Origin of the sequence: Luteibacter sp. RCC_6_2 (assembly GCF_041360655.1) — a bacterium.
Lineage (GTDB): Bacteria > Pseudomonadota > Gammaproteobacteria > Xanthomonadales > Rhodanobacteraceae > Luteibacter.
Window position 1 is genome coordinate 56,367 of record NZ_JBFUPQ010000001.1, and the last position, 57,105, is coordinate 113,471.

Sequence of the window (57,105 nt, forward strand, 5' to 3'; positions counted from 1 at the left end):
CCCCCATTGGGATCTTCGCCACCTTCCATCCCGCGTTGCCCATTCTGTTCGCCATCGGCTCGGCGGTGGCCTTCGCCCACCTCGTGTTCCAGATCAACATCAGCACGCTGGTCGTGGATCTCTACGGCAGCCGCAACATCGCCACGGTGTTCGGCATCATCGGTGCCGGTAGCGCCCTGGGCGGCATGCTGTCCGCACAAGTAGTGGGCAGCCTGGTTTCGAGCGGACGGTTCGACGTGAGCTTCGTGGCCATGTCGGTATTGCATCCGCTGGCTTTCGGCGTCGCCTGGCTGGGCGTGAAACTGGCGCCGCGCTCGCGGATGATCGCGGACGCGGCGTTGCCTCAGTAAACGCGTTCGGCGTGATCCCAGAAACGCTTGCCCGGCCGGGCCCCGAGTCCCGGCCCGGTCGGCAGGCTGTAGCTGCCGTCGGCATAACCCATGTCGGTTTCGAGCAGTTCCAGCGATCGCGAGAACACCGAATGTTGCCATTCGTGCCGCCACAGGCCCGGCAGCGTCACCGACGCATGCAGGCTGGCGGCGAGGAAGAGGCCGGCGCCGATCGTGGCATGGGGCGCCGTGGCGACACCGCGGGCCTCGGCCAGCCGGTTGATGCGAAGGAACTGCGTGATGCCGGTATGGCCCATCTCGGGCTGGATGAAGGCGACCGCGTGCGGGCCCAGGCGCAGGCGAGCCTCGTATTCGGTGTACCACTCCTCGCCGGCCGCGATCGGCGTGGGTGAGCGCTCCGCCAGCCATGCGAGTCCGTCCACGTCTTCCGGCTTCACCGGCGCCTCGACGAAATAGGGCCGGTGCACGGCCATGTGTTCGATGAGCGCGAGCGCTTCCTCCGGAGAGAACTTCCAGTGCAGGTCGACCATGAGCAGCGCGCCGTCACCCAGGGCCTCGCGTAGCGCGGCGACTTCCTCGGCGATGCCTTCGCTGCTCACCACCGCGTGGATCTTGAATGCGTCGTGGCCTTGCGCCTGGAAGCGGCGGGCCATTTCCACGCGGCCTTCCAGCGTGGCGGCGGGAAGACCGGAGAGGTACCCCGTCACGCGCTCCCGCTGCCGGTCGCCGAGCATGCGCCACAGCGGCACGCCATGGCGGCGCGCGCGCAGGTCCCACAGCGCGATGTCCAGCGCGGTGATCGCATCGACGTGGAAACCGGACGAGCAACCGCGGACGCGCATCAGGCCGTAGAGATCGTCCCAGATACGCTCGACATCTTCCGGATCGCGCCCCAGCAGTTCCGGCACGAGCAGGTCGTCGATGATTTCCGCCGTGGCCCGTGGCGCGCAGATGCCGTACGTCTCGCCCCAGCCTTCGCTGCCATCCGAGCAGGTGATACGAACGGCGAGGGACCGGTCCACCGAGGGGTAGATCGTCCCGTTGCCCTTGCGAACCACGTATCCGCGCGCGTTGACCCGCTCGCCCGGGCCCAGCGGCCCCAGGTACGGCGTGTCGCGCGGCACGGTGACGATGAAGGTTTCGACCTTGGCGACGGTGGCGGTCATGGGGACATTCTCGCGCGGTCGGCCGGGGTGGCGTCCAGTGGCAGCAGGTCCGCGATGCGGGCGAGCAGGGCGTCGAGCTCTCGTTGGTCCCATGCATCGAGCGCGGGGCCAGGCGCGCGGACATGGTCGCTGCCGATCAAGCCCCGGCGCAGCAGCACGGCCTTCGTCAGCCGCCAGCGAAACACCGCCTGCATGCTCAGCAAGGGCAGCGTACGTTCGAAGAGGTCGCGCGCGCCGTCGATATCGCCACGAGCATGACGGGCGAGCATCTCGACGTGGACTTCGGTCACCTCGCAGGCCGGCATCGTACCGGTGGCGCCACGCTGCAATTCGTCGATGACGTAGCGTGCCCCGGCTCCGCCGAAGACGGCGTCCACGCTCGTGCCTGCCTCGGCGGCGAGCGCCGTGATGCGATGCCCCGAGGGCTGGGTTTCCTCCTTGACGTAACGGATGCCCTCGACGGCACGGGCGAGGGCCGCGACCTGTGCGACGGCGAGGCCCACACCCATCGGCGCGGGTGCGTTCTGCAACATGATGGGAATACCGGATGCGGTATGGATGGCATTGAAATAACGCGCCATGGCCTCGGTATCGCCAGCATGCTCGTGTGGCGTGAGGATCATCGAAGCGACGGCGCCGGCCTCCGCGCCGGCGGTGGCGAGGCGTGCGGCGATGTTCGCATCGGGATGGCTCGCACCGACGACGAAAGGCGCGCGACCGCCGATCCACTCACCCAGGCAGGCCGTGATCTCGAACCGCTCGTCCACGGAGAGCATGTCGTACTCGCTGGCGAGGCCCGGAAAGACGACACCGGCGGCACCGGCGGCGAGGATGTATTCGAGCACGTTGCGCGTGCCGGGGAGATCGACGTCGCCCGTCGCGGTGAAGATCGTCGGAAGGATCGGAAAGACACCGGCCAGGTTCGTCATTGCGTGGATTCCTCGAAGGCATGGGATAGCGAGTGGCCGTTGCGCCAGGAGCGGAACGTGTTGCTTTGCAGCAGCTTTTTCCTTGTGCGGCTGCCCTTGCAACGCCATCTATATTGCTATAATAGTTACAACATGCCAAGCGAAAAACGCGATGGCAGACGGCGGTAACCAGCACCATTCGTGAGAGCCTCGGGGGAGGAAACACCATGCATCTTGCTCGCCGCACCATCCTGTCGACCTTCATCGCACAGGCGCTTCTCGCTTCCGTTCCCGCCGTTGCGCAAACGACCAGTGCAGCCGGCACGACACAAGACCAGACGCCACAGAACCAGGGTCCCGTCACGCTCGAAGGCGTCACCGTTTCAGGCATCCGCCAAAGCCTCGAGAAATCGCGCGACCTCAAGCGCGACTCCGCGCAGATCGTCGATGCGATCGTGGCCGACGATATCGGCAAGCTCCCCGATACGAACGTCGCCGAATCGCTGGGCCGCGTGGCGGGCGTGCAATTGGAGCGCGGCATGGGCGAGGGCAGCAGCATCCTCGTGCGTGGCCTCAGCCAGAACGTGTACCTGTACAACGGCCGCGAGATCTTCGACGCGACCGGCCGAGGCGGCAATGGCCTCGACCAGCTCGGCAGTTCGACTTATGGCCTGCTGACGCTGGTGCCGTCCGAACTCATTTCGCGGCTCTCCGTGACCAAGCTGGCCAGCGCGGACCAGGTGGCCGGCGCGCTCGGCGGCATCATCGACATCGAAACCCGCATGCCGCTGAACGCGGATGGCGACCAGAACGTCGTCAGCGTGTCGGGTACCTACAGCAAGTTGGCCAAGAAGGGCGGTGGCGAGGGCTTCGCCTTGCTTTCGGGCCGCACCAAGGACGAGCGGCTGGGCGCCATGATCGCGGCGACGTACAGCAAGAAGACGGTCGTTCAGCAGGGTCTGGACACCTTCTCCGGCTACGCGTCGTTCAAGGACAACTCGGTGACGCCGGCGATCACGCGCTACGGCAGCACCGACATGCGTGCGCAGAACATCAGCGACGACCGCACGAAGAAGGGCGTCAGCGCGATCCTGCAGTGGCGTCCGGCACCGGGCGTGGAGATCGTGGCGGACACTTTCTATTCGAAACAGACCGCCGATCGCGACCGCTATTGGCTGGCCTTCAATCCCAGTGCCGGCCTGAGCAATGCCGTGTACTCGCGGAACGACATCCTGGTGGCCGGCCGTTCCACCAGTCCCATCCAGGCCAATACCGAGATAGCCGACATCGACGCCGATGTCTGGTCCACGGCGCTGCGCGGCAGCTTCCACGCAAGCGACAGCCTCGACGGTTCGGCGGAGGTCTCCTTCGACCGCTCGAAGGCGGAGTACCACCAGAACTACATGCGGCTCCAACCCATGGCCGGTATCAACTCGGTCATCGACTACGACCTGCGTTCCGGCGATTTCGGCAGTTTCAACGTGGGCGGGGTGAACCTCACCGATCCTTCGCAGATGCGCATGTCGATCCTGTTCGACAACGACTACCGGGCGAAGACCGACGCACCCGCCGCGCGTACCGACTGGACATGGAACTTCGATTCGGACCATTGGCGCTCCCTGGCCTTCGGTGCCCGCTTCACGAAGGTCAAGAGCGAGCAGGACCCGTTGCGCGCGGATATCCGTCCCACCAACGGCATACCGGCGAGCGCGCTGGGCGACTTCCTTCGCGTCTACAGCAACGACGATTTCATGAAGGGTGAGTTCGACGGCTTGCCACGCAGCTTCCTCGGCAGCTATCGGAGTGTGTTCACCGGTTGCTCGGCCTTCACGGACTTTCCGTCGATCAGCCAGAACGCGCAATGCCTGGACGGCCGCAACAACTCGCTGGCGTATGCCGGCACCTTCAGCATCGACGAGCAGTTCACCGAGGCCTATTCGAAAGTGGATTGGGGCTTCGATGCCGGCAATATGCCGGTCTCGGGCAACATCGGCATACGCTACGTGCAGCGCGAGCTTGATTCGAAGGGCAACCTGTTATCCGGCGCGGGTGCTCCCATTCCCACCGACTACCGCAGCACGGAACGCGAATGGCTGCCTTCGGCGGTGGCCAAGTGGGAGATCACGGACAAGCTGGTGTTGCGCGGCGGCGCGGCACGCGTGGTGGCCTTCCCCAACACCGAAGACCTCAACAACGGCGTCTCGCTCAACAACAACGCGGTGTTCGACAACGGCGTGCAGATCACGCCGGGCACGGGCAGCGGTGGCGCACCCGCGTTGAAGCCGTTCAAGGCCGACCAGTACGACCTGTCGCTGGAGTACTACTACAACGACTCCGGGCTGCTCTCCGCCGGCGTGTTCTACAAGGACATCTCGACCTTCATCGTGCAGCAGCAGAGCGCGGAGAATTACGGCGGCGTGAATTTCTTCATCAACCGCAAGGTCAACGGCGACCAGGCCACGGTGAAGGGGGCGGAAGTGCTGGCCCAGGTGCCGTTCACCTTCCTGCCTGCGCCGTTCGACGGGTTCGGCATGGTGGCCACCTATACCTATATCGATTCCACCACGCCGATCAAGGACGTGACGGGCGCCTCGATGACGTTCCCGGGCCTGTCGAAGAACAACGCCAACCTCATCCTGTATTACGAAACGGGCCCCTTCAGCGCCCGCGTGGCCTATAACTGGCGCGACGAGTACCTGGTGGGCCTGTCCGCCGCGGCGACCGGCATCTACAACGATCGTTACAAGGACCTGGCGGCGTCGGTGAGCTATGACTTCACCGACAAGCTGTCGATGCAGTTGCAGGCGACCAATCTCCTCGACAGCAAGCAACGCACCTATGACGGGAGCCGCGAAGGGCTCCGCACCAACGTGGTATATGGCCGTAACTATATGGCCACGCTGACCTGGCGCTTCTGATGGCGACCGGCATGCGCAACGGGGGAGAGGGCGGTTGAACGGCAAGACATGGGCGGGACGCGCGGCGATCGTGACGGGGGCGGCAAGCGGGATAGGCGCGGCGGTCGCTCGCCGGTTGAGCGACGAGGGAGCCGTGGTGACGGGCATGGACCTGGGGCCATCGCTGGACGTGGCGCTGTCGTTGAGCGTCGACCTGCGCAATGACGGCGCCGTGTCCGAGGCGGTAGACACCGCCGCCGCAGCGCATGGGCCGGCGACTGTCCTTGTCCATTGCGCGGGGATCAGTCCACCGGGGTCGATCCTCGAATCGGACGATGCGCTCTATCTCGAAACCTACGACGTGAACGTGTTGTCGGCGGTGCGCCTTTTCCGCCACTGCGTGCCCGGCATGCGCGCGGCCGGTGGCGGAGCGGTGGTGCTGACGTCGTCGATCAATGCGCGCTTCGCCACGCCGACCCTTGCCGCCTATGCGGCCAGCAAGGCGGCGCTGGAGTCGCTGGTGCGCACGGCGGCGCTGGAGTTCGCTCCATGGCAGGTCCGGGTCAATGCCGTCGCTCCCGCATCGATCGATACCCCGATGCTGCAGGCGTCGTTCGCTCGCGAATCCGACCCGCCCGCCGCGCGCCTTCGAAACATCGATCGCCACCCTCTGGGCCGGTTGGGGACGCCGGACGACGTGGCGGAGCTCGTCCTGTTCCTGGCGGGCGAGGGTGGCGCCTGGCTTACGGGTGGCGTCTTCCCGATCGACGGCGGCGCGTCCGTGACGCGTCGCTGAGGGGACCGGATGGAAAACGACTTCATAGCGATCAATTGGGGCAGCTCAAATTTCAGGGCTTACCTTCTCGACCATGCCGGTGACGTCCGGGATGCCTTCGCCGAGCCGGCGGGCATCGCCTCGCTCGATCGTCCGGGCATGATCGCGCAGATTGAGCGCTTGCTGCGGCGCTGGCCCGATGCGCACCGGATATATGCGTGCGGCATGGTGGGTTCGAACGTGGGCTGGGCCGATGCGGGCTATGTCGAATGCCCGATCGGATTGGACGGCCTGGCGACAAACCTGCATGAGGCAGCGATCGCCGGACGCGTGATGCACATCGTGCCGGGGCTGGCCTGTCGCCGGGCGAGCGATGGCGCGCCGGACATCATGCGCGGCGAGGAGACGGAACTGTTCGGTCTTCTCCGCGCAGGCAAGTTGCCCCGCGACGGCATCGTGGCGCTGCCGGGTACGCACGGCAAGTGGGTACGCATCGCCGGTGGCCGTGTCATGGAATTCATGACGGCGATGTCCGGGGAAATGTTCGACCGGCTCACGGCGGCAGGCATGCTCGCCTCCGTGGTCGCGGCACCCGCCGCCATCGGCACCGCGTTCACGATGGGAGCCAGGGCCGGTGCGGACCGTTTGCTCGGCCTCGGAACGCAGCTTTTTGGAGTCAGGGCGAAAGTGATCCGGCAGGATCTCGCACGTGACGACGCGGCGTCGTATTTGCGTGGCGTGTTGATCGGGTCGGAAATCGCCGATGCCCTCGCGCTTTATCCGGCGGTCGCCGACGACGTCGTCACCCTGGTGGGTGCGGCACCGGTCTGCGCGTTGTATGCGGAAGCGCTACGAGACCGGGGAATACGTTCGGTCACCGTCGACGCCGCCGATGCGACGGCACGCGGCTTCGCCGCCCTGCACGCGGCGAGCTGGGGAACACCGGCATGAGCAAGGTTCGTCTCGTGGCGCATCCCGCGGCGCTCGTCGGGGAATCCGTGCGGATGGACGGACACGATGTGCTCATGCTCGATCCACCCAATCGCCGCCTCCTGCGCTGGTCGACGGTGGACGGAAGCCTGCGCGATACCCTGCTATCGATACCGATATGGTCGCTGGGCATGCTGCCTGACGGCTCATGGGCAGGTGCGGGTGAAGAAGGTTTCTGCCTGATCGACGTGCGGACCGGGGCCATCACCGCCGGTCCTCCCGCGCCGCTTGGCCCCGGTTGCCGCTTCAATGACATGACGGTGGATGCGTGTGGCGGCCTCTGGGTCGGTTCGATGCATCGTGGATTGCTGTCGGGCAAGGGCGGCCTCTACTACGCCCCTCGTCTGGACGCGCCCGTGATGCAGGTCGCCGATGGCCTGGGCGTCGCCAATGGCATGGCCTTTACCGATGGCGGCGCGACGTTGCTGGTAGTCGACACGCTGAGCCGTACCTTGCTCGCCTATGCGCGATCGGGAGATGCCGCGACTCTTCAGGAACCCGTCGTGGTGACGGATTTCCTCGGTGTACCGGGAAAGCCCGACGGCATGACGATCGCGCCGGATGGCGCGGTATGGGTCGCCATGTGGGGTGGTGGCTGCATCGTCCGGCTTGCCGGGAATGGGGCCGTGGAACAGATGGTGTCGATACCCGCGCCGCACGTCGGCAGCCTCGCGTTCGCGTCGGACGGCCATGCGTATGTATCGTCATCGAGGGCGAGGCTGTCCGAGGCCGTGTTGCAGGCGAATCCGGATTCGGGTGGGCTGTTCCGCGTCAGCCCATGACGTTCGATGGCCCAGGGCTAACCTCCTGAGCGTCGCTTCGTCGTTGCACGTCCGCCCGCTGACGTAGCAGGGACGCACGTGCCGCCACTACCCGCGCAGCAGTTCTCGGTCAGGTAATCGACCAGTTCGTCGATCGCCGATATCACCGGCGCGTAATAGATGAAACGGCCGCTCTGGCGGCTGGTGACGAGGCCGGCGTGCAGCAATTCCTTCAGGTGAAACGACAGCGTCGCATTGGCCAGGCCCAGGCGCTCGCCGATCGCGCCCACCGGCAGGCCTTCCGGACCTTGCTCCACGAGCAAGCGGAAAATCGCCAGTCGCGATTCCTGGGCGAGGGCGGAAAGCACCTTGATGGTGTCGGCGGTTTTCATGGTGGATGAGTGTAACAAAGGGTGCTTGGCGTCACGTCACGGACAGCCGCAAGGCGAGGGTCGCGAGGGTGACCAACAGGATCGGTAGCGTCAGCACCAGCCCGACCTTGCAGTAATAGCCCCAGGTGATCGTCATTCCCTTGCGTGCCAGCACGTGCAGCCAGAGCAGGGTGGCGAGCGAGCCAATCGGAGTGATCTTCGGGCCGAGGTCACTGCCGATGACGTTCGCATAAATCATGGCCTCCCTGACCGCGCCCGTCGCCGTAGTGCCGTCGATGGACAAGGCACCCACTAGCACCGTGGGCATGTTGTTCATCATCGAGGACAGGATCGCGCTCAGGAAGCCGGTGCCGAGAGCCGCGCCCCAGACGCCATGTTCGGCAAATCGGTCGAGCAGGGCGGAGAGGTAGGCCGTGAACCCGGCGTTGCGCAATCCGTACACGACCAGGTACATCCCCAGCGAGAAGAGGACGATCTGCCAGGGCGCGCCGTGCAGCACCTTCCGCGTATCGATGTGGCGCCCGCGCGCCGCCACGACGAACAGCACGATTGCGCCGGCCTCGGCCACCGCGCTCACCGGAACCCCGAGCGGCTCCAGACCGAAAAATCCCACCAGCAACAGGGCCAGCACTCCCCAGCCGATGTTGAACGTCGCGCGGTCCCGAATCGCTTCGCGTGGCGCCTTGAGCAAGGCGATATCGTAGGTACGCGGGATGTCGCCGCGGAAATACAGAAGCAGCGCTCCCAGCGTGGCCGCCACGGCGATCACGGTCACCGGGACCATGACGATGGCATAGGCATTGAAACCGATCCTGAAGTAGTCGGCGGAGACGATGTTGACCAGGTTCGACACGACGAGCGGGAGACTCGCCGTGTCCGCAATGAACCCCGCCGCCATGACGAAGGCGAGCGTCGCCGCCGGACCGAAGCCCAGCGCCACCAGCATGGCCATCACGATTGGCGTGAGGATGAGCGCGGCGCCATCATTGGCGAACAACGCCGACACGGCTGCACCGAGAAGCACGATGAGCGCGAAGAGGTAACGACCTCGGCCGCCACCCCATCGGGCGACATGCAGGGCCGCCCATTCGAAAAAGCCGGCTTCGTCCAGCAGCAGGCTGATGATGATGACGGCGATGAACGTCGCTGTGGCGTTCCAGACGATATGCCAGACCACCGGGATGTCGGCGAGGTGCACCACGCCCATGCACAGCGCGGCGGCCGCCCCGGCAAGCGCGCTCCAGCCGATGCCGAGGCCACGAGGCTGCCATATGACGAGGACGAGGGTGGCGGCGAAAAGGGTGAGCGCGAGGGTCATGCGGGCCTTTACTTTGTTTCTACATTTCTAGAATGATAGAATCGTCACCATCGCGCAACCCATGGAGCTGCCGTGCACCCTGTCGATCTTCCCCACCTGACCGGCGACCTGCCGCATCCCGAGTGGGGGCGATTGGCGGTCGAAGGCGATGCCGGCCACCCGCCGCGAATCCTGCTTCTCTACGGGTCGTTGCGACCGCAGTCCTTCAGCCGGAAGCTAGCCCTCGAAGCGGAGCGCATCCTTCGCCACCTCGGTGCAGAGACCCGCGTCTTCGATCCGGCGGAACTCCCGATCCTCGACAGCGTGCCCGCCACGCATCCCAAGGTGCAGGAACTGCGCGCCTTGTCGCTGTGGTCGGAAGGGCAGGTGTGGGTCAGCCCCGAGCGGCACGGCACGATGACTGGCGTCTTCAAGAACCAGATCGACTGGCTGCCGCTGGAAGATGGCAGCGTCCGCCCTACGCAGGGCCGCACCCTCGCGGTCATGCAGGTCTGTGGAGGGTCGCAGTCGTTCAACGTCGTCAACGCGCTGCGCGTGCTCGGGCGGTGGATGCGGATGGTCACCATCCCGAACCAGTCGTCGGTCGCCAAGGCCTGGACGGAGTTCGACGACGCGGGACGGATGAAACCATCGCCGTTCTACGACCGCGTGGTCGACGTCATGGAGGAACTGATGAAATTCACGCTGATGGTCCGCGGCCGCAGCGAGTATCTTGTCGACCGTTACAGCGAGCGCAAGGGCGCTGCCGCGGCAGCGCAAGCCATCGTTTCGAGGATCTGACCATGCATGCCACCATCTACCACAATCCCGCCTGCGGCACGTCGCGCAACACGCTGGCGGTCTTGCGCCATGCCGGCATCGAACCGACCGTCATCGAATACCTGAAGAATCCGCCGGACAGGGACACGCTGTTGCGCCTGTTCGCCGATGCGGGGCTTACGCCGCGAGAGGCGGCAAGGCAGAAGGGGACGCCGTTCGCGGAGCTCGGCCTGGGCGATCCCGCCGTGGGCGACGAGGCCATCCTCGACGCCATGCTCGTCCACCCGATCCTGATCAACCGGCCTTTCGTGGTGACGGAGCTCGGCACGCGCTTGTGCCGCCCATCCGAGGTGGTGCTGGAGATCATTCCACCGCTGGCGACGCCGTTCACCAAAGAGGATGGAGAAGTTATCGGCGTGTAGCAAAAGCCCACCGGATACCGGTACCGGGTGGGAAGCGGACTGGTCCGCGATTCCGCGGCAGCGGGCAGGATTGGGGCAGTGGGGCAGGATGGGGCAAGCACCCTTCGCCGACAGGGTCGGCTTTCACTAGAGCTGTCGGCTTTCATCGGGGCCGAAGTGCGGAACGCTCCGCCTGCGGGTGATCGCAGGCGGAGACGTGGCTCGGGTTACTCGGCGATGTTCGCCTTGACGTGGTAGACGCGGCCGCCCCATCCGTCATTGGGGAACGAGTCCGATACCCGGAGGTATACGGGCTTGGAGCCGTCGGCTGCCGTAGCCAGATACGGAGTCAGGTCGATGCTGCGGTCGGCCTTGTTCGACCCGTCGGTGATCGGACGGTCTTCTTGTAATACCGTCGTCCAGTGTTCGTTGTCGCTGCTGACCTGCACCAGGAACTCGGCGTCGATGGTGAGGACCACCAGTGCCGAGGTGGTGTCGGCGGGGAAGGGGAAGCGATAGGTGAAGTGCGCATTGCCGTCGGCGAAGCGGTTCTGTACGCCGTTGCTTTGCGAGCCGTCGGCGTCGAACAGCCACGGGTTTTCGTCGACCGTGCCCGTATCGAAGTCGATGGCGTGGGCGATCAGCACGTCGGCCTGGGTACTGAAATGCAGGCCGGCCGCCATGACGTTGGCCGTGACCCTGTGATGACCATCGGGTGTCGAGCTCGGCACCGTGATCCGCAGCGCGCGGCTGGCTTCCACGGGGTTCGCGTTGCCGTGCGGCTGCAGTCGCACGAGGGTGCCCGATGGTGAAGCGCTCCATCCGGCAGGTGCGTCGACGGAGACGAGAGTCGTGAGTGGGAAGAATCCCGTCGCCGATAGCCCGAGGTCGATGGGTAGGATCGTGGCATCCGAGGCGGCAGGCATGACGACCGGTTGCGCCGGCGAGAGGGTGGCCGCCAGCGATGCCGAGGGTGTCGGAATCGGTATGACGCCGACCAGCGCACTGAGCGCGCTGGCCTGGGTGCGCCAGTCGAACACGTTGGGATGGTCGTCGCTGGTGGCGCCGGACCAGCGGGTGCCGAGTCGTCCGGCCGCATCGCGGTCGTTGCCCCAGATGCTCTCCGCTTGCTGACTGGCGAACGCCGCATAGCGCGCATCGCGGGTGGTATCGACGAGGTCGGTCCAGTAGCGCATGAAGATGCCCTTGAACTGCTTGCCGTTGTCGTCGCAGGTCTGGTCGGTGGCGTCGCAACGTTCCGTCAGGATGCCATCGACAACCAGCGCATCGGGGCCGATGGCGGCGTCCGCCAGTCGGCGCACGCTGGCCAGGATCTGCGGGTCTTTCGTGGCGCGCCACAGCTCCAGTCCCGCGCCGATCGCCAGGCCCTGGTTGTAGCTCCACACGGTCTGGCCGTTGTTGGTGCAGGCGTTGGTCAGGCCGTCGTTGACCAGGCCGTCCGCGTTGATCATGCCGCTACCCTGGAACCACGCCCAGGCGGTACGCGACCGGGCCAGCCACGCCGTGTCGCCCGGGATGCGGTTGTGCAGTTCGGCGGTGAGCCGTATCCATAACCCATTGGTGACGGCGTTCTTGTAGGTGCGTTCGCCGTCCCACCAGACGCCGCCGCCACACGTGCTCGTGTCCCAGTAACCGTTGACGTAGTTGGCGATGGTGACCGCCATGTCCAGGTACTTCGGATCGCGCGTCAGGTCATAGGTTTGCAGCCAAGTCAGGCCCCACCATTCGGAGTCGTCGATGGCACGGCTGGTGAAGTTGCCCAGCAGCGGATCGCCCGACAAGACGCCGGCCGGGAACACGCCCTTGTCCTTCTCGAAGGTGTTATCCAGTTGGCCGATATAGCGGCGGTCCCCTGTGCGCTGCATGTAGTCGCCGATGGTCTGCAAGGCCACCGCCGAGTTCCACCAGCTGGACGGGAACCATGCCTTTCCCGGGTCGTACGAGCCCATCAGCACGTCCGCGGCCACCCGTGCCCGGGCGACGGCCGTGGAGCCGTCGGCCCGCGCGTTCGCGGGTGGCGTCGTCACGGCCGAGGCGGAAGAAGCGGCCATGGCCGTAAAGGCGGCTGCGGCCAACAAGGTCCGGAGTTGTATGCGTACGGTGTCGATCACCGATTTCATGGTCGGAAGCGCTCCTCGTGGTTACCCCCTGACCGGAGTGTTACAGAGCCGCCCCTTCGAAATTGATAACCAGGTCAAGCGAAATGCGTCATGACCAGGCGCGGGGAGAGGAGGTCGTAACGGACCTGGAGACAGGTGCCGGCGGGCAACGCCGGGGCGAGCTGCGTCCTGAGCATGAGCCGGACGGTACGCGAGGCGGTGTCGACGTACTGGACGACGGCGGCGTCGAAGTCGAAGAAGGTGCCGACGCGCGGGAACAGGGCCTTGTAAAGGGATTCCTTGGCCGAGAAGGCGATGGTCAGGCCGAGAAGGGGATCGTCCCCGAACAAGGTGTCGAGCACGGCCTGCTCGTCCGCATCGACGACCGGGCCTCGCAATGCGACCGCGGCATCGGCGCTGACGACGTGTTCGATGTCCAATCCGATGCCGGGAACCGCGCTGGAGGACGCGACCACCGCACCCGCGATACCAGTGGTATGCGAGATGCTGCCGGTGATCGTGGCCGGCCACACGGGCTCACGCTGGTCGCCTATCCGGATGACGGTGTCGCCGTCGACGCCCAGGCTGCGCAAGGCGAGCCGGGCGGCCAGCCGGCCATGGAAAAAATCGGCTTGCCGTTTAAGGACACTGCGTGCGACGGAGTCCGGTATGGCGATGCCGTTCTCGGCGAAAAGGTCGGGATGGAAGGCTGCCGCGTCGTAGCGCAGCAAGATGCCGTGGCCCATGCCTCCCGAAGGCAGCGGCAGGGTGAAGCGCTCACCCACGCACGAGGCCGCATGCGCAAGCGATGCGGAAAATGCAGGGCCCAAGGGCGTCAGCGGCAACATGGCGCTCCTATGATGTCATGCCGGCACGGATAGTCCACAGGTCATGAGGTCGTCCCGCCATGACCAATGACACCGTTGACGGCGGCCCGGCCAAGCTTCTATCTAGTCGAACCTGGGTGGACGTGGGGAAGGGCGATGCATCTCGGAAAATGGTTGGCGGCGGCGACCATCGCCTGTTGGATTTCGTCGGCGCCGTGGCCGGCCAGCGCACAGACCTCTCCGCCTTCGCCGCCGGACCTTTCCGCGCTCGACGCCATGGTGACGAAACGGATGACCGACGCGGGCATGGTCGGCGTCGGGGCGGCGATCATCGTCGACAAGAAACTGGTATGGATGAAGGGTTATGGCTATGCCGACCGGGAGCGGGGGACGCCCTTTACACCCGCCACCGTGATGAACATCGGGTCCATCAGCAAGACGGTCACGGGCACCGCCATGATGCTGGCGGTGGAAGAGTGGAAGCTCTCGCTGGACGAGGACATCAACACCTACCTCCCGTTCAAGGTCGTCAATCCGCACTTCCCGACGGTACCCATCACGCTACGGCAACTCGCGACGCATACCTCGTCCATCAGCGACCGATGGCCCGTGTACAAGAACACGTATCACTACGGCGGCGATTCGCCGGTAAAGCTGGGCGATTTCCTGAAGAACTACTTCGACAAAGGCGGCACGGATTACGCGGAGGACAACTTCGTCAAGCACAAGCCGGGCACGTACAGGGAATACTCGAACATTGGCGCGGGCCTGGCTGGATACATCGTCGAGCGGGCGGTGGGCGAGCCGCTCAACAGGTATACGCGGCGTCGTATCTTCGCTCCCCTGAAGATGGACGATACCGCGTGGTTCCTGTCCGAGATGAAGCCGTCGAAACATGCGCGGCTGTATGTCTTCCAGATGGACCTCGCCATCCCCATCGAGCTCTACGGCGGAACGACCTATCCCGATGGCGGGGTCCGGACGTCGGTTGCCGACCTGTCGAAGTTCTTCATGATGATCCTGGGCAACGGAAAGCTGGGCGACGTGCGCGTGCTCGAGGAAGGCTCCGTCCAGGCCATGCGAACCTTGCAGTTCAACGCATCGAACAAGCCCGACAACGTGAAGCTGGACGAGAAGAATGCCGGGCTGTTCTGGGAATCGAAGTTCAACATGACCCGCATCGGCCATGGCGGTACGGACCCGGGGCTGAAGACCGATATGCTTGCCAGCCTCTCCGGCGACATCGGCGTCGTGCTGTTCACCAATACCTCGTTGGACAACGATGGCATGAAGCACTACGCCGGGTTGTTCGAAGACCTGTGGAAGCAAGCGGAGGCGATGAAGCGGACCCGGGCCGAGTAGTCCGCGGGACTCGTTAGCCGCGGCGGTGCGCAGCGGACCGGCGGAGCACGTCGAGCACCTTGTCGAGGTCGCAATGTGACAGCGAGGCCTTGCACGCCTCGGGAACGAGCTCCTGCCGCGCTGGCGGCTCATCCTTCGTCAGTGGTCTCAGGTAACGCAACTGGTCCGGCGTCTGCGCCTGGTACACCACACGGACGATGCGATGACCATCGCTGCGCGAACGCCACACGGTGATGCCGAGCGCGCCGCCCACCGGCGGATCGTCCTTGCCATAGCCCGACATCTCGAAGTGCATGCCCAGCACGCTCGCCAGTGCGACGATGTTGTTGTCGCTGCCGACGAACACGTTCAACCGCGGTGCTTGCGGATCGTCGAGGATGGCGAGGATGCGGCCAGACAGGACGGCAGCGACACGGTCGGCCACGTATGACGGCCGGGCATGCACGTCGAAGAGCAGGGAGTGCAGTTGCGACAGGAGGCGGAAGGTGGCCGCGTCGACGCGTCCCCAACCGACGTCGGCCATCGGCTTTCCTTCGAGGTAAGCCATGATGATGGCTTCCGACGTACCGGAGGTGTCGGCGATGGGACCGGCCAGCGCGATGCCTTTGCCGTCGGCGCCCATTGCCAACGTCCCATGCCATGCCGCTGGAACGCAGGCGGGTTGCGAGTCGCCCGCGACGCAGCCCATGACGCGACCGAAGGCGGACATCGCATCGCGATGTTGGGCGGTGAGGGCATCCGGTCCTTTCGTTTCGCGCTGTATCGTGGCGAGGGCCGCATGGCCGTCCCACTCGACCGCGTTCGAGGCCACGGGATTGAATACCGGATCGGCGGCGCCTTGGGGCAGATGCCCCACCTTCAAACCGCAACCTGGCGCGAACGCGTCCGCCAGAGCCTGCGCGCTGGCGATGGTCCGCTGGTCGGTGTTGGCCCAGATGCCGACGCTACCGGCCACGGGGCAGCCCCGGGACGGAAACAGGCCGGCGCCGGACAACCACTGGCGATCGAAGCGCCCCATCGCCATCACGCCTTCCCGCCCATGGGACGTAAGGATCGAAGGCGGTACGGGCCACGCCGGCCATGCCCGGCCGTGCACCTCGTCGACCTGGATCTCGCCGGGGAGTGGCGAACGGACGCCATGCCGGTAGACCAGGACGACCTGCTCCAACGCCATGTCATCGGCGGCGAATGCCGGTGGCGATATGGCGACGAACGCCAACACCACCATGACATGGCGTATCCGGCGGAGAACCATCAGAACGTGTAGCTCATGTTGACCATGTACACGCGGCCCGTTTCGACATACGCCCCATCGGCACCCGGATCGTACGCCAGATAGCGCTTGGACTTGCCGGAGGTTTCGTGGAAGGTGGCGTGGTCGAGCAGGTTCTTCACCGAGATGCCGACGCCGATGCCATAGGGCAGGTCATAGGTGGCCGAGAAGTCGAGCGTCTTCATCGGTTGCAGGTAGTAGTCCAGGCCGTTGCCGTTCAAGCCGATCAGTTGCAGGCCCGTATAGTTGTAGATCAGGTCGGCATGCAGCCGGTCGTCGTGATAGAAAAGGTCGGCGTTGTACATGCGTTCCGGCGCGCGGGGCAGCCAGGTCTTGCCCGGATGATCCTCGCGTCCGCTCTGTGCGGAGCTGTGCTGGACGGTCGCGTTGCCGGCCACGCCGACATGGCTCCAGAGGCCGGGCAGGGTGACGAATTGCTTGCGCAACGCCACTTCCAGGCCGTAGATCTTCGCGTCGCCACCGTTCTCCGGCATGCTCACGGGCACGCCGCCCGTCACCACCGTGCCGGTGGGCACGTTGCTGCCCAGCGTGCTGTCGTTGCCGGTGGACGACTGCGAGGTATAGATGAAATCGCTCAACCGCTTGTAGTACGCCGAGGCGGTGAGCAAGCCGCCGCTCCTGTCGTAGAACTCGGCGGAGAGATCGAGATTGTCGGCCGTGGTGGGGCGCAGGTCCGGGTTGGGCTTGGAGATTCCCACCACCTGCCCGCTGATGTCGTCGATGGAATAGGTGGTCTGGCCCGAGATCAGGCCGAACGCCGGACGGCTGAAGCTGCGCCGCAACGACGCACGATAGACGGTCAATTCGTCGGGACGGTAGTTGAGGTTGATGCCCGGCAGCAGTTCGCCATAACGGCGCCCCTGGCCGACGAAGGCGCCGGTCGCGTCATCGCCGTTGGAGCGCCACGCGGTGGACGAATAATCGGTCAGCTCGTAACGGACGCCCGGCGTCACGGTGAGGTCTTGCACTCGGAACGTCGCCATCAGGTAACCGGCGAAGATGTTCTCGCGGCTGGACGTGGTGTTGGCGTTGTAGTCGTTGGCGGCGTAATTGCCGGCCCCGTTCGGATCGTCCAGGTACTTGTATGGCACGGCCTGGTCGAGCACCCATTGCCGGTCGATCAGCTTGAACGGACCCGCGTAACGGCCCCCGAAAGGACGGGTGACGAGGCGTCCCGGTAGATCGGCGAGCGAGGGGCCGCCGGGTGCGGAGGACGAATAATTCGGGCCGCCGAAGAACGGGCCGCCATAGACGAAGTTGTTATCGTCATGGGTGAACGGATGGTCGTACGCGTTTCGCTTGGAGGTATCCGCGGCCAGGCCGAACTTCAGGTTCTCGATCGCCGCGCCGGAGAACGCATAGGTGCCGTCGACATGGGCATTGATGCGCGTGTCCTTGCTGCCGGCATCGCCGCCCTGGGTCTTCCAGAAGCTGTCCGTCGCCAGGTTATAGACATAGTTTCGCAGCGCAGCTGGGGTTCCGGCGAGGCTCGGAAACGTGGGATTGCCCAGGTCGAACTGGAATTGCCCGGGGCTTTGCGCACCGTAGAGGCTCGCCTCCACATGGTCCGGAACATTGCGAAAGCCGGCGCCGTACGAGGTGCCGTAATCCAGCGTGAGCGCATCCACGGCGCTGCTGCCACCCAGTTGAAGGGTCGCGGTCTTTTCCTTGATGTCACGCGTATTGAAGTACCCGCCGCGCAGTACCTGGGTCGTGCCCTGGTTACGTGCCGACATCTGGTTCTGTTCGCCCTGCACGTCATAGGCGCCATAGAGCGCGCGTGCGAAGAGCGAAGTGGTTTCACCGTTCCAGTCGAGCGAGACGTTGCCACCGTATCGCTTGATACGGTTGGTGTACACGCTGTACTTGTACTGCGAACTCTGTAACGCGCCGGCTTGCGATAGATCGGTCGCCTTGGCCTGCACCGGATCGATCGGCGTGTATTGGGAGTTGGGCGCCACCGCTTCGGCCGCGTTGTCGTACTTGCCGTAGTAGCCGGCGGCATAGATGCCGAATTGCTTCGACGCTCCGAACCGGTGCGCGACTTCCTGCTGGAACACGCCGCCCTTGTCGGGAACGCCACGATGCTCGGCAAGGTCGTTCATCCTGCCCTGGACGGTCGACTTCGCGTAGGTGTCGCCGGCGAAGTCGAAGGCCGTGGGCGTGCGCATGTCGATCGCGCCACCGATGGAGTCGCCCGGCATGTCCGGCGTGGGCGTCTTCGATACCTTGACCGACTGGATGCCGAAGGGGGCGAGCATGTTGAGGGAGATGGCGCGCGTCGACGAGTCGGTTTCAGGCAAGGCGAAACCATTGAGGGTGTATGCGTTATAGCTCGAGTCCAGGCCACGAATGGTGACGTACTCGCTTTCGCCCGTGGCGGCCTGGCCGAGGTGCATGTCGCTATACGCGGAGAGACCGGGCAAATGCGACAGCACGTCGGCGATATTCGCCGTGGGTACGGCGTCGATCTCCTGCTTGCTCATGACCGTGGTCACGCCGGCAGACAGCCGTTGTTCGTCCACGGTGCCGGCCGCGGGCACCTGGGCATCGACGTTCATGCCGCTCAATGCCGTGACTTTCTTGTCGGTCGTCGCGTCGATGTCGTCCGCGTGCGCCGCTGTCGTGTGGCAGAGCGCCAGGGCGATGGAGAGTGAGAGCAGGGCGTGGGGGAGGGGCTTGCGCATGGGGACCTTGGGGGTGCAAGAGAGGGCCGGGTCACCGCGGTGGCCCGGTCACGGGTCAGGGTGTCAGGTCGGCCTGGGCGCAGGTGTCGCGGGGGCGTTGGGGATTGCAGCGAGCGGTCGTACCGCCGGGAAAGGCGACGACGTAACCGTTGGATGCGGGTTCGTGCGCCGGGAAATCGGTGCTTAGCAATTGCGCGCCGCTGGCGAACATCGCGTCGCGACGTTGCACGTCGTTCCGCTGTGCTTCCTTCAGGTTGGCATCGGTACGCGTGCGGACCAGATAGCCTTCGCGCACACGCCGGGCGATCTCATCGGCCGGCCCGTCGTTGAATTCGAGGAAGGCGGCGTCGTCCTCGCCGGGCATGGCATGGGTGAACATCACCCGGCCACGCAAGGACGGATGGCCAACCAGATAGGCCTTGCTGACCGAATGCTGGTCGAGCAGAAAGATGAAGCGGCCACGCGCGGATTCCAGCGACGGCCATCCATCATGGCGCACGGCCTCTTCGAGGGACGCGTGCTCTCCGCGGACATCGTCCGGCGCGATATACGACGAGCGAGGGAAGACGTTCCGGATCTCCGCATCCAGCCGGTCCATCGCATCGGTGTCGAATGGCTCCGGCACCACGGTGGGAAAGGAAAGATGGAGCGGTGTTTCCTCCGTCTCCAGCAGGACGAAGATCGGAAGGTGCCGCGGATGCGCGTTGGACCATGCAAGCAATTCGCGAAGGCAGGCTTGCAGCGGTTGGCACGTGCTGCGCTGGTCCAGGTCCTGGATGTGCATGACCTTGAAGCCCGGCGCCGCCATCACGGTGGGATCGGCGAACGGCGCATCCGCGGGAAGTCCCGCCGCGGCGACCTGTGCTACCGCCGCCGGCCGTGCATAGCGCCCACCGTGCTTATCGCCGTATATGTCCAGCTCGAATTGGCGCACGCCATCGTCGAGCTGACGCGTCAACGGAGGATGGGAATAGGCCAGGATGGCGTAGGTCGCCGGGTCGACGCGCTGCCATAGCTCCGCTTCCCCCTTGGCCAATCCGGCGTGGTAGCTGTTGTGGCTACCGATGTACTGGACGTCGTTGATGCGGGTGACCGACGCTGCGAACGACACGCAGGGCAGTAGTGCCGCAACCAGGCAGACCATTCTCAAGTCGGTGCTCCCATCGGTCGATTCAATCGATCTAAACGATGGTTTGCACGTTATCGACGCATTCTTACCATTCGGTGAATCGTCGAAGACACTATGACCGCGATCAGTGCGACGACACGTACGTCGATGGCACGCGCGCGGCGGGCATGGCGAAGCTCCGCTTCATTCGTTCCACTTCTTCTATCGGCGGCTTTCCGAACAGCCGCTTGAACTCCCGGCTGAATTGCGACGCGCTTTCGTAGCCGACGGCGGCGGCCGCGGCGGCGGCGGTGACGTGCTCGCGAAGCATGAGCAGTCGTGCCTGGTGCAGGCGCGTGGATTGCACGTAGCGCATCGGCGATGTGCCGGTCATGGCGCGGAAGTGCGCGTGGAAGGTGGGTACGCTCATCGCGGCCTCGCTGGCGAGTTCGTCGACGCCGAGCCCCTCGGCATAGCGGCTGTGGATGACACGAATCGCACGCGCCACCATGCCGAACTTGCCCTGCTGGGCCAGCGCGGCGCGCAGCGATCCGCCTTGCGCACCGGACAGGATGCGATAGTAGATTTCGCGCACGAGCGCGGGTCCGAGCACTTCGCTGTCCGACGGATTCGCCAGGGCTTCGAGAAGGCGCAAGACGGAGGCTGCAAGGGCCTCTTCCATGGGCGAGGAATACAGGCCTTTCGGCGCGGCCGACGATGCACCATGCAACTCGTCGAGCCGCAGGCAGACCTCGGCGGCCATGGCATGGTCCAGGCGGAAGTAGATCGCGAGCAAGGGTTCGTCAGCCGAGGCATCCGTTTCCATCGTGAAGGGGACGGGCACCGATACGACGAGGTAGTGCTGGTCGTCGTAGACGAAAACCTCCTCCCCGAGGAAACCGCGCTTGCGTCCCTGCACGACGACCACGATGCCGGGTTCGTAGAGCACGGGGGTGCGGCTCAATGGCCGGTCGGAACGCAGAAGGCGCACGTCCGGCAGCGCGGTCAGCGTATAGCCCTCGTCCGGAGCCAGGTCGCGGAGGAGGGCGATCATGCGATGGCGTAGCGGTGTGTCCATGCCTTCACTGTCCGACTTAACAGGCCTTGCCGCAAGCACCGCTCATAGGATCAGGCAATCATCCCACACGCCAGGGCATGGGAGACAGGGCATGCACTGCCTACCATGGCTGCCATTCCTGACCTGGAGATCATCATGACCTGCAAGACCTTTTTCATCACCGGCGTCAGCAGCGGCTTCGGCCTGGCCCTTGCCCGCGAAGCGCTGGACGCTGGCCATCGCGTGATCGGTACCGTCCGCAACGAGGACGCACGCCGCGCCTTCGAAACCCTGGACGATGACCGTGCCCACGCCGTCGTCCTGGACGTGACCGATATCGATGCGATACCCGGCGTGGTGGCCGACGCGGAAGCGCGCTTCGGCCCGGTCGATATCCTCGTGAACAACGCGGGCTATGGCCATGAAGGCATCTTCGAGGAATCGCCGCTCCACGAGATGCGCCGCCAGTTCGAGGTGAACGTGTTCGGCGCCGTAGCGGTCACCCACGCGTTCGTGCCGCGTTTCCGCGAGCGGCGCGGGGGACATATCGTCAACATCACCTCGATGGGCGGTTTCATCACGATGCCAGGCATCGCGTACTACTGCGGCAGCAAGTTCGCCCTCGAAGGGATAAGCGAAGTGCTGGGCAAGGAACTGCGTCCCTTCGGCGTGCATGTGACGGCGGTGGCGCCGGGCAGCTTCAGGACGGACTGGGCCGGGCGCTCGATGCAACGCTCGCCGCGCAGCATTCCAGACTACGACGCGTCGTTCGATCCCATCCGACAGGCCCGCCAGGAAAAGAGCGGCAAGCAACTCGGCGATCCCGCCAAGGCGGCGAAGGCCATCCTGACGCTGACCAGCCTGCCGGAGCCGCCTGCGCACCTCTTGCTGGGTAGCGACGCGCTATCCCTCGTACGTGAAAAACTGGCCGCCATGACCGCGGACATCGATCGGTGGGAGAGCCTGACGCGATCGACCGACGGGTGATCGTTCGAGCGGAAAATCCGTTTTTGGCGCAAGAACTTACGAGATTTACGTAACGCGCATGTAACCGTTGTGTAAACGTTTACGCGATGCTAGAAGGTGGGTTGTCGACCCTCCCGGGCCGGGCGTTCCCATCCACTCGCATTCCCGGTCCATGGGAGGTCCCCGTGTGCCTGGCCGTGCCGCATCTCGAGTCCTTCTTATGTCGACACTGCATTCTTCCCGGCGTCTTCCTCTTCGCACGCTGTGTGTGGCCCTGGCGATGGCGTGTGCCCCGGCGGCCTTCGCTCAATCGACCACCGGCAGCCTGTTCGGCGAGGTGCCGGTGGCTACCGGGACGACGGTCCGGGTGGAGAACCAGAGCGGCGTCAGCCGGGATCTTCCGGTGGACGCGAGCGGTCACTACCGCTCGCCGGCATTGCCCATCGGCGATTACACGGTGACGTTGTTGCAGAACGGCTCCGTGGTCGAGACGCGGCAGAACGTCGCCGTTCGCGTCGGCAACGCCAGCGAGGTCTCGTTCTCCACCACTACGCCACAGGCGACGAAGCTGGATGGCGTGCAGGTGTCGGCCAACACCACGCCCCCGATTGACGTGGCCAGTGTCGACTCGCGCACGGTGATCGACGCGCAGCAGTTGGCCAAATTGCCGCTCGGGCGCACCGCCGAGCAGATCGCCCAGCTCGCTCCCGGCGTGGTGCCGAACAACGGCGGCTTCACCAGCGACACCGGCAAGTCGCTGGTGAGCTTCGGTGGCTCGTCCGCGAACGCCAACGCCTATTACATCAACGGCTTCAACACGACCGATCCCCTGCAGGCCCTGGGTGGCATCACACTGCCGTATGGGGCGATCGACCAGGAAGAGGTCTATACGGGCGGCTATAGCGCGCAGTACGGCCGCTCCGACGGTGGCGTGATCAACGCGGTGGGCAAGCGTGGCACCAATACCTTGCACTACGGCGTGCAGTTCCTGTGGGAACCGCAATTCGCCCGGGCCAAGGGCGCCAACGATTATTACGCCAGCGGCGTGCCGCAGTCGGCCAAGGCCGGCAACCTGTATGCGTACAACCGCGGCAACCGCGATACGGGAAGCACGGCATCGGTCTATGCGGGTGGCCCGCTGATCAAGGACAAGCTGTACGTCTTCGTGGCGGCGGAAGTGGAGCGTCACGATACGCAGACGATCGCGAACGAAGAGGCCAGCAACTCGTTCGAGAAATCGCGCGCCACCATGCCGCGCTGGTATACCAAGCTCGACTGGAACATCACCGACAGCAATATCCTCGAGCTCACCGGCGCGTCCGACAAGACCGAGACCAATGGCACGTACTACGACTACGACTATCTCGCGAAGCAGCGAGGCGCCTTCGTCAACGATGCCGATCGGCAGAAGAACGGTGGCGACCTGTGGAGCGGCAAGTTCACCAGCTATATCACCGATGCGCTGACGCTCACCGCCGAGTACGGCAAGATGCATACGCGGTCGTACCAGGCGCCGGCGAACTACGATGGCAGCCTCACGTACATCGACGGGGACGTGAACCAGAACCCCGCGTTGAATGGAGGCGTCCCTATCGGCAATGCGCAGACCACCGACGGCCTGAGCGACCCGAACCGGGGCAACTTCACCACCAATACCCGGCTCGATCTCGCCTATGCCATCGGTTCGCACACGATCAGCGTGGGCATCGACAACCTGACGGCCAAGGCCTCCGACCAGGGAAGCGAGTCCTCGGGGCCGGGTTATACGTGGTCGTACAGCCAGTCGTTGCCGGACGTGCCCATCAATTCCGATCTCGGCGTCGGCGCCACGGGTGATTTTCCGAATGGCGCGGAAGGCTATTTCGTCCAGAAGAACACCTATAGCCAGATCGCCACCGTCCGTTCGACGCAGCGTGCGCAGTACATCGAAGACAAGTGGCAGGTGAACGATCGCCTGCTGTTGCAGCTGGGCCTGCGCAACGACCAGTTCACCAATTACGATTCGGCCAGCCAGCCCTATATCACCCAGACCAAGCCGCAGTGGGCGCCTCGCCTGGGTTTCAGCTGGGACGTGCTCGGCGACGCCAGCTTCAAGGTCTACGGCAATGCCGGCCGTTATTACCTCGGCCTGCCGTTGAACCCCGCACTCAACTCGGCGGCGGCGACGACCAACACCGTCCAGTACTACACGTATAGCGGCATCGCGAGCGATGGCACGCCCACTGGCCTAACCGCGATGTCCGGTCCGGTCTCGGGCCTGAACCTCTACGGGCAGCAGCCCGATCCGAAGATGACCACCGCCAAGGGGCTCACGGCCGAGAAGCAGGACGAGTACATCCTCGGCTTCACGAAGACCGCGGGTCCGTCGTGGGTCTATGGCGCGAAGCTGATGTACCGCAGCCTGCGCAATGCCATCGATGACTACTGCGACCGCGACGCCGTGCTGGCCAAGGCCGCTTCGCTGGGCTACGACGCGTCCACCAGCAACAGCTGCTTCCTGATCAACCCCGGCCGCGCCAACACCTTCACGCTGGTGGATGCGAGCGGAAACTACGTGGAAGTGCCGATGAGCAATGCGGATCTCGGCTTCCCGAAGCTCAAGCGCCAGTACTACAGCCTGGAAACACTGCTCGAGCATCCGTTCGATGGCCGCTGGTATGCCAAGTTCGACTACGTGTTCTCGCGCAGCTACGGCAACACCGAGGGCCAGCTTCGTTCCGACGTCAGCCAGGCCAATGCCTCCACCAGCTACGACTGGGACGGCGCGTCGATCATGCAGTTCGCCAACGGGCCGCAGAACAACGATCACACGCACCAGATCAAGCTCTATGGGTATTACCAGATCGACCCGGAGTGGCTGGTGTCGGCGAACCTGGCGATCATCTCCGGTAGCCCGAAGCATTGCCTGGGTTTCTATGGTGCCGAAGGCACCGATCCATTGTCGTACGGCAGCCTCTACCACTTCTGCAACGGCGAACCGTCGGCGCCTGGCAAGCAGGGCAGGTTGCCGTGGACGCGTCAGCTGGATATTGGCGCCACGTACAGCCCGGCCTTCGCCGATCACAAGCTCAGCTTCAGCGCGAACATCTTCAACCTGACCAACGAACAGCGCCCGTTGCAGTTGTCGCCGTACAGCGAACTCAGTCCGCAGCTGATCAATCCGCTGTACCGCACGGTGACGATCCGCCAGCAGCCGCGTTATGCGCGGTTGTCGGTGAGTTACGATTTTTGATCGAGCGCGTGGCGGGCCAGGTGAAGTGAGCGATAGGCCTCGACCAGACGGTCGAGGCTGAACGCCCGATTTCTTCCGCTGGGATTTGGCAAGACCCATACGTCGGCTCCATGCAGTCCGACGGGTTGCTTGCCCCAGCCGATGTCTCGCTGTCCTGTCATTCCCACGTAGCCCGCTTTGCCCAGGAAAGCCACGATACGAGGCGCATATCGAGCGATCTTTTCATTGAACGCCTGGGCGGCATCCTGGAACTCGACACGCGAAAGCTCCGCGGCGCCCGCCGTTGGCCGGTCCACCACGGAGGTCACCCCGCACCCGTAATCGAGCAGCAGGTGATCTTCCTGCGGGAGAATCTGCGACGGCGTGAAACCGGCGAGGTGAACGATCTTCCAGAAGCGGTTGCTTCGCCCGACGAAGTTATGGCCCGCGGCGGCCGAACCCATGCCAGGGTTGATCCCGCAGAAGAGCACGTCGAGATGACGGGCGATAATGTCCGGCGGCCGCGCCATCACCCACACATCACCGCGACGGCCTTCTGCGCGAGCTTTCGCAGTTGGTTCCGGGGAGTGCCCGACCGGGCGCGCATAGCCAAGGTGTGCAACGTCGCGGAGGCGAGCAGGGCAAGTGCCTTGGCATCCATCCCCGGCTCCAGTTCCCCGGCCTTGAGCGCCTGCTTGAACCGTGCCTCGAAGTCGGCGTCAAGCTTGCGGAAACCTTCGGCGACGATCTCCTGTATCTCGCTGTCGCCCGGCGCTTCGGTGATGGCGGTGCCTACGACGAAACACCCCAAGACTTCGCCGTCGTTGGAGAAGTAAATGGAGAGTGACGCGTCATAGACCTTCATCAGCCCATCGGGAAGGGTTTCACCGGCCTCGAAAGCTTGCTGAATCGCTGTGAATTGGCGGTCCCAGTAAACGCGGAGCGCCTTGACGTAAATATCGTGCTTGTCACCAAACGCCGCGCGCAGGCTGGGGCGGTTCATGCCCGTGGCGTCGGACAGGTCGTCGAGTGACGTTCCGGCATAGCCTGCCTTCCAGAACGCCCCTGCCGCCTGCCGTAGTGCCGTTTCCGGGTCATAGGCACGGGGGCGCCCGCGTGGCCGCCTGATGGGTTCGTCTTTTTGTGTACGAGATTGCATAAAAATACTTGATACGTGGCCGATCCGATAATATTATTCGAGATGGAACAAAATTCAAGCGGAACATGTCCATGCCTTCACGTCCTGCGCTCAGTCATACGACCCTTCCACTCGGACGAGGAGGCGACCGAATTCCAGCCGTAGGATTCGGAACCCTTATCCCCGACGCTGCCGCAGCCCGACGTTCGGTCAGGCTCGCGTTGGATGCGGGGTTTCGACACATCGACGCTGCCGAGGTGTACCTCAATGAGGCAGCCGTCGGGGCCGCGTTGCAGGAGGCCTTCGCGGACGGTGTGGTGAGACGCGACGAACTCTTCGTGACCACCAAGCTGTGGAACAACAATCACCGTCCGGAGCGTGTCGGCCCTGCGCTCGATGCGAGCCTTCATCGGTTGCAACTGGACGCAGTGGACTGTTACCTGATCCATACGCCTTTTGCATTCCAACCTGGCGACGAACAGTACCCGACGGGCCCGGATGGCCAGACGGCCTACGACGCCGGCGTGACACTGCTGGATACGTGGCGGGCGATGGAGCGGCTCGTCGACGAAGGCAAATGCAGGCATATCGGCCTGTCCGACGTCCGACTGGAGCGGGTGAAGGAAATCCATGAGGCGGCGCGCATCAAGCCTGCCGTGGTACAGGTGGAATGCCACCCGTATCTGCCGGAATGGGAGCTTCTGGAGTTCTGCCGGGAACACGGCATCGTCTTGCTCGCCTTCGCGCCCTTGGGCCACGGCATGGAGCCCAGCGTGCTGAAAGATCCCGTCATCGTCGACGTGGCTCGACGTGTCGGCAAGACGCCTGCGCAAGTCGCCCTGGCCTGGGCCGTGCAGAGCGGGAAGGCGCTGTTGACGACATCGACGAACCCGGAACACATCCGCGAGAACTTCGACCTGTCGATGCTGCCGGACGATGCCTTGTCGGAAATCCGGGAGCGGATAACGACGAGGGTACGGTTGAACCAGGTGGTGGATACGGGACTCCCGGGTTTCGTACCGCGCGCGTGACAACGTTCCGGACTGCGACGGCAGTCGCAGATTCGATGGATCCGTGGTGACGACAGGCTCGCTGGCACGAGCCTGTCATATTCCGCCGCGACACTCCTCCGCCCAGGGGTAACGCAATAGCGGAAGGCAATGCATGCGAGGCATGCCGTCGATCCGCGCAAAGGGCAAACATGACGTCTCAGGATCGGCGGCACTTCCTCAAGCTTTCTCTGGGCGCGGCCGGCGCCGCTTTCACCGCCGGGGTGGTACCACCGTCGATCGCCAAGGCGCTGGCGATCCCGGCGTCACGGCGCACGGGTACGCTCGCCGACGTCGAGCACGTGGTGATCCTCATGCAGGAGAACCGCTCGTTCGATCATTATTTCGGTTCGCTTCGTGGCGTGCGCGGCTTCGGTGATCCACGGCCCTTCACCCTCGCGAGCGGGCGATCGGTCTGGCATCAGCCTTACGCGGCATCGGCCGACGATTATCTGCTGCCGTTCCGTCCCGCGGCCGAGGATCTTGGCCTGCAGTTCCTCGAAGACCTTCCGCACGGCTGGAACGACACGCACGCCGCAGCCAACGGCGGCCGGTACGACGGCTGGGTGCAGGCAAAGGGTACGACCACGATGGCGTACCTGACGCGCGAAGACATTCCGTTTCACTACGCGCTGGCCGACGCGTTCACCATCTGCGACGCGTATCACTGCAGCATGTTGTCTTCCACGGACCCGAACCGCTACTACATGTGGAGCGGCTACGTGGGCAATGACGGCAAGGGCGACGGCCCGGTGCTGGACAATGCGGAGAAGGGTTACGACTGGACGACGTATCCCGAGCGCCTCGAGCAGGCGGGCGTGTCGTGGAAGATCTACCAGGACATCGGCACGGGCCTGGATGCCGCTGGCGGCTGGGGTTGGACGTCCAATCCGTACATCGGCAACTACGGCGACAATTCGCTGCTGTACTTCGACAAGTACCGTGACGCCCAACCGGGCGATGCCCTATACGACAAGGCGCGTACCGGTACCGAGATCGCCAAGGGTCAGTCGCCCTTCGCCATCCTGCGCGAAGACGTGCTGGCGGACCGCCTGCCGCAGGTCTCATGGATCGCGGCACCGGAAGCCTATACCGAGCATCCGAGCTGGCCTGCCAACTATGGCGCCTGGTACCTCGACGGCGTGCTCGATGCGTTGACCGCGAATCCCGAGGTGTGGAGCAAGACCGCGCTGTTCATCACCTACGACGAAAACGACGGCTTCTTCGATCACGTGGTGCCGCCGTATGTGCCGTCCTCGCGCGAGCAGGGATTGTCGACGGTGACCACGGAGGGCGAGCTCTATCCGGGCGGCAATGGATTCGTCGCCGGCGGGTACGGACTGGGTGTTCGCGTACCGATGCTGGTCGTGTCGCCCTGGAGCAAGGGCGGCTGGGTCTGTTCGGAAACCTACGACCACACCTCGATCATCCGCTTCCTGGAACGGCGTTTCGGCGTGCGCGAGCCGAACATCTCCGCCTGGCGCCGCGCGGTATGCGGCGATCTCACTCGCGCCTTCGACTTCTCACGGCACGATGCCGACGCGCCGCGCCTGCCTGGCACGAGCGGTTACGAGCCGGACCAGAAGGCTCATCAGGATCTGCGTCCGACGCCGCCGTCCGACCAGCGCATGCCCCGGCAGGAGCCGGGACAACGACCCGCCCGTGCGTTGCCCTATGCATTGGACGTGCAGGGCAGGGTAGACGTCGCCGCAGGGCGCTACCGTCTGGAGTTCATCAACCAGGGCAGGAGCGGCGCATTCTTCCACGTCTTTTCCCCGGCCAGGACCGATGGTCCCTGGGCATACACGGTGGAAGCCGGCAAGTCGCTCGCCGACGCCTGGACCAGCCTGTACAGCGGCAACGCCTATGACCTCTCCGTCACGGGACCGAACGGATTTCTCCGCCAATTCGCGGGCAGCCAGCCCGCGGTGGACGATCGCGGCCGTCACGCCCAGCCCGAGGTACGCCTGGCGACAGGTGGGCTCGATGGACTTTTACGCCTGGTCATCACCAACGAAGGCAGTGGCATGTGCGTGGTGACGGTCACGCCGGGCGACGACTACACCCATCAGCCGCCGCGCCGCCACCTCCTGCTACCCGGTGGTCGCGTCGAGAGCCTATGGGAGATCGTGTCGAGCGACCATTGGTTCGACTTCAGCGTGACGAGCGACCACGATCCGCGGTTCTTGCGGCGATTGGCGGGGCATCGGGAGACAGGGCGGGCATCGCGGACGGACCCGGCGTTGGGGACGGTGGTGAATGCGTTGACGGCGCAGCGGGACCCGGCCCTACAGCCGTAACGCCTCGATGACCAGGGCGAATGCCGGTGATTGTTGCTTCCGGCTCGGGTAATACAAATGGTAGCCCGAGAATGCCGGGCACCAGTCTTGCAGCACGCGCACCAGGCGCCCCTCCTCCAGGTGGGGCGCGAATTCCTCTTCAGGCAGGAACGCGACACCCAGGCCGTCAAGCGCCGCGAGCACGATGTGCGGCGAGGTGTTGAAGGTCGCCTGGCCCTCCACCCGCACGTTCAGTTGCCGGCCCCGCTTTTCGAACTCCCAGACATACAGGCCTCCGCCTGTCGGAAAGCGGATGTTGATGCAGTTGTGCCGGGTCAGGTCCTGGGGAACCTTCGGCATCGGGTGACTGCTGAAATACGCCGGTGATGCGACGGCCGCCATGCGTAGTTTCGGTCCGATCGGCAACGCGATCATGTCCTTGTCGATGCTCTCGCCCAGGCGTACGCCGGCATCGAAACGATCCGCGACGATGTCGCGCAACCCGTAGCTGACATCGAACTCGATGTCGATGTCCGGGTAGCGGTGCATCAGCGGCAACAGCCGCGGCAGCAGGATGGTGCGCAGCACGTGGTCGCCACTGGTGATCCGCACGGAACCGGCGGGTTTGTCACGCAATTCGGTCAACGCATCCAGCTCCGTCTCGATTTCATCGAAGCGGTTGCCGATGGCTTGCAGGAGCCTGTCGCCGGCCGGAGTAGGGGAGACGCTGCGCGTCGTCCGCGTCAGCAGCCGGATCCGCAGCCGTTCTTCCAGCGCCTTGATCGCCTGGCTCAGGGCGGATTGGGATACGCCCAATGCCCCGGCTGCCCGGGTGAAGCTGCCTTCCCGGGCCACCGTGACGAAGGCCAGCAGGTCGTTGAGGTTGCGTCGTGCCATGGCGCTAGTGTGCCATGGCATTTAATTAGAAAAGCTAATAAGCCCTAAAAGCATTCATCGGCTAATCATCGAAGTGGTGCCGCGTCAGAATGACCACCCTGACCGATCGAGGACCGCATGCATGAGAACACTGCTTCTGTCGCTGGCCCTTGCGGCCACGTCATTCACTGCAACGGGGCAAGACATGTCCAACGGCGCAAACAACTTCTACCGCAGCGACCGCCTCAGCACCGAGAAGGTCTCCTTCAACAACCAGTACCAGATGAAGATCGTGGGCAACCTGTTCCTGCCCAAGGACCGCCGGCCCGGCGTGAAGTATCCGGCGATCATCGTCGGCCACCCGATGGGCGCGGTGAAGGAGCAGAGCTCCAACCTGTACGCGCAGAAACTGGCCGAGCAGGGCTTCATCACCCTGGCCATCGACCAGTCGTTCTGGGGCGAGAGCGCGGGGCAGCCGCGCAACGCCGTGGCACCCGACATCTACGCCGAGGCATTCAGCGCGGCGGTGGACTACCTCGGCACGCAGAACGTCGTCGACCGCGACCGGATCGGCGTGCTCGGCATCTGCGGTAGCGGCAGTTTCGTGATCAGCGCCGCGAAGATCGATCCACGCATGAAGGCCATCGCCACGGTGAGCATGTACGACATGGGTGCGGCCAATCGCGACGCGCTGAACCATTCGCAGACGCTCGAACAGCGCAAGGCGGTCATCGCGGAGGCCGCGGCCCAGCGCTGGGTGGAAGCCGAGGGCGGGAAGACCAGGTACACCAGTGGCACCGTCCACCAGCTCGACGCCGATACCCATCCCATCCAGCGTGAGTTCTTCGATTTCTATCGGACGCCACGCGGCGAGTTCACGCCGGCCGGTTCCTCGCCGGAACTGACCACGCATCCGACGCTGTCCAGCAACGTGAAGTTCATGAACTTCTATCCCTTCAACGATATCGAGACGATTTCGCCGCGGCCGATGCTGTTCATCGCTGGCGATCAGGCGCATTCGAGGGAGTTCAGCGAAGAGGCTTATCGCCTGGCGGGCCAGCCGAAGGAACTCTATTGGGTAAAGGGTGCCGGTCACGTGGACCTCTACGATCGCACCGATCTGATCCCGTTCGCCAAGCTGGCATCGTTCTTCAAGCAGAACCTGCAGGCGGAGCCGCGATGAATTCCCCCGCGATGCCCGCACCCATGCGGTTCGAGGCAGGTGAGAAACGCGCCCATTGGGGTGGCGTGTTCGCCATGACGCTATGCGTGTTCGCGCTGATCGCCTCGGAATTCATGCCGGTCAGCCTGTTGACGCCCATGGCGGCTGACCTTCGGGTCAGCGAAGGACTGACCGGTTACGGCATCGCCATCTCCGGCGCATTCGCGGTGCTGACGAGCCTGTCGATTTCCAGGCTGGCCGGCGCCATGAACCGCAAGAGCCTGCTGCTGGCACTGACTGCGTTGATGGCCGTGTCCGGCGCGGTGGTTGCGCTTGCGCCGAACTACACGATCTACATGGTCGGCCGCGCCCTGATCGGTGTGGTGATCGGCGGTTTCTGGTCGATGTCGGCAGCCACGGCGATGCGCCTGGTGCCGGCCGACCAAGTGCCGCGGGCCTTGGCCATCTTCAACGGCGGCAACGCATTGGCGACGGTCGTCGCGGCACCGCTGGGCAGTTACCTTGGCGCGGTGATCGGGTGGCGGGGCGCGTTCCTTTGTCTGCTTCCGGTAGCTGCGCTCGCGCTGGGCTGGCAGTGGATCAGCCTGCCCAGCATGTCCGCCGAACGCGTCGCGCCCCACGTCAACGTGTTCGCCCTGTTCAAGCGCCGCGTGGTCGTGCTCGGCATGGCCGCGTGCGGCGTGTTCTTCATGGGCCAGTTCGCCTTGTTCACCTACGTGCGCCCCTTCCTGGAGACGGTCGCGCATGTCGATGCTCCGGCGCTGGCCCTGGTCCTGCTGGGCATAGGCGTGGCGGGCTTCGTCGGCACGGTGGCCATCGGTGCCTTCCTCAAACGTGGGCTTTATCGCAGCTTGATCGCCATTCCCATACTCATGGCGGTGGTCGCACTCGCCCTGGTTTTCTTCGGCGCGCGGCTGTGGCCCGTGGCCACATTGCTGGCGTTGTGGGGGCTGTTCGCCACCGCGGCACCGGTCGGTTGGTGGAGCTGGCTCGCGCAGACCTTCACCCACGACGACGCAGAAGCAGGCGGCGGCTTGATGGTTGCCGTCGTGCAGTGTTCCATCGCGTTGGGATCCACCGTGGGTGGCCTGCTGTTCGATAGCCGCGGCTACCAGAGTACCTTCGTCGCCAGCGCCGTCATGCTGCTTATGGCCGCACTGCTGGCTTACCTGACCGCAGGCCGTCGGTTGAAAGGGGGACCTTGATGCCATCCCATGGCAAGCTCGTCTTTGCGTGCCTCGTACTCGCGTGCCTGGCGTCACGCGCACCAGCGGCACATGCGCGGGAGAGTGCTCCCCCCGCCGTCGCTCAAGCACCGATAGCCTCGAACCAGGAGTCACCTTCGATGAAGATCCGCCTGCTGATCGACGGCCGGTACCTGCCAGCCACGCTGGAGGACAGCGCCGCCACCCGCGACTTCCTGGCGCAGGTGCCGTTGACCCTCGAACTGGAAGACTACGCATCCACCGAAAAGATCGCGCAGCTGCCGCGGACGCTGTCCACGGCCGGGGCGCCCGCCGGAGTGACACCGGCCGCCGGCGATATCACCTTCTACGCACCGTGGGGCAACCTGGCGATCTTCCACAAGCCCTTTGGCTACTCCAAGGGCCTGATCAAGCTCGGCCATATCGACGGCGATTTCCAGTTATTGCGCAGGGCAGGGAAGATGCAAGTGCGTATCGAAGTGGTGGATACGGCGCGTCCCTGAATCCTCAAGGGGTCCTGTCCACGCCTTCGATCATGAAAATCCGATAGTCGGCGCCCTTGAAGCGGTGCTCGCGAGCCTCTGCATAGGCGGGGCTGTTGTACCAGGCCAGTGCATCCGCTTTCGAAGGGAAGCTCAAAATGACGGCGCCTTCCACCGGGCTGCCTTCGAGCGTCTCGATGTCGCCGTAAAAGGCGAGGCGTGTTATCGGATGTCCTTGACCCGCTGGGCCGGCTTTCTCACCGTAGATCTTCAGTTCCGTGGGGTCGGTGGTGCGCTCGCGGGTAAACACGACATAGGTCGTCATGGGTGGTTTCCTGTGCGGATGAATTACCAGGGAAGCGTCTCGCCGAGATAGGTGAAACTTCCGGTCGGGCCATCGGCACCGATCAGCGCCATGCCGACGCTGCTCTTCGCACCCGTCGGCACGTCGATCGCGCCCTTGCCGCCGTTCATGTCCGTTTGCACATAGCCGGGGTGGACGGCGTTGACCTTGATCGGCGTGTCGCGCAGTTCGTAGGCGAGGTGGACGGTCCACGAGTTGAGTGCGCTCTTGGACGCGTTGTATGCAGGGACCTTGACGTCGTAGATCGGCGAGGTCGGGTCGGCGTGCAGTGTCAGCGACCCTAGTCGGCTCGACACATTGACGATGCGCGCCGCGGGTGCCGCTTTGAGCAGGGGGAGAAAGGCCTTGGTGACTTCGACGGCCGCGAAAAAGTTGGTATCGAACGTCTTGCGCCACGCATCCAGGGTCTGCTCGGACGGTACCTTGTCCAACTCCTCGACGACGACGCCGGCATTGTTGACCAGGATGTCGAGCTTGCCGAATCGAGCCTTCACCTCGGCGGCGGCCTTATGAATGCTATCGGCATGGGTGACGTCCAGCGTGATCGGCTCGACTGGCAAACCTTCGGCCTTGAACTGATCCGCGACAGCCCTGGCGCGTGCCTGGTCTCGGCCAGCCAGCAAGGTGGTGACGCCGGCTTCGGCAAGCTGGCGGGCTGTTTCTCGGCCAATGCCGCGGGTGGCACCGGTGACGAGGGCGACTTTCAGTGTGGGGTTCATTCCGTATCCTTGGATGGGGAAGTGACCGGGCCGCTCGACTGAGCGGCCCGCGATGAATTACCAGGGAAGCGTCTTGCCGAGATAGGTGAAGCTACCGGTCGGGCCATCGGCGCCGATCAGCGCCATGCCGACGCTGCTCTTCGCACCCGTCGGCACGTCGATCTCGCCCTGGCCGCCGTTCATGTCCGTCTGTACGTAGCCCGGATGGACGGCGTTGACCTTGATCGGCGTGTCGCGCAGTTCATAAGCAAGATGGACGGTCCACGAGTTGAGCGCGCTCTTGGACGCGTCGTACGCCGGAACCTTGAAATTGTAGATCGGCGAGGTCGGGTCGACGTGCAGGGTCAGCGAGCCCAGCTGGCTCGATACATTGACGATGCGCGCCGCGGGCGCCGCCTTGAGCAGCGGGAGGAACGCCTTGGTCACTTCGACCACTGCGAAGAGATTGGTGTCGAACGTCTCGCGCCAAGCGTCGAGGCTTTGCTCGGACGGGGCCTTGGCGAAGTCATCGACGACGATGCCGGCGTTGTTGACCAGGATGTCGAGTTTGCCGAATCGCGCCTTGACCTCGGCAACGGCCTTCTGGATGGTATCGGCGTTGGTGACGTCCAGCGTGATCGGCTCGACCGGCAGGCCTTCGGCCTTGAGCTTGTCAGCGGCGGCCTGGGTGCGGGCCGGGTCGCGGCCGGCGAGCAGGGTGGTGACGCCGGCTTCGGCAAGCTGACGGACGGTCTCCTGGCCAATGCCGCGGGTGGCACCGGTGACGAGGGCGACTTTCTGCGTGGCGTTCATTTCGAATCCTTGACGGGGTTAGCGATAGCGCTGGGTTCGACATGCGGATGGCACGGCGGATTTAAAGGCTTCTCCCGCATTTTGGTGGGGGCCGACCTTGCCGGCGATCCCGCGGCAGCGGGGCGGGTTGAGGCAAGCACCCATTGCCGACAGGGTCGGCTCCCACCAGGGGGGGCCGACAGTTCGCGGGCGAGGCGAGGGACCAGTCGGCGCGGGTTAGCTTGAGCTGGGCGTTCTGAGATGATTCGGCGTCTCTAAACCGCAAGATCGGTCGAGCACGTGGTGTCCTGCTGCGCGACACTGTTCGAGCACACAGGAACGAGTGATGACGACGCTGAAAAATTACCATCTCAGGATGCAACGGGTCCTGGATTACATCGACGCGCACCTGGACGACGATCTGGACCTCGACACGCTGAGTGGCGTGGCGGCCTTCTCGAAGTTTCATTTCCACCGGCAATTCAAAGCCAGCTTCGGGCTCTCCGTGCATCGCTACGTGCAGCTTGCCCGGATGCGGCGCGCGTCGTTCCAGCTTGCTCATTCGGGTGCGCAAAGCGTCACGGATATCGCCATCGACGCCGGCTACGACGCACCGGACGCCTTCGCCCGCGCCTTTCGACAGCGGGTAGGGCAGTCGCCTTCATCTTTCCGGAAGTCTCCCGATTGGGCCCCGTGGCTTACCGCCTTTGGACCCCTCGACCACGCAAGGAACACGCTCATGAAAATAACGTATGAACCCGGCGATGTAACGATTCGCGAAGTACTTCCAACGCCTGTCGCGATCTTCGAGCATCGAGGCGACCGGGAGCGACTGCCGGAGACGATCGAGCGGTTCATCGCCTGGCGCAAGGCTGCCGGCTTATCGCCCGCAACGAGCCCGACCTTCAACATCTTCCGATCCGAGCGTATTCCCGCGAACCCGGCCGACTACAGCATGGATCTGTGCGTCGGGACCGATCGGCTCATCGATGTGGACGACACGCATGTGAAGTCGGGCGTCATTCCCGGCGGGCGCTGCGCGGTGCTGCGGGTTGTCCACCATACGAGCAACCTCGAGCCTGCGGCGCTTTACCTCTATCGCGAGTGGCTTCCGAACAGTGGTGAGGAGGCACGGGATTTCCCGATCTATTGCCAGCGGCACTTCTCGATGCCCCCGCATGTGACGGTGCCCGAGGTGGTCTGCGATCTCTACCTTCCGCTGAAATAGGTCCTTTCGGGAGGATGGCTGCAAGAAGAAGAAATTGGTCATCCTATGTACCCACTGGGTTCTATTAATGACCACCAATGCAGGGAGGTCAAAATTACCGAACTGAGGCTGACGGGTGGAGCAGGGCAGGCCTTCGGTGGCCACGGGGGCAGTACGGTCGCCAGTGCGGTTATATTCCTATGGCCGGACAACCTCCGAGCGAGACCACGCCGACATTCAAGGAGCTACGTATGAAAAGCTGTGCTTCCATGGTGCTACTTGCATCGTTCTTCTATCCCGCGCTCAGCCTCGCGCAAGCAAGCGGCTGCGATGCCAAGCGCCAAGCCATCGAAAGCGAGATCTCGTACGCGGAGAGCCACGGCAATACGTCACGCGTCAAGGGTCTGCAGAAAGCGCTTGCGGAAGTGAAAGACCATTGCACGGATGCCTCCCTACGCCGTGCTTCGGAGCAGAAGGTCGTCAAGGCGCAAGAGAAGCTTGCCGAAAGAGAGCGTGAACTCCAGGTGGCCAAGGAGCAGGGCAAGAGTCAGAGCAAGATCTCAGATCGTCAGCGTAAGGTCGATGAGGCTCATGCCGACCTCGAACGGGCCATGATGGAAGCTTCACCATAGCGTCTAGCCCTGGAGATACTCCGTACTCCTGCAGTAGAGTCGGTCGGCGCATCGAGCGCCTTTGGATGTGGAGGATGGTGTTGCCATACAAGGCATCGCTGGCAGGTGCATGTTCGAGCCGGCCTTCGCCTGTGGCGGCGCCGTCACTCCGGCTCCGTGGTATGTCTATCCCGAGCGACGCTATTTGCCCTCGCCCCCGGCTGGATTGATACGCAGCAGCGTCACTCCGTGGCGGGGGATAAGCCCCACAAAGGCCTTGGTGGAAGGCAGGGTCACGTGTTGCCATAGGTCACGGGCGAGGGCACCTCGGCTGAAGCGATCGCCAAGACGGTCCCAGTTCAGTGCAGCCTTCGCTTCGGCATTCCCCCTGTTGAAGAAACCGACGACGACCGAACCGTCGGCCATGTCACGCACCAGGACATCCACTTCACCTTGTTTTTCCAGGCGCCGTGCAGGGTTGCCGAGGGGGTCCTGGTCGACTGCGATCACTTCTCGATTGAGTAGGATTTCCCTGGTCGCGGGGTCCATGGTTCGAAGATCGTTACCGGCCAGAAGCGGGGCCGGCAGGATCGACCATAGGCTCATCTGTGTCCGGTATTCGTCGGAGGTCATGCCGCCGTTGCCGATCTCGAGCATATCGGGATCCTTCCAACGACCTGGGCCTGACCACTGGCCAAGATCCAGCTGACGAAAGCCGCGTTGCGACATGGAGTCCCAGTCGTCGCTGATGTCGGGTGTCGTGCGCCACAAGTTGGCGCCCGTCGCGGGTCCCCACCGCCAGATGTCGAATTCGCCCGACTGCGAAAGACTGTAAACGATCGGCCGACCCGTCTCGTGCAGGGCCGCGCCCATTCGCCGGAACAAGGCTTCCTGGTTCTCCCGCGTCACCGGATAGATGTCGCGGGCGCCGCAGTAGTCGTACTTGAGATAGTCCACGCCCCATGCAGCGAACGTGCGGGCGTCCTGCACCTCGTGCCCATGGCTGCCGGCAAAGCCAGCACAGGTCTTGTCGCCGGGCGAGGAATAGATGCCCAGCTTGAGACCCCGCGCGTGAACGTAGTCGGCCAGCGCCTTCATGTCCCCGAACTTCGCGTTTGGCTGGATCTCGCCCGATGGCGCGCGTGAACCTTCCCATGTGTCGTCGATGTTGACGTAGACATAGCCGGCATCGCGCATGCCGGTGGATACCATCGCATCGGCCATGGCACGTACGTCGGCCGCGGTGATCCGGCCGGCGAAATGATTCCAGCTGTTCCAGCCCATGGGAGGTGTCCGCGCCAACCCGTTCCTGGGCACGGCTTCGACAGCTGGAACATGGTCCCGCGTCCCGGTGGCCGCGGCTGCGGCGCCGACTGAGAGGGCTATGAGGCTTGCCAGCAGGCGTACCGATCGAAACGAGGTCATGCCAAGCGCTCGACAACCTTGATGGGAGCGTCGAATGGTACAGTTCCGATGGGCGCGGGTGAAGGATGCTCGTGCGACCGAGCAGCAGATCGAAATCGTGTTCAGGGGCCGATCTTTGACTTGATTTTCCCCGCGTCGGATGGGGTTGCCGGGTTGTAGATCACCATGCTGAGGTCCGTGCGGCCGTCGACGGAGAAGGTCGAAACTTCGAAGGCGAGTGGGCCAAGCACCGGATGGTGTATGTGCTTGACGGTATCGCCATGAGCACCACGAATATCGTTGTCGCGCCACATCGCATTGAACTCCGGACTCTGGGTACAGAGCTCCTCGACGAGTGGACCCACCTCCGCGGTGGCTCCCGCCCGCGCCGCGTCCAACTTGAATGCGCCCACCACGAAACGCGCCACGCTGTCCCATTCCTCCTGGACCGTGCGTGCGTGTGGATTGAGGAACATCATGCGCAACAGATTGCGTTGCTTTGGCGGCAACGAGCCATAGTCGGCCAGCATCACGGTTGCCGCCCGATTCCAGGCAAGGACATCCCACACGGCGGTTCTGACGAGCGCGGGGCTGGGATCAAACACATCGAGCACACGCTGTAGCCGGGGACTGACCCCCTCTTTCCTGTGGAAACGCACTTCCGGTGGATGACCGAGGCCGAGGAGGAATAGGTGCTCTCGCTCGGCGTCCGTGAGCAACAAGGCGCGTGAGATGCGATCGAGCACATCGGCTGACGGCGCGCCGCCACGTCCTTGCTCAAGGCATGTGTACCAGGTGGCGCTGATGTTGGCGCGCTGCGCGATCTCCTCGCGGCGCAGGCCGACGGTACGGCGTCGCCCGGGCGGATACCCGAGTGCGATGGGATCGAGCCTGGCACGGCGCTCTCGAAGATAAGTGCCGAGCACGTTCTCGGCAGGCGGATTTCCGTTCGTCCTGTTAGTCATTATACCCCTATAACGTCTCCACTTTACCCCCATGATCCGCCAGCTGAGACTGGTCGTCCAATCGGACCGAGCAACGAGATCAGGAGAGTTCTGCCATGAGAGTATTTGTCACCGGTGCCACGGGAAATGTCGGTGCGAGGGTCGTCCAGGATTTGATCGCGGCCGGTCATCAGGTCATTGGCCTCTATCGGTCGGAGGACAAGGTAGCGGCGCTGAAGGCCGCCGGCGCCGAACCTTATTTCGGATCGATCGCGGATCCGGATAGTCTCAAGGAGGGTGTCGCGCGTTCCGACGGCGTCATCCACCTTGCCTTTAACCACGACTTTTCCCGCTTCGTGCAGAGTTGCGAGGAGGATCGCCGCGTGATCGCGGCGCTGGGGTCGGTTCTTGTCGGCTCCCAGCGGCCCCTGGTCATCACCTCCGGCACCCCCATCGCCAACACCGTTCCCGGCGAACCGGCCAAGGAAGACAATCCGACTGTCGGTTCTGACGTGCATCCGCGCGCTGCGTCGGAAGAGGCCGCAGCCGCTCTCGCCGCACGAGGCGTCAACGTATCGGTAGTACGCCTGCCGCAGGTTCACGATTCGGTTTCGCAGGGTCTCATCACGCCTGCCATCCAGCTGTATCGGGAGCGGGGCGCATGCGTGTATGTCGGCGACGGCCTCAGCCGGTTCCCGGCCGGTCACGTGCTCGATGTGGCGCGCCTCTACCGGCTGGCTATCGAAGTGGCGCAGCCAAATGCGAAATATCACGCGGTCGCGGAGGAGGGCGTGTCGATGCGTGCTATCGCGGAAGCCGTCGGCCGGAGACTAGGTCTTCCGGTGAAATCGATCGCACCCGAAGAGGCTCAGGACTTCTTCGGCCCGCTCGCCATGTTCGTCACTCTCGACATGCCCGCGTCGAGTCGGCAGACGCGGGAGAAGCTCGGGTGGGAACCGGTCGGACCTGGGCTGATCGCCGATCTCGAGCAGCTGCGGGTTCACGATCTGTAGATGCCATTACCAGTCCCGGGTCATGTCGCTGGGCCATGATCGCTATCGACCTGTTTCCACAGCTAAAGAGGCTTGCCTGCAATCGTCCGGGCAAGCGCACGATTGCAGAGCCTGAAGCGCTTGCCCTTTATGAGAGGAATTGGGACCTGGTCGATCGCGAGGCCATGGACGAGGTTGATTACGAATCCATCGCCATGTGGACAGGGCACGGCGAAGCCCTTCGTATAACTTCGCATAATGTATATTATGTCAAATCAATGCTTGCCACGGATAAGGGTGTCGTGTCGGAGTCCGCCAGTTCACGACGCCGTCCGTCTAAAGGCGTCGTGGCCGCTAAATCGAGTCGTTCTCGCCATCAAGGACTATGCCTATCAACCACTTAGGCGCGGTCCTGCGGTTTGGCCACATACGACGTGGCCGAGGAGCCCGCGCTTAAATCGGTCGCGCGCCCAAAAGGCGACGCTCCCAGCGTCAAAAATTGCCATAACTTTGAGATCGTGTTCGATTCGGCCTACTAATACCTCCAGCCAGTGCTTGAGGATAAGTAAGTCATGCGCCCTCCACCGCGTACCTCCCGTCACACGTTCCTTGTTGCTGCGGATCTTCTTGCGGAGTTCCTTCCGGATTGTCCAGAGGATATCCAGCAACAATGCGCAGAGCTATGGCTGCGCTGGAGCGCGACGTACAGTGACTCCAACCTCAACCGCCGGCGAATTTGTATTGGTGGCTGGACCCGAATCTGGGCAGCGATATGCTCGCAAAGGCAGTGCTCGCCGTTGTCCGAAACGGCACTGACCGCTTCGTGGGACCTTGGGCAAACTCGGTTCAATCCGGGCCGGAGATTTTATGGACTTTCCCTCTTTGTCTCCGAGCTGGGGCTTATGACGCCCGATGTCCATCGTGCATTGAGCAACGCCGCCGTTGTCACTCGAGCGATTACGTCGGCCAAGGCGTCGCCAGAGAAGGCCGCGCCGCTGCGCGCTGCCGAGGTGAGGAAAGTCGTGGAGATCGCCGATCCCGATTACGGCCCGGATGTGGCGGCCGTGACCTCCATGCTGATTATTTACGAGTGCATGGCGACGCGGGCCGAAGTAACCGGAAGCGAAAAGGCGCTGCGGTTGTTGAGGCCCGGGCTACAAATGCGCGATCTGGACCTTTCGAAAGCGCGTGTGCGAATTCGCTTCCCAGACATCGAAGGCGGCGGGAAAGAACGGATCGGGCGGCTCTCGGAGGGAGCGTCCGCATGGCTTCGTTACTGGATTTCCATGCGTGGTGCGCAGGAAGGTCCACTGTTTTCGGCGCCCATGCTTACGATATCAAACGCACGGTCGATCGCGCATCAGGGCGGACCGGTCGACATTTGGCGAAGACTCCAGCAACGCGAGGGCCTGGCCGAGCGCAGTGGAATTGGACGCGGACGAATCACTGTTACTGCGCTGAAATTCGGTCGCGCGATGGCCCTGTTCGAAGCCGGATTTTCACTCGACTACATCGTTCGAGCCAGTAGCTGGGAACAGACTGGCGCCTTGATTACTGCGCTGATCAAACCGCGCGAAAGCTGGTCGTATCGGCGCCGGCGCGAGTCCCACCGGCTGGAGTGGCCCCTTCCCCCCTCGGGAGCGGACTCCATCAATCCGGTTCAGTGCCTGCTTTTCTGACCACCGAGAGGGCGAAGTGGCCTTTGCCGCTCCGCCCTCCTCTACGTCAAGCAGCTTCGGGGCCGAGGACGATGTCGGGCCTGGCAAGCGAGAGGCCGTACCAGAGGGCGGCCCTTCGCATGCCGGGATCGGTGGCCTGTCGCAGCGTCTGCCAAGGCCCATCAACGGCCACACTCATCGGCGCGCGACCGACATGGACGAAGCCTTGCCATCGCAAGGGAATGGCCGTCGACCAAAGTCCCGTGCGCAATTCTTGGTCGGTGAGCGCTGCCGCAATATCGCGCAGGAGCGTTTTCGGATTTCGTCTCCAACTCGCTGCGGTCCTCGCCTCGCTGTAGAGGCAAGCGTGAAGCTGCTCGGCAAACGCAGCTAGGTGCTTCATCGTGGCATTAAATCCGGGCTGCGTAGTCATTGACGCTAGCGCTTCGCATGCGATATCCACTTCGCCGGTGGTCACCTTGCGGCCCTTCGCACCCTGACGCATCCGCCAATAAATGAGCGGCGTCGCGTGCCGCGAGCAGAGAACTGCGCAGACGTGCGCCCACTGGCGACGAAACGCGACAGGCCGTTTCGCGTCGAGGTCCTCCTTCCAGCAGGTCGGGCAATAGGCGACCCTGCCCGCGGCGACCAAGACGTCCCGAGCTTCGGTCAGTCGGTGGCGCGCAACCTCTGAGGGTGAGCAATCCAGCCGTCCGGCCAGGCGAATGACTGCTTGAGGAGTGGGGGCATCGGGAGTGCCAATGTCCCCCTCCCCTTCACGTAAGGTCTTCCAAAGATATCCCGGACGGCAATCGAAGAAGCATTCGGCGCGGCTTACCAGCGATTGCAGCGACTCGTCCTCGCCAAGACCGGGTATGGGCCAGCGATCGATGCTCATGCCGCCACCTGCACGGGGTCGGGAAGCACGGCCCATGCGGGCGGCTGGACGGCGGCCCGCTGCAACAACGCCGCAGTAATACGTTCCTCACCGGTCTCAACAGCATAGGCTCCCGCATAACAGACCGTTTTGACGATCTTGTCCAGGACGCCCCCGCTGAGCTTTACCAAGAGCTTGCGGGTCTCCAGACTCGTCAGGCCCGACGGCTGGTGCAGCGGCAGACTGCTTTCCAGGGCAGAGAGAAAGCTGGTGAGGAACGCGTCGGCTTCCCATTGCGGCAACGAGCGGTATGCAAACCGCGCATTCAGATGCTCGTCCAGCTGCATCGCATCAGGGGCTGCCGAGGTTCCCAAGGTAATGATGGGAATCTGCAGCTCGTTCATGAGGTACTTGATCGTATCCAGCGCGATCCGCTGCTGCCTCGCCGTCGATGTCAGAACGTCCTGGATTTCATCGAGGATCAACATTCGCACCCTGACGGCGCGGCAAACTTTCAGGACCATTCGCTCCCGGTCGGCACCCACGTAGCCCATCGCATCGGGCACGCCTAAGTTGGCGAGCATGCGGTTGTACAAGGTCTTCGCCTCACGCGCCCCGGTCATCTCTATCGACAGTACCGGCAGCGAGATGGGCTGCGTATCCGTGGCCTGCTCTTGGGGATAGCGCTTCAAAAGGCATTTCGCCAGCATGCTCTTGCCGGCCCCCGGCCGTCCTGAGACGACCAATCCTGAGGCACGTGTCTGCATCGGGCGATAGAACAGGAAATCTACATAATCGATGACCGCTTGCAGGCGCTCGTGCGGCAAGAATCGCTCCGCAAGCATGCGGCGCGCACGTAGCGCCGGCGCAAGGTCAAGGTCGGCGCGAACCGGCGGAGCCAGGTGAGATGCTTGAGTGCTCATGTGTTACTCCCAGATTTCGACAGTAAGAGGACGGATACGAATCGGCATAACGGGCGGTTCCTCGGTCTCAGCGATCGAGGGCTGCTCACGGGCGGCGGGCTCGTTGCTGGGGATCTCTGTTTCGGGCGTCACCTTGGTCGGTGCGCGGTGCCCCTTGCGTGCCTTGCGTGTGGACTCAGCCGCACGCACCTCGATGCCGTCGCATGCATCCAGGCCTTCGTCGTGGAGAACAATCATGCGCTCACGCGCCTCGCCGTCCATGGACGCCACTCGATGAGAGTTCGCACGCGCACGTCCGGCAATTGCAGGCGCTTCGATGAAGCCGCCTTGGGGATGACGCACCCAGATGCTTTGCGGGTGCTTCGGGTGGTAGCGCACTTCGACGTCCTCGCGACGACCCGCAATCGGTCCCAGTGCCTCGTCCCAGTAGCGTGAGCCGTGGTGCTCGAGGCCTGTGCGGCTCAAGCGCCGGAACGATCGCGGCAGGAAATCCAGGCGGAAGGTCTCCGGATGAATCACCGAGTCGGGTTGCCAGCCACCGTGCTCACGGAACTGCTCCCACACATAAAGCGGAGATGCGCCCAGACCGCGGTGGGCTCGCACGTGGTACGACCGGCAGATCTTCTGGACCATCCAGGCATCGAGCTCGCCCAGGGTCATCGTCGCCCTGGCCTCGCTGGGGTAGTCGCCGCGTTGCTTGGTGTTGCTGAAGGTCGTGCCAGGCAGCAGATGGACCATGCGCATCAAAGTACCGTTGAGGCGTTCGATATGCGCGCCATAATGCGGCGTCTTCACCGGACGCCATTTCAGTTCAATACCGTGTTCCTCGCAGCCGGTTGTCAGGGCATGCGCTCGCAGGTCCTTGCCGTTATCCACCAGGACCGTCGTCGGTTTGCCGTACATGGGCCATACGCCAGGGTCGGCTTCGTTCTCCGGTTTGGGCAAAACCATGTGCTCGACACACAACGCCACCGAAATTGACGATGGTGCATGCATGGCCAGGTAATAGCCAACCACGCAGCGGGTAGCGACATCGATGGCAAGCGTGATCCACGGCCGTCCCAGGACGCGCAATCGGTCGTCCGACAGCACGTGCACGTCGACCCGCGTGTGGTCGATCTGCACCATCTGCATGGGGCGGGACATGGTGAGTCCCCCGACGCGGACCTCCCACTTCTGCTTGGCCGCCTTCGGCCCTAACCGCGCACGACTGTCCGCCATACCTTCCTGTGCACGAATCCTCGTCAGAATGCTCTTCCGATCGGGCGGCCTGAGGTGCAATTTGCGACACAGGGCCCCTACCCTCGTCACCACATACTCCTTAGGACATCGCTCGCGCGTGTGGTAGAACTTTTCGATAGCGTGAGCGATGACCCGTTCGCGCGCCGGATCGAGGACGCGACTGCCCTCCCCTCGCCCACGTCGCCGCGGGACAAGCGCCGAGGCGCGTGGATCCTGGTTGAACCGACCGCGATAGCGCTGCAGCTGGCGATGGCCGATGCCGTGCTTGGTCGAGAGCGCCTCGAGCGTCTCAGGGCTCAGGCGCTGGTCGTCCTTGAGGGGATACAGGTCAGCGGCCAATGCGGTGGCGCGACGCCACTGCTCCGCAGGAACGATCAGACGATCGGGAGTCTTGGACGCCGGAATCGCCTGCAAGTCTTTGATCTTCAGCACCACCATATCGCCGGACAGGCAGTCCCTGGCGTTGATTTCCGTCGGCGAGCATTGCCCGTCGATCTGGTAGGTATTGCCGTGCGCAAAACAGGTCGTGCCGGGTCTGAGTGAAATGGCCATGGCCTTCTCCGGTAAGTGAGCCCCACCGGACAGACGTGCCGGGGGGAAGCGCCCGGGCACGGATGCAACGCTCGGACATGGCCGACCATGGCCGCATTGAAGCGTCCAAAAAGATAGCGATAGTTCTGTCACTCGCGAAACCAAAACGGCGTCGCCTCAGGACGGCCGAATCAGCTCGTCATTTCGCACGTGTGTTTAGCGACTAGACCAATATTTTCGAAGCCAGTTGACGTCGCCAAGCGACATTGACCGACGTCAGGGAGAAGCACGCTACTACGATTATCGTAATTCAGGCGTGAAGTCGTCTTCCTCAGGCTACCGCGACCGATGCACGCTTAATGCGACGGCAAAGTCCAATCGATATTTTCAAGGTCGCAAGCAAGCCGCATCCCGGCTACTGAACAAGGCGGCGTCATTCTTCGTGGTTCGGGTCCGAGTCACTCAGCAGATCAGCTGCCTGTGTTTGTAACGGGCTAAGTTGATTAGCCTTGACCCAGCCGCTGTAAACGTCACCGCCTTTGTCTCGGGCCGACACCAGGATGAGACGCCACCGTCCCCGAGCTCGAATCACACAAACGATGTGCCTCGGTGGAACGTGCCAAGGTACCGCTGTTGCGTGTGCGAGCCCAGGCGAACCATCGCGGACTCTGGCGTAACCGGTGATAGCTGGCTCAGGGCCGAAGGGCGATGGGTCAGCACGACCCTCTCCGCGGTCGTGGTCGCGCATGCTCCAGCATGCGCTCGAATAACGGCTGTCCCACGATGAATATGTCGTCACGAGAATCGTACCGACGACCTGCAGGACAGCCAGCTATTGCTTGTGAGTCTCGGGCTGAAGCGCGCGGACTGCCACGTCCGGGTGGGCCGATGCCTCGGGTCTGGTCGGGTGCTGGTTAATCTGGGCAGCGGGAGCGGCGAGTCACGGGGAGAACGGTGCCTGGGGCGCGTGCTGCCACCGGCAGCCCGGTGCTCCTACCGGCTAGGTCGCCGATGACCGGGACTTGCGGACGCCAGCGCCCTTGGCTGGCTTCGGCTTCGTCTTTGGCCGAGCCTTTGGCTTCAGTGCGGCGACCGTGGCCTCCAGCGCCTGCACCCTGCCCTTCAGATTCGCCGCTTCGCGCTCCGCTATCGCCTTGGCTTTGGTCAATGCGACGGTCTCGCGTGCGTGCGCGCCGTCACGGCGCGAGTGCTCGCGAACGGCTGCGGCCAGATTCTGCCGAAGCGTTTTGATTTCCTGCCGCGCATCATCGACGGCCTGGTGCGCGCGATCTTCGATCGAGCGCGTATAAACGGCGCTGGTCTGGCGCTCTTCGTCGGCCCGACGCTGCGTATTCGCCATGGCTTCCCTGATGTCCGAAAGCGCACGCCGATCCTCCTCGGATGCCGCCGCGTGACGTTGCAGTTCGGCCAGGAGCCGTTCGCGCTCGGCATCCCAGGTAGACCGCTGCTCTTCGAAGGCACTCAGTCGCGACGATAGAGCGGCCGCCTCTTCCCGGACTCGCACCAGCTCCGCCTGCTCTTCCGCGCGTACGAGCTCATCGCGCTGCTGGCTTGCCTTGAGTTCGGCGCGTGTGGCCTCTAACGCGGCACGCTCGCCATAAAACGTCGACTCGAGCTCCCCTCGGGCCGTCGCCAGGGCCTCGGCCCAGAACGATGCGGCAAGGGCACGGACTTGATCCGGCGCATCCGGTAAGGCCATACGTTGGGTAGCCTCTGCAAGACGCCGCCCGGCGTGCGCCCACCAGGCGTCGAGGTGCCGAATGACGGTGTTCGGCGAGCCCGATCCCAAGACGGCGCGAATGCGATCCACCGTGGGTCGTTCGCCGGCGACCATGAGGCTGTCCGCCGCCGCGAACACGTCTGACTCAGAAATTCCGCGACCCATGGCCAACCGCCGCTCAATAAAAGTACAGTATGCGCGGACCGCCGGGACCGTCCAAATCATGGCAGGAAGTAATGACCGACACGGATGAACGCGGCGACGAGCCAGCGAGCACTGAGCACTGCAAAACCTCGGGCCAGGAGGGGCGTCGGTCCGGCAGAACGCCAGGGCGAGTATGGCGCGAGCGTCCCTCGCGCGCCGAGTTGTTGTCGCTTCCGCGGTTCCCGTCGCTCGACCCGAACCAAGTCATCGTCGCTGAGAGCAAGGTCGCTACCGCCAAGGCCGCTGCTGCGTTGCGCGATGCGATCGTACTGGGCTTCGACACCGAGAGCCGTCCGGTTTTTCAGGCAGGCATGAAAGGAACCGGGCCCCATCTGATCCAGTTGGCGTCGGCGACTACCGCTGTCCTTTTCCCCATCACAGGCGGTACCCTACCCCCCTTGTTGCGCGAGCTCCTCGAGGATGCACGGATCGCCAAGGTTGGCTTCGGCCTGAAGGGTGATCACCGCGGCTTGCACACCAAGTTCGGGATTCGCCTGCGCGGCGGTGTCGAAGTCAGCGGCCTGGTCCAGGCGCTGGGCTTTCGGCAACGGGTAGGATTGCAGACGGCCGTGGCGGTAGTCCTGGGCCAGCATCTGGTCAAATCCAAACGGATCACCACCTCCAACTGGGCGGCCCGCCCGCTGCAACCGGCCCAGATCGCCTACGCGGCCCACGACGCCATGGCGAGCCTGCGTGTTTACCAGGCCCTCCGTCCCCTGTCCGGTCACGGCGAACAAGTATCCGCGGCTCAGCACGCCGCGCCTCCGGGCTAGATCAGGCAGCACCTCGACACCATGGCAGGCGAGCGAGGAGGCCGCCGCGATCAGTTCGTTGGCATCGGATCGTCACTCGACGTCGGGTGGTGGTTCTCGTCGATGGCCATCGGGCGCTGGGCCGCCGTCAGTGACGTGGCGTCGACCTCCACGCTCGTGATCGACGGATCGCCGAGCATCCGGCTGACGTGTCAGGCTGCGAGGAGGGCCTGATAGTCATCCTCCATGTTTGATCGTGCGCCCGCAAGGCTCATAGCGGTTACTTACTTGGAGGTCCGGAAGGCATTCGCCAGCTGCGTCAGCAACTGGATGAAGTCTTTCGCATTGCCATCGAAGGCCACTTCCGCGGGCGCTGTGCCGTCCGCGCTGGGCTGGGCTGGTGGAATAGCGTCTTGGCCAGGCCGATCTTCACTGTGGCGCGCTGCTCCTCGGGCAAATCGACGAGGTAAGGATCGAGGGATGACAGAACCAGCGCGTAACGTTGGTTACGTTCCTCGCCCCGGGCGTGATCCGCCAGGAGACTGGCGTACGCAACCACCAGGCCAAAGGTTGCGGCTACGAACACACGACCGAGCGTGTGGGACACGTCGATCTCCGTACCGGTTATCGAGGCCTGTGAGCGCGGCAAGCGCTACGACTTGCTATATCAAGGCAGTTCGCCGGTTAGTCTCCGCCATTGTGTTCTCCCTGTCTTGATGGCCGCGATGCTACGGGGCGGTGTCAAATCGGTCACGCCCCATTTGTGGGCGAGCGCCTGGCGGTACATACCCGCGATAAGGGATAATTATCGCCGGTACAAACCGTTGATCGTAACAATTATTACGTGGCACATATGGAAAACAACGATTCGTCGCTGGTACCCCGCCCGCACCCCCTGCTCGACCCGGCGCGGTTGGCCGAGGGTGCTGCCGAGGCGATCCGCGACATCCTCGCCGCCGGTGCCTCGGCCAACACCGCACGCAGTTACCGCACCGCGGTGCGCTACTGGGCCGCCTGGTACCTGGGCCGCTACGGCCGCGCGATCGCCCTGCCCGTCCCGGCAGCGGTTGTCCTGCAGTTCGTCGTCGACCATCTGGCCCGGCCGCGGCCCGACGGCAGCTGGCGGCAGGAACTGCCGCCAGCCTTGGATGCCGCGCTGGTCGCGGCCGGGGCCAAGGCCGCGCCGGGACCCTGGAAGCGCAGCACCATCGAACACCGCCTGTCGGTCCTGGCCGCGGTCCACCGGCGCCATGACCAGGCCAACCCCTGCGAGGCCCCGGCGGTCCGCCAGCTGCTGAAGAGCGCGCGCCGCGCCGGCGCCCAGCGCGGCGAGGCCCCGGCGAGGAAGGCCGCACTAACCCGCGAACCGCTCGAAGCACTGCTGGCTAGCTGTGACGACAGTCTGGAAGGCCTGCGCGACCGCGCCCTGCTCCTGTTCGGCTTCGCCAGCGGCGGCCGTCGCCGCAGTGAGATCGCTGCCGCGCAGGTCGACCAGTTGCAGCCGGTGAGGCCGGACGCGTACGTGTTCCGCCTCGGGGCGAGCAAGACCGACCCCACGGGCACGGCCTCGGTGACCGCGGGTGGCAAGCCGATCGTTGGCCGCGCCGCGCGCGCCCTGGCCGCGTGGGTGGCCGCCGCGAACATCGAGGAGGGCGCGCTGTTCCGTCGGCTGTGGGGTCAGCGCGTCGGTGCGGCGCTCTCGCCGGCGGCAGTGGGTGAGATCATCAAGCGCCGCGCGCGCCGGGCCGGCCGGGACGAGGACATCGGCGGGCACAGCCTACGCGCCGGGTTCATCACCGAGGCGGGCCGTCAGCAGGTCCCCCTGGCGGAAGTGATGGCGCTTTCCGGGCACCGCAGCGTGGCCAGTGTCGTGGGCTACCACCGGAGCGGCGCACTCAGCGAAAGTCGCGGCGCGCGCCTGCTGGATGACGGGCCACTCGGCGAGAACCCCGCAGATTCTCGTGCTACCGATTCTCGTGCCGACGAAGGGTAAGGTCTTACAATCGGCCGACATATCGCCGCAACCGCATTGTCATATGACGTGGGGCGATCGCACCAGATTCCTTTAGCTTCGCCAGTATCGCTAAGGTGGCGCGGCTGCGGCGTTAGCGCCGTCCAAGCTGATCCTAAAAGCGTTAGATATTTGGCTGAGTGTCACAGGCATTGGTGGGGGAACGACCTTCCGGCCGCCAGGCCCATTTTTGGATAGGAGAGGCAAGGTGCTAAAGGACGGTGGTAGGAAATCATTTTGGTGTGTCTTCGTGGTTCTTGCCGCAGCGACTCAGCTGTGCTCGCCTCCGGTTGTGGCGCAGGCCAACCCAAATCAAGCATCGACCGTCGGCCCCGTGACGCTTGGATCTACAAATTGTATGCCCGTTGGCCTCGTGCCCACGGACATAACGGGAAGCGCTCCTCCCTCGCTGCCGTTCTATCAGCCCTACATCGATCAGACGACGATCGATCAGGTTGTGCAAAGCCCTAACCAGCCGGAGAACAATCGTTTCACGGTTCTGGATCGTTGGGATGTGGGCAATCCGCCGCCGGTGCCGATTACGTCCTGGGCCCTGGGAGGTTACACGGGCCTGTCAAGTAATGCGCCGCTTTTGTCTTATCAGCGCGGTCATACTGATCAATTCGCGTATAGCGGCGTCCAGGTGATGGGCAAACAGGTCGGTCTTTGGCTGAACACCATGGATCCGACCACGCAACTGTTCGGCGGTTCCAACGCTCTGAACGTGGGATGCTGGTACAACAGCGCACCCTATGCGCGGCTATTTCCGTCGATGGCATATGACTTGGACATATCGTTCAAAGCGGGTGTGGCCAACGACCTCTCCACAGACGCCGCAACGTCAAAGACGGTTACGCAAGCTTATTTTGAAGTCATCGTGGAAGACGAGAGCGGTTACTGTATCCAACCGAATTCAAACCCGCCGGTCAAGTGCAAGTTCACCTATCAGGTGGGCTACTATTCCCGTATTCCAAACTCTGCAGATGTTCAGCAGGTTCATACGGATGATACGGAGACCACCTCTTTCCCAATTGCTCAGACTACCGTTACATCTGGAGGTATGGTCAGCAATTCACCGGCTTGGTTGCATGGCGCTTCGATCGGTTTCCAGTCACAGCCGTTTTCCTCGACAAAGATCGTGCATTTCCGTGTCAGTACCAGTGATTTCCTGAATGTGCTGCATGCAGTCGCGTCCTCTGGGCAGCCCGGTTACGACAGCCTCTCGAAAAATCCCTTGGACTACCGCATCACGCTAATCGGCGTAAACGGAGAAATCGCACCGGCCACGAATGCCCACGGGCAACTCGGCATGTCCGTTTCCGACCTAAGAGTGACTTCGACCATTCCTCATCACGCAGCCGGTTCCCCTGCCGCGTTTAATGAGCCCGCCCCGCGGGTCGTGTACAGAGATGGCGCAAACATCAATCTCTTCAGCAGCGATCTCAGCGGCAATCCCAACGTCTTGCAGACCTTGACTTCAGGTAGCGCTGCGGGTGACCCGACGGGCTATTTCGCAAACGGCGCGGCCAGGGTGATCTATCGCGATTCGAACCAACACATCAGGGAAATTTTTGAGCAGGGCGCCGCCTGGTCCGAGTGGGATATGACGACATCATTGGGCTTGAGCAGTACGGGATCCGATCCTAAACCGTACGTCGACGCTGACGGAATAAGCCATGTCATTTATCGAGACCTGGTGGGAAACATTCACCAGTTATCGTTGGATTCCAACGGCTGGCATCACGTTAACCTTTCTTCCGAAAGCTCGCCACATGCTCCCGCGGCAGCCATAGGCACCCCCATGGGCTACGTGTCCAACGGCGTCCCTCGCGTCGTTTACCGCGATGTCAATAATCAGGTAGTTGAACTGTATTTCTACAATGGCGCCTGGAATCAGTGGCAGATGACGGGTATCGCCGGTTCCTCGGCGGCTTACTCCGATCCGCAAGGATACGTTGATGCATCCGGGTCCCCGCGTGTGGCATACATGGACAACGCGGGCGGAATCCATGAATTCCACATGGATTCCACTGGATGGCATCTTGCCGATATCACCGATCTGACCAATGCGACACCGGCGCAGGGCAATCCCAAGGGCGTGCTGGCCGGCGGCGCGCCGCGCATCATTTACCGCGGTACGGACAACGATTTACATGAGCTCGTGTGGTGGATGAACTCCTGGGTGCACAACGACTTGACGACCCTGACGCGTGGAGCAATCTCTTTGCTTAGCGATCCAGTCGAGTTCACGGGGTCAGACGGTGTGGTGCGAATCGAATACGTCGGGTCGGATAGTCAACTGCACGAGCTCTACTACAGTTCGGGCTGGCTGCATCGCGATATGTAGCGAAGTAACGCTTTGGGTGTTGATAACAGCCAAAGTGACTACCAAGAGGTCCTTTCGGACCTTCGTGCAGCGGCTGCGCACCATCCTCAGTAGGTCTGAATGGGCCGCAGGGCGAGCCCCTGTTAATTCGTCACACTGCATCAAGCGACCGCTTGAAATCATCGAACGCGAAACTGCCCGTCTTTTCGTATCGGTCAGCGGACCTGACTGCGGGGGTCTCGCCGGCAGCCCTGAAGTCGCGCGGACCGTAAAGCGTCTTGTCAGGTTCTCATATTCCGCGCAGATAGGCACTGAAAGCTGTCGATCACGGTTGCTTCATGCATTTTAACGAACGAGTGACCAACATATCCCCCTGCCCTCTCGGTATGCACGGTGAAATCGCACTTCTCCCCTGCCTTCGGCTGTGGTTGGTCCTCAGACATGAAAGGCAACAGCAATTCCTGCTCGGCAGTCGTACCATCCTTGACAACCGAAAGCGCGACCCATGTGATTATCACGCCTGACTGCGGGACCGGGAATGCAGAGACACGAACAATCTGTGCGGAGAACGCACTCGATTCAACAGAGGCCGAAGCCCAGGGTGTCAGCCCAAGCGCAAACAAGAGAAGAACGAAGGATCGCGGGCTCAACATCAGTGCACCGCCCAGTTCGGATCGACTTGGAAGCTGTAAGAAGAAACAGGGTTGCCCTTTTTGTCAAGGTAATCGAATGTCGCTCCCGTCCAACCATTCATAAGTTGGGTACCGCTTTCAGTCCGGGTGGCAGCACCCATGACAGCAGCTTCCGGCCCAAGTGCGGCAGCATGTGAGCTCTGAAAGCCAGCGCCAGGATTGTTCGCACTGAACAACCGCTCGGCGAATACGTGCGTAAACAGCGTGGCGCCGAGCTGGGGAGATTTTGCCTCGAATGCCTTGAAGTCCGCGACATCGAAGGTCATCTGGCTGAAGCTGTCCCCGATCGTCCGGCTGTCCACGTTGGTCACCTTGACGTCTACAGTGCTGTGACTCGCCATAGCATCGGCGAGCGCTGCCGCCTCCTCCCGCGTCGATCCATCCGCCGCCCGCGGAATGTCACTCGACAGGTCCACAGCGATGACGTGCACTCACTTCAACACCGAGGCCATGGCTGGATGCTAGCCCCGACCCATGCCACCGCTAGCATGGAAAGAGCGTTCCGGATGAAGATTCGGTCAGGCGCCCTGCACAATCGGGGCAGCCCACCCGTCGTACTCCACACGGAAGAGCGAAGCAATGCATTGCATGAAGCCCGACACGGCGAGCAGCGTTTGCTGTTCTACTGCCATTGAAACGGTGGCCACCACTCTGAACTCGCCGTTCGCGTTAGTCGTGGCCGTCGTGGCGTACCGATAGTCCGAGAGGAAACCTGCGACCGCGGACGCTTGCCTTTCATCCGCAGCGAGGAAGATAAAATCGACGGGTCGGGGGATCGCGAACATATCGCCCTGACGGTCACGCAAGCCCAAGAGGTCGACATCGGCACGGGCCGTGGTTGCCAGGTCTTCTACGATACTCATGCGAACCTCAAGAAAAAGACAGAAACCGTGTCACAGGGCGTCAATGTGCATCGACTGAACAATCCGACTTTCCTTCCCTGCGTAAGTGTCGCGGATTCGATCCTCGACATGCTCGGCGTCCCAGACGGCCGTTCGCTCCAACGACTCGCATTCAGCGCGCGTGGCAGGGCGCATGGTGCCGCGATCGTAGATCTGAAACTTTTCGGGCCGAAGGGGATCTTGCATGAAGGTTGGTGGCGCTTGAAGGTGAGCAATGCGCTCCGGTAGGAATGCGACGACGGGCCATCGTCCCGAGGTCACCGCGCTATTCATGACTGAAACGTAAAACAGGGGTGGCCGCTGCAGCGCTCCTTCCGCATTTGACACATCGCGTCCGTCGAATACTGCAAACTTCGACTGCTCCAGAACGGCCGCATACGCTATCTCGTGCTTGCCGTCGAGCAAGATGGACACCACATCGCCGACCCGTCGCCGAATGCGACTATTTTTTGACTCAGTCACTCACCGAACTCCACGCGGGCCGCATCGATATATTGGCCAAGTTTTCCATTGCTCGGACTGATCCCGTTGATGGCGTTACCCGACGTACCGCCAGAACGCTGTGAGCCGCCATAGTTCTCGATCATGGTCTGCTCCTGGCCTCTGATCGCGTCCGGATTCGAGGAAGAATACACGAGTATCGCAGGGCCGAATCCCTTGTCGTTCATATGGTGCGCCACGTCGCGTCGCGCAACATTCTCTTCTGCGGTACCCGTGCCGCTCGTGCGGCCGGTATAGGTCTCACCGGTGGTTGGATTGATCTTTGTGTAGATCTGGTAGGTTTTTTCTTGCTTCGCTTCTGCCGTTGGCAGGTTTTCCCCGACCTCTATGCGTTGCTCCAAACCCAGGCTTTGAGCGACCTGATGTTCGGGGAAGGTCTCGGGCAATGCTCCCGGGGCAAGTGTGGGCGGCGGCGCATACCCCGGCGCGGCCATGTTCGGTCCCAGCGGTGGGTTCAAGCGCGCCAGTGCTGCCCGAGTCTCGAGATCCAACTCGTCAGCATCCACTTCTTGCTGACCGTTTGGATCAACCAACCGCACGGGATTGTTGACTGCGTAGGTGAACCGGCCAAAGCGCAAAGCATCGCCAGCCGTGGTTGTGACCGGATCGACCGACAGGAAACGGCCTGAGGCTGGGTCGTAATACCGCGCCTGCATGTAGATCAGGCCGCTATCCGTGTCCTCTACGTGCCCGGCGTACCCCGGTCCTTCCTGGAGCGCGCCGCGAGCAACCGCCCCATATGGCCGGTAGTCGGTCATGCTCAACACGTTGCCCGCGGCGTCGGCGGAGGCCAGAACCGTGCCTTGCTGGTCTGCGTAGAAGTAAGTCACCGTCTCGGCAGCACGGGTTAGCCCCGTAAAGGCCAGTAGCACGGTCCAAATCAGCCATATCGCCGCCGCGCGAGACCTCCCATAGGGCGGCCGTGTGGGTGATCTCACCGCTCGGGCTTTCCGTGCGCTCTGGTCCGAGACTTCGGTGATATCTGAGCGCTTCACATTGTTCATCGTCGTCTCCATTAACTGGCCGGGACGTAAGCGGAGCACCCGGTGTCATTGCAGGCCCGGACGAGCGCGTCGTAGTTGAGGGGAAGCTGTTCCGACTGCGATACGAGCACGAAGGTCAAGCCAGTGCCGGAATACACCGACGCATGCGTATCGCTGCGAATCGCTTCATACCGCGTCGCACCGCTGACAGCGGTCCATTCCACCGCGTATCGGGCGATCTTGCCGTTGCTGGTCTCGTTGAGCAGCGGCTGCGGGGCGGCTGGCACCAGTGCGACCGTGACCGACACCGCCCCGCTCATCGGGCCACATCCGGCCGTGTTGCAGCCCTGTACTTGATAGACGTAGGTGCCGTTACCCCGCCCGCTGGTCGACCATGCGGTGGCGTTCGCTGACTGGACCACCGTGGCACCTGCGCCGTTGACGCTTTCTGTCAACGTGTAGCTGGTGGCCCCTCCCACTGTGGTCCAGCTCAGGCCGTACGCACCGGTAGAGCTAGACCCGCCTCCACTCAAGCCCGGCGCCGACGCGGGTGGCACGGTCACGGCAACGGCGCTGCTACCCGTGAATGAGCTGCACCCATTGGCGTTGCAAGCACGTACCTGGAAACTGACGCTGCTGGTGGCACCCACCCCAATGACAGCGGAGGTCCCCCCACCGTTATAGACCGACGCAAATCCTCCGCCGTTGACGCTTTCTTGCAACTCGTAGCTGGTCGCGTACGCGGATGCACTCCAGCTGATGGCGATGGAGCCGGTGCTCGTCGCGGGAACCGCCAGCGATGCCGGGGCTGCGGGTACGTGACGAATAGCCACGCTGTTACTCGCGGTCCAAGCGCTGCAGCCGTTCGCGTTGCAGGCTTGGACCTGGAATCCGTAGACACCGTCGGGCGGCTGGCTGATCGTCACCGCTGTGCCAGAAACGCCGGTGACCGTCTGCCAAGCCCCCCCGTTGACCTGTTGTTGCACGTGATAGCTGCTGGCATTCGCTGCCGCCGTCCACGTGACTTGAATGGATGAGAGGTTCCCTGCGGCTACCGCCGCAGCACTGGCGGGAGCTCCCGGCGCGGAAACCGAAGGCGGAACCACCGCGCCCGCGCCACCCGAGCCCGGCAGAACGACGTCGGCCCCGCCATTGGGCGACTTGCCCACGACATATAACGACTGTCCCG

The 57,105-nt window shown here is 63.5% G+C and carries 51 protein-coding genes (2 of these 51 running past the window's edge); 23 read left to right on the forward strand and 28 right to left on the reverse strand.

The features are described 5' to 3' along the window. Positions 1–350, forward strand: the 3' end of a protein-coding gene (locus AB6730_RS00270) for an MFS transporter (RefSeq protein ID WP_371021660.1). 904 nt of this gene lie to the left of the window's left edge; 350 of the gene's 1,254 nt are visible here — the last part of the coding sequence; its start codon lies beyond the left edge, outside the window; the stop codon is at positions 348–350. Here the strand turns inward: AB6730_RS00270 and AB6730_RS00275 are convergent. After that, on the reverse strand, positions 344–1,516 hold the full coding sequence (locus AB6730_RS00275; RefSeq protein WP_371021661.1) for a mandelate racemase/muconate lactonizing enzyme family protein: 1,173 nt from the start codon (positions 1,514–1,516) through the stop codon (positions 344–346). The two genes, AB6730_RS00270 and AB6730_RS00275, sit on opposite strands and share 7 nt — an antisense overlap. Continuing rightward, complete coding sequence (locus AB6730_RS00280) at positions 1,513–2,445, reverse strand: dihydrodipicolinate synthase family protein (protein ID WP_371021662.1); 933 nt, start codon at positions 2,443–2,445, stop codon at positions 1,513–1,515. The genes AB6730_RS00275 and AB6730_RS00280 overlap by 4 nt, the downstream gene beginning before the upstream one ends. A gap of 206 nt (positions 2,446–2,651) precedes the next feature. Here AB6730_RS00280 and AB6730_RS00285 point away from each other — a divergent pair, with 206 nt between their 5' ends. From AB6730_RS00285 to AB6730_RS00300, 4 genes are read left to right on the forward strand one after another with little or no spacing between them, the layout of a single operon-like run. Continuing rightward, on the forward strand, positions 2,652–5,342 hold the full coding sequence (locus tag AB6730_RS00285) for a TonB-dependent receptor (protein ID WP_371021663.1): 2,691 nt from the start codon (positions 2,652–2,654) through the stop codon (positions 5,340–5,342). 34 nt (positions 5,343–5,376) lie between these two features. Continuing rightward, a complete protein-coding gene (locus tag AB6730_RS00290; RefSeq protein WP_371021664.1) occupies positions 5,377–6,117 on the forward strand; it encodes an SDR family NAD(P)-dependent oxidoreductase in 741 nt (246 codons plus the stop codon). 9 nt (positions 6,118–6,126) lie between these two features. Next, entirely contained in the window at positions 6,127–7,047 is a 921-nt protein-coding gene (locus tag AB6730_RS00295) for a 2-dehydro-3-deoxygalactonokinase (protein ID WP_371021665.1), read from the forward strand. Further along, entirely contained in the window at positions 7,044–7,868 is an 825-nt protein-coding gene (locus AB6730_RS00300) for an SMP-30/gluconolactonase/LRE family protein (RefSeq protein ID WP_371021666.1), read from the forward strand. The genes AB6730_RS00295 and AB6730_RS00300 overlap by 4 nt, the downstream gene beginning before the upstream one ends. 17 nt (positions 7,869–7,885) lie before the next feature. Here AB6730_RS00300 and AB6730_RS00305 read toward each other — a convergent pair whose 3' ends face one another. Together AB6730_RS00305 and AB6730_RS00310 are read right to left on the reverse strand one after the other, a co-directional pair. Continuing rightward, a complete protein-coding gene (locus AB6730_RS00305) occupies positions 7,886–8,239 on the reverse strand; it encodes an ArsR/SmtB family transcription factor (RefSeq protein ID WP_371021667.1) in 354 nt (117 codons plus the stop codon). Positions 8,240–8,270: 31 nt separating this feature from the next. Beyond that, the gene (locus tag AB6730_RS00310; protein WP_371021668.1) at positions 8,271–9,557 is read right to left on the reverse strand and encodes an arsenic transporter; all 1,287 of its coding nucleotides are present in this window, start codon (positions 9,555–9,557) and stop codon (positions 8,271–8,273) included. Positions 9,558–9,629: 72 nt separating this feature from the next. Between AB6730_RS00310 and arsH the strand changes: the two genes are divergently transcribed. Beyond that, positions 9,630–10,337 (forward strand): arsenical resistance protein ArsH, encoded by a 708-nt coding sequence (gene arsH / locus AB6730_RS00315; RefSeq protein WP_371021669.1) that lies wholly within the window; start codon positions 9,630–9,632, stop codon positions 10,335–10,337. A gap of 2 nt (positions 10,338–10,339) precedes the next feature. Then, on the forward strand, positions 10,340–10,738 hold the full coding sequence (arsC, locus tag AB6730_RS00320; protein WP_371021670.1) for an arsenate reductase (glutaredoxin): 399 nt from the start codon (positions 10,340–10,342) through the stop codon (positions 10,736–10,738). A gap of 206 nt (positions 10,739–10,944) precedes the next feature. Here the strand turns inward: arsC and AB6730_RS00325 are convergent, their stop codons facing one another. Beyond that, the gene (locus AB6730_RS00325) at positions 10,945–12,858 is read right to left on the reverse strand and encodes a glycoside hydrolase family 76 protein (protein WP_371021671.1); all 1,914 of its coding nucleotides are present in this window, start codon (positions 12,856–12,858) and stop codon (positions 10,945–10,947) included. 74 nt (positions 12,859–12,932) lie between these two features. Beyond that, positions 12,933–13,685: a 4'-phosphopantetheinyl transferase gene (locus tag AB6730_RS00330; protein ID WP_371021672.1), complete on the reverse strand. Its 753-nt coding sequence runs from the start codon at positions 13,683–13,685 to the stop codon at positions 12,933–12,935. Between the two features lie 135 nt (positions 13,686–13,820). On the opposite strand from AB6730_RS00330, the gene AB6730_RS00335 reads away from it, so the two are divergent. After that, entirely contained in the window at positions 13,821–15,026 is a 1,206-nt protein-coding gene (locus AB6730_RS00335; protein WP_371021673.1) for a serine hydrolase domain-containing protein, read from the forward strand. Between the two features lie 13 nt (positions 15,027–15,039). Here the strand turns inward: AB6730_RS00335 and AB6730_RS00340 are convergent, their stop codons facing one another. The 4 genes from AB6730_RS00340 to AB6730_RS00355 form a co-directional block, all read right to left on the reverse strand. Further along, a complete protein-coding gene (locus AB6730_RS00340; protein ID WP_371021674.1) occupies positions 15,040–16,254 on the reverse strand; it encodes a histidine-type phosphatase in 1,215 nt (404 codons plus the stop codon). 26 nt (positions 16,255–16,280) lie between these two features. Continuing rightward, entirely contained in the window at positions 16,281–19,007 is a 2,727-nt protein-coding gene (locus tag AB6730_RS00345; protein ID WP_371021675.1) for a TonB-dependent receptor, read from the reverse strand. Positions 19,008–19,062: 55 nt separating this feature from the next. Beyond that, positions 19,063–20,151: a phosphatidylinositol-specific phospholipase C1-like protein gene (locus AB6730_RS00350; protein WP_371021676.1), complete on the reverse strand. Its 1,089-nt coding sequence runs from the start codon at positions 20,149–20,151 to the stop codon at positions 19,063–19,065. A gap of 109 nt (positions 20,152–20,260) precedes the next feature. Continuing rightward, positions 20,261–21,193: an AraC family transcriptional regulator N-terminal domain-containing protein gene (locus AB6730_RS00355; protein WP_371021677.1), complete on the reverse strand. Its 933-nt coding sequence runs from the start codon at positions 21,191–21,193 to the stop codon at positions 20,261–20,263. 105 nt (positions 21,194–21,298) lie between these two features. On the opposite strand from AB6730_RS00355, the gene AB6730_RS00360 reads away from it, so the two are divergent. Continuing rightward, on the forward strand, positions 21,299–22,159 hold the full coding sequence (locus AB6730_RS00360) for an oxidoreductase (protein WP_371021678.1): 861 nt from the start codon (positions 21,299–21,301) through the stop codon (positions 22,157–22,159). Between the two features lie 259 nt (positions 22,160–22,418). Further along, positions 22,419–25,370, forward strand: a complete 2,952-nt coding sequence (locus AB6730_RS00365) for a TonB-dependent receptor plug domain-containing protein (protein ID WP_371021679.1) — start codon at positions 22,419–22,421, stop codon at positions 25,368–25,370. On the opposite strand, the gene mug is transcribed toward AB6730_RS00365, so the two are convergent. Both mug and AB6730_RS00375 read right to left on the reverse strand, forming a co-directional pair. After that, complete coding sequence (mug, locus tag AB6730_RS00370) at positions 25,358–25,879, reverse strand: G/U mismatch-specific DNA glycosylase (RefSeq protein WP_371021680.1); 522 nt, start codon at positions 25,877–25,879, stop codon at positions 25,358–25,360. The two genes, AB6730_RS00365 and mug, sit on opposite strands and share 13 nt — an antisense overlap. Continuing rightward, positions 25,879–26,508: a TetR/AcrR family transcriptional regulator gene (locus tag AB6730_RS00375; protein WP_371021681.1), complete on the reverse strand. Its 630-nt coding sequence runs from the start codon at positions 26,506–26,508 to the stop codon at positions 25,879–25,881. The genes mug and AB6730_RS00375 overlap by 1 nt, the downstream gene beginning before the upstream one ends. Before the next feature lie 71 nt (positions 26,509–26,579). Here AB6730_RS00375 and AB6730_RS00380 point away from each other — a divergent pair, with 71 nt between their 5' ends. Both AB6730_RS00380 and AB6730_RS00385 read left to right on the forward strand, forming a co-directional pair. Continuing rightward, on the forward strand, positions 26,580–27,518 hold the full coding sequence (locus AB6730_RS00380) for an aldo/keto reductase (protein ID WP_371021682.1): 939 nt from the start codon (positions 26,580–26,582) through the stop codon (positions 27,516–27,518). A 170-nt stretch (positions 27,519–27,688) separates the two neighbouring features. Then, positions 27,689–29,836: a phosphocholine-specific phospholipase C gene (locus tag AB6730_RS00385; RefSeq protein WP_371021683.1), complete on the forward strand. Its 2,148-nt coding sequence runs from the start codon at positions 27,689–27,691 to the stop codon at positions 29,834–29,836. Here AB6730_RS00385 and AB6730_RS00390 read toward each other — a convergent pair. Beyond that, positions 29,825–30,712, reverse strand: a complete 888-nt coding sequence (locus AB6730_RS00390) for a LysR family transcriptional regulator (protein ID WP_371021684.1) — start codon at positions 30,710–30,712, stop codon at positions 29,825–29,827. The two genes, AB6730_RS00385 and AB6730_RS00390, sit on opposite strands and share 12 nt — an antisense overlap. Positions 30,713–30,833: 121 nt before the next feature. On the opposite strand from AB6730_RS00390, the gene AB6730_RS00395 reads away from it, so the two are divergent. The 3 genes from AB6730_RS00395 (at position 30,834) to AB6730_RS00405 (ending at position 33,582) form a co-directional block, all read left to right on the forward strand. Beyond that, a complete protein-coding gene (locus AB6730_RS00395) occupies positions 30,834–31,874 on the forward strand; it encodes an alpha/beta hydrolase (protein ID WP_371021685.1) in 1,041 nt (346 codons plus the stop codon). Next, on the forward strand, positions 31,871–33,079 hold the full coding sequence (locus AB6730_RS00400) for an MFS transporter (protein ID WP_371021686.1): 1,209 nt from the start codon (positions 31,871–31,873) through the stop codon (positions 33,077–33,079). The genes AB6730_RS00395 and AB6730_RS00400 overlap by 4 nt, the downstream gene beginning before the upstream one ends. Before the next feature lie 140 nt (positions 33,080–33,219). Further along, on the forward strand, positions 33,220–33,582 hold the full coding sequence (locus AB6730_RS00405) for a cyclophilin-like fold protein (RefSeq protein WP_371021687.1): 363 nt from the start codon (positions 33,220–33,222) through the stop codon (positions 33,580–33,582). A gap of 4 nt (positions 33,583–33,586) precedes the next feature. Here the strand turns inward: AB6730_RS00405 and AB6730_RS00410 are convergent, their stop codons facing one another. From AB6730_RS00410 to AB6730_RS00420, 3 genes are read right to left on the reverse strand one after another with little or no spacing between them, the layout of a single operon-like run. After that, positions 33,587–33,886, reverse strand: a complete 300-nt coding sequence (locus AB6730_RS00410) for a DUF1330 domain-containing protein (RefSeq protein ID WP_371021688.1) — start codon at positions 33,884–33,886, stop codon at positions 33,587–33,589. Positions 33,887–33,909: 23 nt separating this feature from the next. After that, positions 33,910–34,644 (reverse strand): SDR family oxidoreductase, encoded by a 735-nt coding sequence (locus tag AB6730_RS00415; protein WP_371021689.1) that lies wholly within the window; start codon positions 34,642–34,644, stop codon positions 33,910–33,912. Between the two features lie 57 nt (positions 34,645–34,701). After that, positions 34,702–35,436, reverse strand: coding sequence for an SDR family oxidoreductase (locus tag AB6730_RS00420; RefSeq protein ID WP_371021690.1), 735 nt, complete (start codon positions 35,434–35,436; stop codon positions 34,702–34,704). A 325-nt stretch (positions 35,437–35,761) separates the two neighbouring features. On the opposite strand from AB6730_RS00420, the gene AB6730_RS00425 reads away from it, so the two are divergent. Both AB6730_RS00425 and AB6730_RS00430 read left to right on the forward strand, forming a co-directional pair. After that, positions 35,762–36,643, forward strand: a complete 882-nt coding sequence (locus tag AB6730_RS00425) for a GyrI-like domain-containing protein (protein ID WP_371021691.1) — start codon at positions 35,762–35,764, stop codon at positions 36,641–36,643. A 230-nt stretch (positions 36,644–36,873) separates the two neighbouring features. Continuing rightward, the gene (locus AB6730_RS00430) at positions 36,874–37,254 is read left to right on the forward strand and encodes a DUF1090 domain-containing protein (protein ID WP_371021692.1); all 381 of its coding nucleotides are present in this window, start codon (positions 36,874–36,876) and stop codon (positions 37,252–37,254) included. Positions 37,255–37,434: 180 nt separating this feature from the next. On the opposite strand, the gene AB6730_RS00435 is transcribed toward AB6730_RS00430, so the two are convergent. After that, the gene (locus AB6730_RS00435; protein ID WP_371021693.1) at positions 37,435–38,517 is read right to left on the reverse strand and encodes a glycoside hydrolase family 27 protein; all 1,083 of its coding nucleotides are present in this window, start codon (positions 38,515–38,517) and stop codon (positions 37,435–37,437) included. 242 nt (positions 38,518–38,759) lie between these two features. Further along, complete coding sequence (locus AB6730_RS00440; RefSeq protein ID WP_371021694.1) at positions 38,760–39,602, reverse strand: helix-turn-helix transcriptional regulator; 843 nt, start codon at positions 39,600–39,602, stop codon at positions 38,760–38,762. Positions 39,603–39,697: 95 nt separating this feature from the next. Here AB6730_RS00440 and AB6730_RS00445 point away from each other — a divergent pair, with 95 nt between their 5' ends. From AB6730_RS00445 to AB6730_RS00455, 3 genes are all read left to right on the forward strand, one after another. Further along, a complete protein-coding gene (locus AB6730_RS00445; RefSeq protein ID WP_371021695.1) occupies positions 39,698–40,594 on the forward strand; it encodes an SDR family oxidoreductase in 897 nt (298 codons plus the stop codon). Between the two features lie 35 nt (positions 40,595–40,629). Next, positions 40,630–40,977, forward strand: coding sequence for a hypothetical protein (locus AB6730_RS00450; RefSeq protein WP_371021696.1), 348 nt, complete (start codon positions 40,630–40,632; stop codon positions 40,975–40,977). A gap of 498 nt (positions 40,978–41,475) precedes the next feature. After that, positions 41,476–42,252, forward strand: coding sequence for a hypothetical protein (locus tag AB6730_RS00455; RefSeq protein WP_371021697.1), 777 nt, complete (start codon positions 41,476–41,478; stop codon positions 42,250–42,252). 46 nt (positions 42,253–42,298) lie between these two features. Here AB6730_RS00455 and AB6730_RS00460 read toward each other — a convergent pair whose 3' ends face one another. The 4 genes from AB6730_RS00460 to AB6730_RS00475 all read right to left on the reverse strand — a co-directional run bounded on the left by AB6730_RS00460 (position 42,299) and on the right by AB6730_RS00475 (position 47,770). Continuing rightward, positions 42,299–43,129, reverse strand: a complete 831-nt coding sequence (locus AB6730_RS00460) for a TniQ family protein (protein ID WP_371021698.1) — start codon at positions 43,127–43,129, stop codon at positions 42,299–42,301. Continuing rightward, positions 43,126–44,031 carry a TniB family NTP-binding protein gene (locus AB6730_RS00465; protein WP_371021699.1) on the reverse strand — a complete coding sequence of 302 codons (906 nt, stop codon included), beginning with the start codon at positions 44,029–44,031 and terminating at the stop codon, positions 43,126–43,128. Before AB6730_RS00465 ends, AB6730_RS00460 begins: the two co-directional genes overlap by 4 nt. Before the next feature lie 3 nt (positions 44,032–44,034). Then, positions 44,035–45,825, reverse strand: coding sequence for a Mu transposase C-terminal domain-containing protein (locus AB6730_RS00470; RefSeq protein ID WP_371021700.1), 1,791 nt, complete (start codon positions 45,823–45,825; stop codon positions 44,035–44,037). 979 nt (positions 45,826–46,804) lie between these two features. Then, positions 46,805–47,770, reverse strand: a complete 966-nt coding sequence (locus tag AB6730_RS00475; RefSeq protein WP_371021701.1) for a DNA-binding protein — start codon at positions 47,768–47,770, stop codon at positions 46,805–46,807. Positions 47,771–47,781: 11 nt separating this feature from the next. On the opposite strand from AB6730_RS00475, the gene AB6730_RS00480 reads away from it, so the two are divergent. Next, entirely contained in the window at positions 47,782–48,522 is a 741-nt protein-coding gene (locus AB6730_RS00480; RefSeq protein WP_371021702.1) for a 3'-5' exonuclease, read from the forward strand. Between the two features lie 298 nt (positions 48,523–48,820). Here AB6730_RS00480 and AB6730_RS00485 read toward each other — a convergent pair whose 3' ends face one another. Continuing rightward, entirely contained in the window at positions 48,821–49,108 is a 288-nt protein-coding gene (locus AB6730_RS00485) for a hypothetical protein (protein WP_371021703.1), read from the reverse strand. A gap of 246 nt (positions 49,109–49,354) precedes the next feature. Here AB6730_RS00485 and AB6730_RS00490 point away from each other — a divergent pair, with 246 nt between their 5' ends. Then, positions 49,355–50,494 (forward strand): tyrosine-type recombinase/integrase, encoded by a 1,140-nt coding sequence (locus AB6730_RS00490; protein ID WP_371021704.1) that lies wholly within the window; start codon positions 49,355–49,357, stop codon positions 50,492–50,494. A gap of 376 nt (positions 50,495–50,870) precedes the next feature. Beyond that, positions 50,871–52,859, forward strand: a complete 1,989-nt coding sequence (locus AB6730_RS00495) for a hypothetical protein (RefSeq protein WP_371021705.1) — start codon at positions 50,871–50,873, stop codon at positions 52,857–52,859. 631 nt (positions 52,860–53,490) lie between these two features. Here AB6730_RS00495 and AB6730_RS00500 read toward each other — a convergent pair. From AB6730_RS00500 to AB6730_RS00520, 5 genes are all read right to left on the reverse strand, one after another. Continuing rightward, entirely contained in the window at positions 53,491–53,961 is a 471-nt protein-coding gene (locus tag AB6730_RS00500) for a hypothetical protein (RefSeq protein WP_371021706.1), read from the reverse strand. 87 nt (positions 53,962–54,048) lie between these two features. Continuing rightward, positions 54,049–54,393 carry a ribonuclease E inhibitor RraB gene (locus tag AB6730_RS00505; RefSeq protein ID WP_371021707.1) on the reverse strand — a complete coding sequence of 115 codons (345 nt, stop codon included), beginning with the start codon at positions 54,391–54,393 and terminating at the stop codon, positions 54,049–54,051. Between the two features lie 30 nt (positions 54,394–54,423). Continuing rightward, entirely contained in the window at positions 54,424–54,837 is a 414-nt protein-coding gene (locus tag AB6730_RS00510) for a hypothetical protein (RefSeq protein ID WP_371021708.1), read from the reverse strand. Positions 54,838–54,890: 53 nt separating this feature from the next. Continuing rightward, entirely contained in the window at positions 54,891–55,937 is a 1,047-nt protein-coding gene (locus AB6730_RS00515) for an RHS repeat-associated core domain-containing protein (RefSeq protein ID WP_371021709.1), read from the reverse strand. Positions 55,938–55,948: 11 nt separating this feature from the next. Continuing rightward, a protein-coding gene (locus AB6730_RS00520) for a hypothetical protein (RefSeq protein ID WP_371021710.1) crosses the window boundary here: on the reverse strand, positions 55,949–57,105 show its 3' end. The gene runs 4,231 nt beyond the window's last position; the window shows 1,157 of its 5,388 coding nt (coding positions 4,232–5,388); the start codon falls outside the window, past its right edge; its stop codon occupies positions 55,949–55,951.

Bases quoted from the DNA above. Each gene is read 5' to 3' on its own strand.
- AB6730_RS00275 (WP_371021661.1), bottom strand. From the start codon at position 1,516: ATGACCGCCACCGTCGCCAAGGTCGAAACCTTCATCGTCACCGTGCCG.
- AB6730_RS00280 (WP_371021662.1), bottom strand. From the start codon at position 2,445: ATGACGAACCTGGCCGGTGTCTTTCCGATCCTTCCGACGATCTTCACC.
- AB6730_RS00285 (WP_371021663.1), top strand. From the start codon at position 2,652: ATGCATCTTGCTCGCCGCACCATCCTGTCGACCTTCATCGCACAGGCG.
- AB6730_RS00295 (WP_371021665.1), top strand. From the start codon at position 6,127: ATGGAAAACGACTTCATAGCGATCAATTGGGGCAGCTCAAATTTCAGG.
- AB6730_RS00300 (WP_371021666.1), top strand. From the start codon at position 7,044: ATGAGCAAGGTTCGTCTCGTGGCGCATCCCGCGGCGCTCGTCGGGGAA.
- AB6730_RS00305 (WP_371021667.1), bottom strand. From the start codon at position 8,239: ATGAAAACCGCCGACACCATCAAGGTGCTTTCCGCCCTCGCCCAGGAA.
- AB6730_RS00310 (WP_371021668.1), bottom strand. From the start codon at position 9,557: ATGACCCTCGCGCTCACCCTTTTCGCCGCCACCCTCGTCCTCGTCATA.
- arsC (WP_371021670.1), top strand. From the start codon at position 10,340: ATGCATGCCACCATCTACCACAATCCCGCCTGCGGCACGTCGCGCAAC.
- AB6730_RS00325 (WP_371021671.1), bottom strand. From the start codon at position 12,858: ATGAAATCGGTGATCGACACCGTACGCATACAACTCCGGACCTTGTTG.
- AB6730_RS00330 (WP_371021672.1), bottom strand. From the start codon at position 13,685: ATGTTGCCGCTGACGCCCTTGGGCCCTGCATTTTCCGCATCGCTTGCG.
- AB6730_RS00335 (WP_371021673.1), top strand. From the start codon at position 13,821: ATGCATCTCGGAAAATGGTTGGCGGCGGCGACCATCGCCTGTTGGATT.
- AB6730_RS00340 (WP_371021674.1), bottom strand. From the start codon at position 16,254: ATGGTGGTGTTGGCGTTCGTCGCCATATCGCCACCGGCATTCGCCGCC.
- AB6730_RS00345 (WP_371021675.1), bottom strand. From the start codon at position 19,007: ATGCGCAAGCCCCTCCCCCACGCCCTGCTCTCACTCTCCATCGCCCTG.
- AB6730_RS00350 (WP_371021676.1), bottom strand. From the start codon at position 20,151: ATGGTCTGCCTGGTTGCGGCACTACTGCCCTGCGTGTCGTTCGCAGCG.
- AB6730_RS00355 (WP_371021677.1), bottom strand. From the start codon at position 21,193: ATGGACACACCGCTACGCCATCGCATGATCGCCCTCCTCCGCGACCTG.
- AB6730_RS00360 (WP_371021678.1), top strand. From the start codon at position 21,299: ATGGCTGCCATTCCTGACCTGGAGATCATCATGACCTGCAAGACCTTT.
- AB6730_RS00365 (WP_371021679.1), top strand. From the start codon at position 22,419: ATGGCGTGTGCCCCGGCGGCCTTCGCTCAATCGACCACCGGCAGCCTG.
- mug (WP_371021680.1), bottom strand. From the start codon at position 25,879: ATGGCGCGGCCGCCGGACATTATCGCCCGTCATCTCGACGTGCTCTTC.
- AB6730_RS00375 (WP_371021681.1), bottom strand. From the start codon at position 26,508: ATGCAATCTCGTACACAAAAAGACGAACCCATCAGGCGGCCACGCGGG.
- AB6730_RS00380 (WP_371021682.1), top strand. From the start codon at position 26,580: ATGCCTTCACGTCCTGCGCTCAGTCATACGACCCTTCCACTCGGACGA.
- AB6730_RS00385 (WP_371021683.1), top strand. From the start codon at position 27,689: ATGACGTCTCAGGATCGGCGGCACTTCCTCAAGCTTTCTCTGGGCGCG.
- AB6730_RS00390 (WP_371021684.1), bottom strand. From the start codon at position 30,712: ATGGCACGACGCAACCTCAACGACCTGCTGGCCTTCGTCACGGTGGCC.
- AB6730_RS00395 (WP_371021685.1), top strand. From the start codon at position 30,834: ATGAGAACACTGCTTCTGTCGCTGGCCCTTGCGGCCACGTCATTCACT.
- AB6730_RS00400 (WP_371021686.1), top strand. From the start codon at position 31,871: ATGAATTCCCCCGCGATGCCCGCACCCATGCGGTTCGAGGCAGGTGAG.
- AB6730_RS00405 (WP_371021687.1), top strand. From the start codon at position 33,220: ATGAAGATCCGCCTGCTGATCGACGGCCGGTACCTGCCAGCCACGCTG.
- AB6730_RS00410 (WP_371021688.1), bottom strand. From the start codon at position 33,886: ATGACGACCTATGTCGTGTTTACCCGCGAGCGCACCACCGACCCCACG.
- AB6730_RS00415 (WP_371021689.1), bottom strand. From the start codon at position 34,644: ATGAACCCCACACTGAAAGTCGCCCTCGTCACCGGTGCCACCCGCGGC.
- AB6730_RS00420 (WP_371021690.1), bottom strand. From the start codon at position 35,436: ATGAACGCCACGCAGAAAGTCGCCCTCGTCACCGGTGCCACCCGCGGC.
- AB6730_RS00425 (WP_371021691.1), top strand. From the start codon at position 35,762: ATGACGACGCTGAAAAATTACCATCTCAGGATGCAACGGGTCCTGGAT.
- AB6730_RS00430 (WP_371021692.1), top strand. From the start codon at position 36,874: ATGAAAAGCTGTGCTTCCATGGTGCTACTTGCATCGTTCTTCTATCCC.
- AB6730_RS00435 (WP_371021693.1), bottom strand. From the start codon at position 38,517: ATGGGCTGGAACAGCTGGAATCATTTCGCCGGCCGGATCACCGCGGCC.
- AB6730_RS00440 (WP_371021694.1), bottom strand. From the start codon at position 39,602: ATGACTAACAGGACGAACGGAAATCCGCCTGCCGAGAACGTGCTCGGC.
- AB6730_RS00445 (WP_371021695.1), top strand. From the start codon at position 39,698: ATGAGAGTATTTGTCACCGGTGCCACGGGAAATGTCGGTGCGAGGGTC.
- AB6730_RS00450 (WP_371021696.1), top strand. From the start codon at position 40,630: ATGATCGCTATCGACCTGTTTCCACAGCTAAAGAGGCTTGCCTGCAAT.
- AB6730_RS00455 (WP_371021697.1), top strand. From the start codon at position 41,476: ATGACGCCCGATGTCCATCGTGCATTGAGCAACGCCGCCGTTGTCACT.
- AB6730_RS00460 (WP_371021698.1), bottom strand. From the start codon at position 43,129: ATGAGCATCGATCGCTGGCCCATACCCGGTCTTGGCGAGGACGAGTCG.
- AB6730_RS00465 (WP_371021699.1), bottom strand. From the start codon at position 44,031: ATGAGCACTCAAGCATCTCACCTGGCTCCGCCGGTTCGCGCCGACCTT.
- AB6730_RS00470 (WP_371021700.1), bottom strand. From the start codon at position 45,825: ATGGCCATTTCACTCAGACCCGGCACGACCTGTTTTGCGCACGGCAAT.
- AB6730_RS00475 (WP_371021701.1), bottom strand. From the start codon at position 47,770: ATGATTTGGACGGTCCCGGCGGTCCGCGCATACTGTACTTTTATTGAG.
- AB6730_RS00480 (WP_371021702.1), top strand. From the start codon at position 47,782: ATGACCGACACGGATGAACGCGGCGACGAGCCAGCGAGCACTGAGCAC.
- AB6730_RS00490 (WP_371021704.1), top strand. From the start codon at position 49,355: ATGGAAAACAACGATTCGTCGCTGGTACCCCGCCCGCACCCCCTGCTC.
- AB6730_RS00495 (WP_371021705.1), top strand. From the start codon at position 50,871: ATGCCCGTTGGCCTCGTGCCCACGGACATAACGGGAAGCGCTCCTCCC.
- AB6730_RS00505 (WP_371021707.1), bottom strand. From the start codon at position 54,393: ATGAGTATCGTAGAAGACCTGGCAACCACGGCCCGTGCCGATGTCGAC.
- AB6730_RS00515 (WP_371021709.1), bottom strand. From the start codon at position 55,937: ATGAACAATGTGAAGCGCTCAGATATCACCGAAGTCTCGGACCAGAGC.